Annotated in this window: 44 protein-coding genes; 17 read left to right on the plus strand and 27 right to left on the minus strand. The window is 53.7% G+C overall.

The features are described 5' to 3' along the window. Nucleotides 1–99: 99 nt before the first annotated feature. Nucleotides 100–1320: a fosmidomycin MFS transporter gene (gene fsr / locus OGY37_RS16690; RefSeq protein ID WP_003021788.1), complete on the minus strand. Its 1221-nt coding sequence runs from the start codon at nt 1318–1320 to the stop codon at nt 100–102. 174 nt (nt 1321–1494) lie between these two features. On the opposite strand from fsr, the gene ushA reads away from it, so the two are divergent. Beyond that, entirely contained in the window at nt 1495–3147 is a 1653-nt protein-coding gene (gene ushA / locus OGY37_RS16695; RefSeq protein ID WP_286621271.1) for a bifunctional UDP-sugar hydrolase/5'-nucleotidase UshA, read from the plus strand. Between the two features lie 181 nt (nt 3148–3328). Here ushA and ybaK read toward each other — a convergent pair whose 3' ends face one another. The 10 genes from ybaK to OGY37_RS16745 form a co-directional block, all read right to left on the minus strand. Further along, nucleotides 3329–3808, minus strand: coding sequence for a Cys-tRNA(Pro)/Cys-tRNA(Cys) deacylase YbaK (gene ybaK, locus OGY37_RS16700; protein WP_003831056.1), 480 nt, complete (start codon nt 3806–3808; stop codon nt 3329–3331). 200 nt (nt 3809–4008) lie between these two features. Further along, nucleotides 4009–4803, minus strand: coding sequence for a TraB/GumN family protein (locus OGY37_RS16705; protein ID WP_286621273.1), 795 nt, complete (start codon nt 4801–4803; stop codon nt 4009–4011). 153 nt (nt 4804–4956) lie between these two features. After that, nucleotides 4957–7458: a copper-exporting P-type ATPase CopA gene (gene copA / locus OGY37_RS16710; RefSeq protein ID WP_032942557.1), complete on the minus strand. Its 2502-nt coding sequence runs from the start codon at nt 7456–7458 to the stop codon at nt 4957–4959. A 147-nt stretch (nt 7459–7605) separates the two neighbouring features. Then, complete coding sequence (locus OGY37_RS16715) at nt 7606–8376, minus strand: heme ABC transporter ATP-binding protein (protein WP_279275097.1); 771 nt, start codon at nt 8374–8376, stop codon at nt 7606–7608. Continuing rightward, the gene (locus OGY37_RS16720) at nt 8373–9365 is read right to left on the minus strand and encodes a FecCD family ABC transporter permease (RefSeq protein ID WP_048235958.1); all 993 of its coding nucleotides are present in this window, start codon (nt 9363–9365) and stop codon (nt 8373–8375) included. The genes OGY37_RS16715 and OGY37_RS16720 overlap by 4 nt, the downstream gene beginning before the upstream one ends. Before the next feature lie 51 nt (nt 9366–9416). Then, nucleotides 9417–10040, minus strand: a complete 624-nt coding sequence (gene chuY / locus OGY37_RS16725; RefSeq protein ID WP_149281110.1) for an anaerobilin reductase — start codon at nt 10038–10040, stop codon at nt 9417–9419. After that, nucleotides 10040–10534, minus strand: coding sequence for a heme utilization cystosolic carrier protein HutX (gene hutX, locus OGY37_RS16730; RefSeq protein WP_079938344.1), 495 nt, complete (start codon nt 10532–10534; stop codon nt 10040–10042). The genes chuY and hutX overlap by 1 nt, the downstream gene beginning before the upstream one ends. 12 nt (nt 10535–10546) lie before the next feature. After that, nucleotides 10547–11884 (minus strand): heme anaerobic degradation radical SAM methyltransferase ChuW/HutW, encoded by a 1338-nt coding sequence (gene hutW / locus OGY37_RS16735; protein ID WP_003831065.1) that lies wholly within the window; start codon nt 11882–11884, stop codon nt 10547–10549. Nucleotides 11885–11902: 18 nt separating this feature from the next. Next, nucleotides 11903–12727, minus strand: coding sequence for a heme/hemin ABC transporter substrate-binding protein (locus OGY37_RS16740; RefSeq protein ID WP_286621276.1), 825 nt, complete (start codon nt 12725–12727; stop codon nt 11903–11905). 2 nt (nt 12728–12729) lie between these two features. Beyond that, nucleotides 12730–14874, minus strand: a complete 2145-nt coding sequence (locus OGY37_RS16745) for a TonB-dependent receptor plug domain-containing protein (protein WP_286621278.1) — start codon at nt 14872–14874, stop codon at nt 12730–12732. 290 nt (nt 14875–15164) lie between these two features. On the opposite strand from OGY37_RS16745, the gene cueR reads away from it, so the two are divergent. Beyond that, nucleotides 15165–15575: a Cu(I)-responsive transcriptional regulator gene (cueR, locus tag OGY37_RS16750; protein ID WP_008783984.1), complete on the plus strand. Its 411-nt coding sequence runs from the start codon at nt 15165–15167 to the stop codon at nt 15573–15575. Here cueR and OGY37_RS16755 read toward each other — a convergent pair. Genes OGY37_RS16755 through OGY37_RS16770 form a run of 4 tightly spaced genes read right to left on the minus strand, consistent with a single transcriptional unit; the run spans nt 15572 to nt 19794 of the window. Beyond that, the gene (locus tag OGY37_RS16755) at nt 15572–16288 is read right to left on the minus strand and encodes a DUF3142 domain-containing protein (protein WP_126318970.1); all 717 of its coding nucleotides are present in this window, start codon (nt 16286–16288) and stop codon (nt 15572–15574) included. The genes cueR and OGY37_RS16755 overlap by 4 nt on opposite strands. After that, nucleotides 16258–18402, minus strand: a complete 2145-nt coding sequence (locus tag OGY37_RS16760; protein WP_286621280.1) for a PA5441 family protein — start codon at nt 18400–18402, stop codon at nt 16258–16260. The genes OGY37_RS16755 and OGY37_RS16760 overlap by 31 nt, the downstream gene beginning before the upstream one ends. A gap of 19 nt (nt 18403–18421) precedes the next feature. Then, nucleotides 18422–18880: an NfeD family protein gene (locus OGY37_RS16765; protein ID WP_126318966.1), complete on the minus strand. Its 459-nt coding sequence runs from the start codon at nt 18878–18880 to the stop codon at nt 18422–18424. Beyond that, entirely contained in the window at nt 18877–19794 is a 918-nt protein-coding gene (locus OGY37_RS16770; protein WP_003831073.1) for an SPFH domain-containing protein, read from the minus strand. The genes OGY37_RS16765 and OGY37_RS16770 overlap by 4 nt, the downstream gene beginning before the upstream one ends. Nucleotides 19795–20127: 333 nt before the next feature. Between OGY37_RS16770 and fetA the strand changes: the two genes are divergently transcribed. Next, a complete protein-coding gene (gene fetA, locus OGY37_RS16775) occupies nt 20128–20805 on the plus strand; it encodes an iron efflux ABC transporter ATP-binding subunit FetA (protein ID WP_003831074.1) in 678 nt (225 codons plus the stop codon). After that, nucleotides 20792–21571 carry an iron efflux ABC transporter permease subunit FetB gene (fetB, locus tag OGY37_RS16780; protein WP_003831075.1) on the plus strand — a complete coding sequence of 260 codons (780 nt, stop codon included), beginning with the start codon at nt 20792–20794 and terminating at the stop codon, nt 21569–21571. The genes fetA and fetB overlap by 14 nt, the downstream gene beginning before the upstream one ends. A gap of 80 nt (nt 21572–21651) precedes the next feature. On the opposite strand, the gene OGY37_RS16785 is transcribed toward fetB, so the two are convergent. Genes OGY37_RS16785 through tesA form a run of 3 tightly spaced genes read right to left on the minus strand, consistent with a single transcriptional unit; the run spans nt 21652 to nt 23987 of the window. After that, nucleotides 21652–22506, minus strand: coding sequence for a co-chaperone YbbN (locus OGY37_RS16785; protein WP_003831076.1), 855 nt, complete (start codon nt 22504–22506; stop codon nt 21652–21654). Between the two features lie 58 nt (nt 22507–22564). Beyond that, nucleotides 22565–23335 carry an SDR family oxidoreductase gene (locus tag OGY37_RS16790; RefSeq protein ID WP_286621282.1) on the minus strand — a complete coding sequence of 257 codons (771 nt, stop codon included), beginning with the start codon at nt 23333–23335 and terminating at the stop codon, nt 22565–22567. Nucleotides 23336–23363: 28 nt separating this feature from the next. Beyond that, complete coding sequence (gene tesA / locus OGY37_RS16795) at nt 23364–23987, minus strand: multifunctional acyl-CoA thioesterase I/protease I/lysophospholipase L1 (RefSeq protein ID WP_148362690.1); 624 nt, start codon at nt 23985–23987, stop codon at nt 23364–23366. Here tesA and ybbA point away from each other — a divergent pair. The 6 genes from ybbA (at nt 23958) to OGY37_RS16825 (ending at nt 31199) form a co-directional block, all read left to right on the plus strand. Next, complete coding sequence (ybbA, locus tag OGY37_RS16800; RefSeq protein ID WP_008783992.1) at nt 23958–24644, plus strand: putative ABC transporter ATP-binding protein YbbA; 687 nt, start codon at nt 23958–23960, stop codon at nt 24642–24644. The genes tesA and ybbA overlap by 30 nt on opposite strands. Then, nucleotides 24641–27055 (plus strand): putative ABC transporter permease subunit YbbP, encoded by a 2415-nt coding sequence (ybbP, locus tag OGY37_RS16805; protein WP_148362318.1) that lies wholly within the window; start codon nt 24641–24643, stop codon nt 27053–27055. Before ybbA ends, ybbP begins: the two co-directional genes overlap by 4 nt. Before the next feature lie 187 nt (nt 27056–27242). Beyond that, a complete protein-coding gene (locus tag OGY37_RS16810) occupies nt 27243–28376 on the plus strand; it encodes a porin (RefSeq protein ID WP_148362317.1) in 1134 nt (377 codons plus the stop codon). 260 nt (nt 28377–28636) lie between these two features. Further along, nucleotides 28637–29467 carry a MetQ/NlpA family ABC transporter substrate-binding protein gene (locus OGY37_RS16815; RefSeq protein WP_003021862.1) on the plus strand — a complete coding sequence of 277 codons (831 nt, stop codon included), beginning with the start codon at nt 28637–28639 and terminating at the stop codon, nt 29465–29467. A 63-nt stretch (nt 29468–29530) separates the two neighbouring features. Continuing rightward, complete coding sequence (sfbB, locus tag OGY37_RS16820) at nt 29531–30547, plus strand: virulence-associated ABC transporter ATP-binding protein SfbB (protein WP_148362316.1); 1017 nt, start codon at nt 29531–29533, stop codon at nt 30545–30547. After that, entirely contained in the window at nt 30540–31199 is a 660-nt protein-coding gene (locus OGY37_RS16825; RefSeq protein WP_003831085.1) for a methionine ABC transporter permease, read from the plus strand. The genes sfbB and OGY37_RS16825 overlap by 8 nt, the downstream gene beginning before the upstream one ends. Here the strand turns inward: OGY37_RS16825 and mnmH are convergent, their stop codons facing one another. The 5 genes from mnmH to ppiB all read right to left on the minus strand — a co-directional run bounded on the left by mnmH (nt 31200) and on the right by ppiB (nt 35413). After that, nucleotides 31200–32285 carry a tRNA 2-selenouridine(34) synthase MnmH gene (gene mnmH / locus OGY37_RS16830; protein WP_148362315.1) on the minus strand — a complete coding sequence of 362 codons (1086 nt, stop codon included), beginning with the start codon at nt 32283–32285 and terminating at the stop codon, nt 31200–31202. It abuts the gene before it with no gap. 96 nt (nt 32286–32381) lie between these two features. Beyond that, nucleotides 32382–33449 carry a 5-(carboxyamino)imidazole ribonucleotide synthase gene (gene purK / locus OGY37_RS16835; RefSeq protein WP_003831106.1) on the minus strand — a complete coding sequence of 356 codons (1068 nt, stop codon included), beginning with the start codon at nt 33447–33449 and terminating at the stop codon, nt 32382–32384. Then, nucleotides 33446–33955: a 5-(carboxyamino)imidazole ribonucleotide mutase gene (gene purE, locus OGY37_RS16840; RefSeq protein ID WP_148362314.1), complete on the minus strand. Its 510-nt coding sequence runs from the start codon at nt 33953–33955 to the stop codon at nt 33446–33448. The genes purK and purE overlap by 4 nt, the downstream gene beginning before the upstream one ends. Before the next feature lie 238 nt (nt 33956–34193). Next, the gene (gene lpxH, locus OGY37_RS16845) at nt 34194–34916 is read right to left on the minus strand and encodes a UDP-2,3-diacylglucosamine diphosphatase (protein ID WP_148362313.1); all 723 of its coding nucleotides are present in this window, start codon (nt 34914–34916) and stop codon (nt 34194–34196) included. A gap of 2 nt (nt 34917–34918) precedes the next feature. Further along, nucleotides 34919–35413, minus strand: a complete 495-nt coding sequence (gene ppiB, locus OGY37_RS16850) for a peptidylprolyl isomerase B (protein ID WP_003021875.1) — start codon at nt 35411–35413, stop codon at nt 34919–34921. Nucleotides 35414–35586: 173 nt separating this feature from the next. Here ppiB and cysS point away from each other — a divergent pair, with 173 nt between their 5' ends. Next, nucleotides 35587–36972 carry a cysteine--tRNA ligase gene (gene cysS, locus OGY37_RS16855; protein WP_286619047.1) on the plus strand — a complete coding sequence of 462 codons (1386 nt, stop codon included), beginning with the start codon at nt 35587–35589 and terminating at the stop codon, nt 36970–36972. A gap of 77 nt (nt 36973–37049) precedes the next feature. Here the strand turns inward: cysS and OGY37_RS16860 are convergent, their stop codons facing one another. The 3 genes from OGY37_RS16860 to folD all read right to left on the minus strand — a co-directional run bounded on the left by OGY37_RS16860 (nt 37050) and on the right by folD (nt 38780). Further along, nucleotides 37050–37574, minus strand: coding sequence for a metal-dependent hydrolase (locus OGY37_RS16860; RefSeq protein WP_003831110.1), 525 nt, complete (start codon nt 37572–37574; stop codon nt 37050–37052). 125 nt (nt 37575–37699) lie between these two features. Next, entirely contained in the window at nt 37700–37912 is a 213-nt protein-coding gene (gene ybcJ, locus OGY37_RS16865; protein ID WP_003831111.1) for a ribosome-associated protein YbcJ, read from the minus strand. A 1-nt stretch (nt 37913) separates the two neighbouring features. Beyond that, nucleotides 37914–38780 carry a bifunctional methylenetetrahydrofolate dehydrogenase/methenyltetrahydrofolate cyclohydrolase FolD gene (gene folD / locus OGY37_RS16870; protein WP_003831112.1) on the minus strand — a complete coding sequence of 289 codons (867 nt, stop codon included), beginning with the start codon at nt 38778–38780 and terminating at the stop codon, nt 37914–37916. 575 nt (nt 38781–39355) lie between these two features. Between folD and fimA the strand changes: the two genes are divergently transcribed. From fimA to sfmF, 6 genes are all read left to right on the plus strand, one after another. Further along, entirely contained in the window at nt 39356–39910 is a 555-nt protein-coding gene (fimA, locus tag OGY37_RS16875) for a type 1 fimbrial major subunit FimA (protein WP_032934356.1), read from the plus strand. 77 nt (nt 39911–39987) lie between these two features. Next, nucleotides 39988–40521, plus strand: coding sequence for a type 1 fimbrial protein subunit FimI (gene fimI / locus OGY37_RS16880; protein ID WP_003831114.1), 534 nt, complete (start codon nt 39988–39990; stop codon nt 40519–40521). A 41-nt stretch (nt 40522–40562) separates the two neighbouring features. After that, nucleotides 40563–41255, plus strand: coding sequence for a type 1 fimbria chaperone FimC (gene fimC / locus OGY37_RS16885; RefSeq protein WP_003831115.1), 693 nt, complete (start codon nt 40563–40565; stop codon nt 41253–41255). Nucleotides 41256–41262: 7 nt separating this feature from the next. Further along, nucleotides 41263–43884 carry a fimbrial biogenesis usher protein gene (locus OGY37_RS16890; protein ID WP_174785033.1) on the plus strand — a complete coding sequence of 874 codons (2622 nt, stop codon included), beginning with the start codon at nt 41263–41265 and terminating at the stop codon, nt 43882–43884. Between the two features lie 4 nt (nt 43885–43888). Further along, nucleotides 43889–44896, plus strand: a complete 1008-nt coding sequence (fimH, locus tag OGY37_RS16895; protein ID WP_407599170.1) for a type 1 fimbria D-mannose specific adhesin FimH — start codon at nt 43889–43891, stop codon at nt 44894–44896. 34 nt (nt 44897–44930) lie between these two features. Continuing rightward, nucleotides 44931–45425, plus strand: coding sequence for a fimbria assembly protein (gene sfmF / locus OGY37_RS16900; RefSeq protein ID WP_286621290.1), 495 nt, complete (start codon nt 44931–44933; stop codon nt 45423–45425). Nucleotides 45426–45474: 49 nt separating this feature from the next. Here the strand turns inward: sfmF and fimZ are convergent, their stop codons facing one another. Then, nucleotides 45475–46107, minus strand: a complete 633-nt coding sequence (gene fimZ / locus OGY37_RS16905; protein ID WP_003831119.1) for a fimbria biosynthesis transcriptional regulator FimZ — start codon at nt 46105–46107, stop codon at nt 45475–45477. Between the last annotated feature and the right edge of the window lie 350 nt (nt 46108–46457).

The following is a 46457-nucleotide window of genomic DNA, read 5'->3' on the forward strand; positions in this document are numbered from 1 at the left end:
AAAAGCACGGATCGGAAAAGTACGGTGATATGTGAGAGGTAAAGGCTGATGGCTACTGCAAGTAATGACGGCCAAAATTTACTTTTGGCCGTCAGAAAATCAGGCTTTGTGTCGGTTATCAGGTAAGAATATGGTCAGTATCCCCAGAAGTGGCAGGAAAGCACATATTTTGTAGACCAAATCGATGCTGGTATGGTCGGCTATCAGCCCTAGCACCGCGGCTCCCAAGCCGCCCATGCCGAAGGCAAAACCGAAAAATAGCCCAGAAACCATGCCGATACGCCCAGGAAGCAGCTCCTGCGCGTAGACCAAAATGGCAGAAAACGCCGATGCGAGGATAAAACCAATGATCACGGTTAAAATCCCGGTCCATTCCAGCGTTGCGTAGGGTAAAACGAGGGTAAATGGCGCAACGCCGAGGATAGAGCCCCAAATAACATATTTTCTGCCAATTTTATCGCCTAATGGTCCGCCAATCACCGTCCCGGCCGCGACGGCAAACAGGAAAGCAAACAGGTGAAACTGGGCGTTTTGTACCGATAATCCGAATTTTTGCATCAGATAAAAGGTGTAATAGCTGCTGATGCTCGCCATATAGAAGTATTTGGAGAAAATCAGTACCAGCAGGATGCTTACCGCCAGCACCACTTTATTGCGCGGTAACGGATTTACGATGGCGACTTTCGGTTTTCCTTTACTCATCCGATGCTGCGCAGCGTACCAACGGCTGATTTGTGCCAGGACGACAATCGCTAATAACGCAGCCAGAACAAACCAGGCCACATTACCCTTACCATATGGCGCGATGATGACAGCTGCCAGCAAGGGTCCCAAAGAGCTGCCGAAGTTGCCGCCAACCTGGAAAATTGACTGTGCCAGGCCGTGACGACCGCCGGAGGCCATGCGTGCCACGCGGGACGATTCCGGATGAAATACCGAAGAGCCGGTGCCAACCAGCGCCGCGGCGAGCAGCACCATATGGAAGCTGCCGGCCATGGCTAGCAAAACAAGTCCGCTCAGCGTGAAGCACATCCCAATGGGCAGCGACCACGGCATCGGGTATTTGTCCGTCCAGTAACCCACCACCGGTTGCAGCAGCGAAGAAGCAAGCTGGAAGGTTAGGGTGATCATCCCGATCTGCATGAACGTTAGCGAGAACTCTGACTGCAATAGCGGATAAATCGCCAGGATCAGCGACTGAATCATATCGTTTAGCAAATGGGAGAGGCTGATCGCTCCTAAAATGCCAAATGAGGTGCGTGCTTTAGCAACCGACGCTGACGCGCCAGCCACAGGCTGGGTTGGTTCACTTATTGCCATAGAAAGTCACTTCTGTTTGGGTTGCGATTATGAGGGTAATCAATTTTGTTATTATTACCTGACTAACATACCTGCGGAAGGTGTTTGAAGGAAGTCTCATTTCTGAAAACATTTTCGACTATTATTTCATATCATTGTAATTTCAGTCGTTGATTTTGGCTCAGGGAGAGAAATATGAAGTTTTTAAAACGGGGCGTGGCGCTGGCGTTATTCGCCGCATTTACGCTGGCAGGTCAGCCAGCGCAAGCGTACGAAAAAGATAAAACCTACAAAATTACCATTCTACATACCAACGATCATCACGGTCACTTCTGGCGCAGCGAATACGGAGAATACGGACTGGCGGCACAAAAAACGCTGGTGGACGGTATTCGTAAAGAGGTGGCAGAGGAAGGGGGAAGCGTACTGCTGCTTTCCGGTGGCGATATTAATACCGGCGTACCGGAGTCCGATCTGCAGGATGCGGAACCTGATTTTCGTGGGATGAACCTGATTGGCTATGACGCGATGGCGGTCGGAAACCACGAGTTTGATAATCCCATGACCGTACTGCGCCAGCAGGAAAAATGGTCCAAATTCCCGTTTCTCTCGGCCAATATCTATCAGAAAAGCACCGGCGAGCGTTTGTTTAAGCCGTGGGCTATCTTTAAGCGCCAGGATTTAAAAATTGCCGTACTCGGTTTGACTACTGACGATACGGCGAAAATAGGCAACCCCGAGTTCTTTACCGATATTGAGTTCCGTAAACCTGCTGATGAAGCCAAACTGGTTATTCAGGAACTGAATATGGGTGAAAAGCCAGACATCATTATCGCAACCACCCATATGGGACATTATGACAACGGCAACCACGGCTCGAACGCCCCTGGCGATGTCGAAATGGCGCGTAGCCTGCCGGCGGGATCGCTGGCGATGATTGTCGGTGGTCACTCGCAGGATCCGGTGTGTATGGTTTCAGAGAACAAGAAGCAGGTTGACTACGTACCGGGTACGCCGTGTGCGCCAGACAAGCAAAATGGGATCTGGATTGTGCAGGCGCATGAGTGGGGGAAATACGTGGGTCGGGCGGACTTTGAGTTCCGTAACGGCGAAATGAAAATGGTTAACTACCAGCTCATTCCCGTCAACCTGAAGAAAAAAGTGACCTGGGACAACGGTAAAAGTGAACGCGTACTCTACACCCCGGAAATAGCTGAAAATCAGCAAATGCTTTCGCTGCTGACGCCGTTCCAGAATAAAGGTAAAGCGCAGCTCGACGTGAAAATTGGTAGCGTCAATGCGCGCCTCGAAGGCGACCGAAGCAAAGTCCGTTTCGTGCAGACCAACATGGGACATTTACTGCTGGCTGCGCAAATGGCGCGAACCAGCGCTGATTTTGGCGTGATGAGCGGCGGCGGCATCCGTGATTCCATCGAAGGTGGCGATATCACTTATAAGAGCGTGCTGAAAGTACAGCCGTTCGGAAACATCGTGGTGTATGCAGACATGAGTGGGAAAGAAGTGATTGACTATCTGACCGCTGTAGCACAAATGAAGCCGGACTCCGGGGCCTATCCGCAGTTTGCTAATGTCAGCTTTGTGGCGAAAGATGGCAAGCTTAACGATTTGAAAATCAAAGGCGAACCCGTTGACTCAGCCAAAACCTATCGCATGGCAACGCTAAGCTTCAACGCGACCGGCGGCGATGGCTATCCGCGAATTGATAATAAGCCAGGCTATGTGAATACCGGGTTTATTGATGCGGAAGTGTTGAAAGAGTACGTGCAGAAGAACTCACCGCTGGATGCCAGTATGTATGAGCCGAAGGGTGAAGTTACCTGGCAGTAACAGGGCTATTTTGTTCGCCATTTTGAACGCGGGCAGTGCTCGGAATCCTCACGTACTACATGTACGCTCCGGTTCCTGCGCGCTGGCCGCGTCCAAACTGCCTTCACCAATAACGCCCTGTTGAGTATTCGGTTTGTAGGCCTTAAAGCTGCGCGCCATCAGGCAATCATTCTAAAATCGCTTAATCACGGCGTGCGATGTCGGCGAATTTCGCATCCAGAATTTTCGCCAGATCGCCTGCTGCCAGTTCGATATCCAGCCCGCGTTTGCCGCCGGAAACATAAATGGTGTCAAACGTCTGGGCAGGGGCGTCAATGAGCGTTGGCAATCTTTTTTTCTGTCCTAATGGGCTGATCCCTCCCACCAGATAACCGGTGGTTCGTTGCGCAACCATTGGATCGGCCATATCGACCTTTTTAGCCCCCAGCGCCTTAGCGACCTTTTTGAGATCCAATTGACCGGCTACAGGCGTGACCGCAACCGCCAGATGCTTCATGTCGCCATTCACGGCAACCAGCAGCGTTTTGTAGACCTGGTCCGCATTCAAACCTAACTTGCGCACCACTTCATCACCAAAGTTCGTCTCGGACGGATCGTGATCGTAGGTGTGGATCTGGAAAGAAATTTTGTTTTTTTCGAGTAATTTAACGGCGGGTGTCATAGCAATTTTCCTGGACCAGACAAAATACGACTCAAGCATACGCCTGATGTCTGTCTAAAAAATAGTACCATCTTGCGCAATAGTATTGGCAGGATGATGACTTTGAGCGACAATCGAACTACACCGATGCTTTAAGCATTGGGATCATAATAATGATGAAATTCCTCTTTGACGGGCCAATAGAAATATTGGCCATTTTTTTACCGTAACATTTCCGGCAAATTTCCTTCTCCGTACAGATGCAACGCGCCAACGGCCACGACGTAGTGACCAGCAGGCATCGCTCTGAGCCGATCGCGCCAGGCTGTGTTGCGTTGATGCATCAATACGTCATACAACGACTGGCTAAAGGTATTGGGAAGCGTCAGTTCGCTATTGTGTGGCGGTGTTTTAAGCCACCAACCCATCATCTGTTGCAACAATCTGGCATTGGTATGCCAGTGCGTCAGAGTATCGTCCAGCAGGGCCAGTCCGTTATCAGGCAACTGACATAACAGCTCGATTTGGCTGGATGCACCTTCCAGTTCGATGACGGGTTTATGCGCTTGCTTTGCCGCTTTCAGCAATTGGTAATCAATTCCGTATTCTGCCCGTAGCCCCAACTGCTGTGCCTGTGTCGCCTGTAATACCATGGCGATTTGCCACAACGGCTGAGTAGATAACAGGGAGGGGGAAATCCCCAGTTCGTTGGTGACTTTACGCAGGTTTTCTAACTGCTCCGGGCTGATTCGTTCTTCGAGTGCGGCAAATGTAGGAAGGTTAGCAAACGGCGCGTCGTCACCGGAAACATCCGCTTCGACAATCAGCGCATCGGCATGGTTGAGTTTTTTGAGTAATTTGGCAGGCAGAGGTGCCATATCGCGACTGCCCATGTGAATACTGCCAATCAGATGAAAATGGCGGTTGCCGGGCAATAAAATGTCGATGGCAGGCCAGGTATAGTGGTTGCCGCGTAGCGCGGTGAAAAATGTTTTTACCCGGTATAACAGATCCATACGACCTCCCTAAGTAGACTTTCATGCTAGCGCGTGGTCCAGGAAGGTGCAATGCGAGAATCGCCGGATGGCGACGCGAAATCGTCTTATCCGGCCCACAATGTTACCTGCACTTTGTAGGCCGGATAAGCGTGAGCGCCATGCGGTAGAGGGTTACTCTTTCGGTTTGAAGCGCAGCAGTCGGTTAGCGTTGCTCACCACAGTAATGGAGGAGAGCGCCATCGCCGCCCCGGCAACGACCGGATTCAGCAGTGTTCCGGTGAATGGCCACAGGATCCCAGCGGCAACGGGAATACCGATGCTGTTATAAATAAACGCGCCGACCAGGTTCTGCTTCATATTACGCAACGTTGCCCGGGAGATAGACAGTGCATCCGCAACGCCCATCAAGCTATGACGCATCAGCGTAATCGCGGCGGTTTCAATCGCCACATCGCTGCCGCCACCCATGGCAATCCCTACATCGGCCTGAGCCAGCGCAGGTGCATCGTTGATACCGTCACCCACCATGGCAACCTGACGTCCCTGGCTTTGCAGACGTTTAATCGCCTCGGCTTTACCATCCGGCAGAACACCGGCTATCACCTCATCAATACCGGCTTCTTTGGCAATAGCGTTAGCCGTGGTCGGGTTGTCACCGGTAAGCATCACCAGACGATACCCGTTGCGGTGCAGACGCTGAAGTGCTGCCACGCTGTCGCTACGCAGTGGATCACGCACCGCTAACAGCGCCGCCGCTTTACCATCAATCGCCAACAGGACCGGGGTTGAACCCTGGGATGCCTGAGCAGTGATTTCAGCTTCCATTTCAGTGGTATCTACCTGCTGTTCATTAAGCAGCGCCTGGTTGCCCAGCAGCAGCGTATGACCTTCCGTTTCACCACTGACGCCTAAACCGCGCAGCGTACGGAAACCATTGACCTGTGGCAGCGTAACATCACCGGCTTTGTCCAGTATCGCTCTGGCCAGCGGGTGGCTGGACCCCTGTTCAAGGGCTGCTGCCAGACGAATTGCCAGTGCTTCATCGGTGTTGCCAAACGTTTTGATGGCGACAACCTGCGGTTTACCTTCAGTCAATGTCCCGGTTTTATCAAATACGACGGTATCAAGCGTACTGGCGCGCTGCAGCGCATCGGCATCACGTACCAGAACCCCAAACTCAGCGGCACGACCCACACCGGAAATAATCGACATTGGTGTTGCCAGGCCCAGCGCACAAGGGCAGGCAATAATCAGTACGGTAGTGGCAATCACCAGCGTATAAACAATTTGTGGTGCCGGCCCGAAGAAATACCAGATTGCTGCACTTACCAGCGCAATGACTACGACGACCGGAACGAACACTGAGGAGATACGGTCAGCCAGTTTGCCAATCTCCGGTTTACTGCTTTGCGCCTGGCGCACCATACGAATAATACGTGACAGCGTGGTGTGGCTGCCAACGGCGCTGGCGCGAAACAGCACGCTGCCGTCCTGTACGACCGTACCGGCGTGGACGCTATCACCTTCGCCTTTTTGTTGCGGAATAGGTTCACCGGTCAGCATGGCTTCATCCAGCCAGGCTTCGCCCTGAGTGATTTCGCCATCTACCGGAACGCGGTCACCGGTGGTCAGGCGCAGTAACATTCCCGCCTGAACGTCTGCCAGCGGCACGTTCTTTTCACCTTCGTCGGTAACAACACGCGCGGTCGGCGGTGTCAGATCGAGTAATTTTTCCAGTGCTTTGGACGAGCGCTGACGAGCCCGTGCTTCCAGCATGTGCCCGAGGTTAATCAGACCGATAATCATCGCACTGGCTTCATAATAGAGGTGTCGTGCTTCCATCGGGAACCATTGCGGCCAGAGGTTGACGCTCATGGAATAAAGCCATGCCACCCCGGTACCCAGCGCCACCAGCGTATCCATGGTCGCGGTGCCGTTCATCAGGCTTTTCCACGCGTTGCGGTAAAAATGACCGCCCGCGAAAACCATCACGGCAAGCGTTGCCAGACCAATCGTCAGCCACAGGCTACGGTTGTCGGCAGTGACCATCATGTTTTCGCCAATCATTCCCCATACCATGACAGGGATACCCAACAGCAGCGCGACGGCCGCCTGCCAGCGAAAACGTTTCATGGTTGCCACGGCGGTTTCTTGCTGACGCTCGCGGCGCTTAACATCATCTTCAATGGCTTCTGCGCCGTAGCCCGCTTTTTCCACCGCTTTCACTAACTGGTCGGCGGACGCACTGCCCATTACCAGCGCAGTACGTTCCGCCAGGTTTACCCGTGCCTGCGTGACACCCGGTACGCTTTGCAGAGCATCTTGTACGCGGATAACACAGCTGGCGCAGCTCATGCCGTTTAACAGCAACTGTTGGCTGTCATCATCAGCCGTAGCTGCCGGAAGCTCGGAAGGGACCGCTGCCAGTGCTTCCGACGGGATTGATGACTCCGTCAGCGGTTTAGCCTTTGGGTGGCTTAACTCCGCGCCGTAACCGGCTTGTTTGATGGTTTCAATCAGCGCTTCAGCACTGGCGCTCCCGGTAATGTGCGCTTCAGTCACAGTGACATCCGCTTGCTCAACGTCCGGGCGTTGCTCCAGACTCTCTTTAACGCGTTTTACACAGTGACCACAGGACAAGCCGTCCAGGGTTAGATCGATTGTTTGAGACATAACCAACTCCTTTATTGCAGGATTAACTGACTGTGATAAAGGTTAAACCTTCCATCTAGGGGAAGGTCAAGGGAGTTTTTTGAAAAGGTGCAAAAAGGGCGAAAAGGAAGAAAAACGGGAACGTCAGAACAGGACGCTCCCGGTCAATTATTGATTGAGAACAATAAGCGGCGTTCGATGCTCCGGTTCATTCATCACCGTGAGATCGGCGCCGTACAAGGCATTTAGCGATGATTGCTGTAGAACATCCTGCGGACGACCGTTATCAACTATCCTGCCGCGTTCCATCAATACAACGCGGTCAGCATAGCGCGCCGCAAGGTTGAGATCGTGCAGGACGCAGCAGACGCTGAACTGTCGTTCACCTACCAGACGACGCAGCAGACGAAAAAGATGCTGTTGGTGGTGAATATCCAGGGCGGAGGTGGGTTCATCGAGAAACAACCATTTTGGCCTGGGTTCGGGCTCCCAAAGTTGAACCAGCAGACGCGCCAGCTGTACCCGCTGTTGTTCTCCTCCCGACAGGTGCCGGTAATCGCACGCGGCCAGCGCCTGGCAGTCACACAACGTCATGATGTGCTCCGTTTCATCGCCCGTATTGCGCGTACGATACGGATGCCTGCCCATGCGGATGACCTCCTGCACGCTAAACGGGAAGGCCATATGACTGTTCTGGCGCATCACGGCACGGGTTTTTGCCAGCTCGGTGATTGACCACTCGTTCAGCGGCTTGCCAAACAAGCTACAACGCCCGCTGTGGGGCTGCAGATAGCCCGTAAGCTGGCGAAGCAGCGTCGATTTTCCGGCCCCATTCGGGCCAAGAATCGCGATGATTTCTCCATCAGGTAGCGTCAGGGAAACGTCATCGGTCAGTCGTCTGCCCTGAATTTGGTAGACCAGATTTTCAGCGACGATCATGACATCCTCCGGCTACGCAGTATTAACCACAGGAAATACGGTCCACCGATCAGGCTGGTTAACAGGCCAACGGGCATTTCGGCAGGCTGAACCAGGGTGCGGGCCAGCGTGTCGGCAATCAGCAGTAAACAGGCGCCGGCCAGCGTAGAGCAGGGGATCAACCAGCGATGATCGGCGCCGGTAGTCATTCTGATCAGATGCGGGATCACAAGGCCAATAAAGCCAATCACGCCGCTGACGGAAACGGCTGCGCCAACCAGGAGCGAGCTGAGCAACAGTAACTGCTGGCGCTTACGTTTGACGTTTACGCCGAGGTAATGCGCCTCTTCATCACCCAATTGCAGCAAATTAAGCGTTCCCGCCATACAGACGGTGACAGCAATGGCTGGAAGAACAAACGTGCTGGCAACCAGCAGCGTTGGCCACTGGGCCTGGCCGAGATTCCCCATCATCCACAGCGTAAGTTGGCGTAGCTGCTGTTCGTCGCCCACATAGCTCAGCACGCCAATAGCCGAACCGCACAGAGCATTGATAGCGATACCTGCTAACAGCAGTTGCATCATTCCACCGTGGTTATGACGCTGGCTTATCAGGAAAATAATCGTGCAGACCACCATGCTGCCCGCGACGGCAAAAATCATCTGCTCATACAGCACCAGCACTACGGGGAATGAAAAGGGGATAACTATCGCGATGCCAACCATCAGCGCGGAGCCGCTGCTGACGCCAAGCAGGCCGGGATCGGCCATCGGATTGCGAAAAAGTCCCTGCATAATGACCCCTGCCGTAGCCAGCGCAGCACCGACCAAAACGGCCAGCAGCACGCGGGGCAGGCGAATGTTCAACCAGATATCACGGTATTCGTCGTTGAACAGGGCGCTGAAGCTAATGTTCAACGCCCCCTGGCTGGCACCGAACAGCATCAGAGCGACCAGCAAGAGAGAAAGGCCCGTCAGAATGCTGACGGAAGAAAGCGAGTCCTTAAGCACGCAACGCTCCATAACGTCTTTGCGGCGCGAAATTTCCGCGCCGCGAGGGGTTTACGCGGGTTTCAGTCCCGGCTCAACCAAACTGTAAATCTGGTTATTGAGTGCCGGCGCCGTGGCCAGTTCGTGAATGTGCCTGGCAACATCTGCGCGCATTACAAAGCCGTGACACTCCTCGGCCTGTATGCGTTGCGCCAGGCCTGTGGCTTCACCGTTCAGCAAACCGCCGGGGCGGAGAATGGCGTAGTCCAGTTGACTGGTTTGTAGCCAGCTTTCAGCCAATGATTTTTCCCGTACGGCCTGGCCAAATGCGGCCCTGGCGCGTGGGGACAAAAAGGGCCAACTGTCACCACAGCCCAGGGAGGTGACCAGAATCATGCGTTTGATCTCAGCTTTTTCTGCTTCATCAATGACGGTTCTGTGCGCCAGATAATCCTGGGCACCGCCCATGGAGGAGATCACCGTGGCGTGTTGCCCCGCTGCGCGACAGGCACAGGCGGTGACCTGGCTGTCGCAAGCATCGCCAATAAAGACCTGCACACCTTTTTCCTGCAGCCCGGCAGCGACCTGGGGATTGCGAACGACAGCAATCACCGGACGATGCTCCGCCAACGCGAGTTCCAGCGTTTTCGCGCCGACGCCGCGACCACCTGCACCAAAAATAAGCCATGGAGCCATCAGGCATGTTCCTTTAAAGATGAAGACAGCGCGTGAAAGGCGCTGACCTGTTCGGCCAGTAGCTGTCGATGCTCATCGCGACCGAGGAAAATTTTGAACATAGCGCTACCCGCCTGGTTGAAGAAGAGAATTGACGCGGTGTCCATTCCCATAAATTTGCGTTCAATCAGAGCAATATGCGTGCAGTTTTCTGCCTTGATATGCCCGGTCATGCCTTTTTTGCCGCGCAGGTTGAAGTAACCGTGGCGGTGGAATCCGGAAGGTAATTCACCGGTGAATTCCAGAATGACATCAGCAGTATGGACCAGGGTGGTGACTTTGCCCCATTCGCAGACGGTTTCCCAGACGGTATCAAATTGACTGCCGGAAACCAGCGTTGGGGAAGGGAGGTTTTTCACCACCTCCAGCAATGTAGTGTTGTACTGGGCTGCGATAGCTTCCAGCGTACCGTCCGGCTCAGTTTTCAAAAAATCCTGTAAAGAGACATGGCTCATTATTCACTCCTTTTATGGTTGCTCTACCGCAATGCGCGGCGCGTTAAGTGCCTGAATCAGTTCATCAAGAGACTGCAAAATATTGCTCGCCCAAAAACGCCCTTCATTGGTCAGGCGTACACAGGTGCTGGCATCTCGCGTCAGTCCTGCGTGATGCCATTGGGTCAGTAGCGGGGCCAGTTTTTGAGCATGAGGCGTCAGCTCATCCAGCGGGACGCGGGCCGTCTCAATACCGGCCTGGAGAGTGTGTCGCCACTGGAAACCACGCTCGGCGGTGCGCATTATCATCATTAGCGGTTTTTTTCCGGCGGCGATAGATTCATGCCATGTATTCAGGTTGCGCTCGACCATCCAGGAATAGCCATTGACTGACCCTCCTGCGCCAGAGCCGAATGCCAGACAGTCTGCACCCTGTTTAATCAGCAGGTTGTACAGATTGCGTTCCCGTGTGGTACGCGCCCAGTGGCTGTTGCTGATGCAGCGCCAGCCCGCGCTGTCCATGAAATCGCAGCCCTGAAGATAGAGATCGCGGCGTTCGGCGGGAGAGGGAACGGTTGTGCGCCCGGTTTCAACTGCTTTGCCAAGCGGTGTATTAGGGATCAGATTCAGCGCATAAAGATCTACGCCGTCGAGGCCAATGTCGCGGGCAATCGCCAGATCCTCGCCCCACAGTTTTGCGTCTTGTCCTGGCAGACCAAATAGCAGATCGCACACCACGGCGGCACGATCCCGTTTTACCAGTCCCTGCATAAAGGCCGTTGCGGTCGGGCCGTCCGAAGTACGCGCCATTTTCTTGCGGATCCGGCTGTTAAAAGACTGAATACCGATCGAAAATCGATTGGCGCCAGCGTCAAGGCAGGCATCGATTCGCGCATCGTCAAAATTGAGTACTCGCCCCTCAATGGTGATTTCGCAGTCCGGCGCCAGCGGTAGCTTGTCACGCAGCGCGGTGATGATTCTGGCCAGGTCCTGTGCAGACAACGCAGAAGGCGTACCGCCGCCAAAATAGACGGCGTGAATGGGGGCTGACTGGTGTAATGCGCTATCAGCTTCCATCTCTATTTCGCGCAACAGCGCGTTGGTGTAGCGGGCGCAGTTGTCTTCTTCAAAGCGGTTTTGATAAAAACCGCAGAAAGTACAATGTGTTGCACAAAACGGGATATGCAAGTACACCAGCCGTTTACGTGGCGGGGTTGGCTGGCTGATGACCTCCTGCCAGGTTTGTGACAAAAGCTCTTTGGCAACCGGGATCGCCCCACGCCAGGGCATCGTGGCGCGGCGATCCTTAAATGGCTGACTTCCCTCGAGCGCAAAATGCGCGGTGAGATCCAGCGAGTGTTCAGTTTTCATTCTTCTTAATAAATCCTGTTAGTGAGGCCAGAATTGCTGGTGTAGGGCTTCAACTGCATCGGCGACGCGAGGTCCCATCCCCAGAATCAGCGCCTGGTCTACCGCCACAATGCGCTGATTTTTCCAGGCCGCAGTGTGGGTAATACCGGCAATCGCGCTCAGGCGAGCCAGACCGCCATCGACCATTTGCGACGTCACCACGATCACCTCCGGGTTGGCGGCGATCAGTGACTCCGCGCTGTAGCTTTTATACTGCGCATGGGTGGCGACATTTTGTGCGCCTGCGAGGGTCATAATGGCATCGGCAACGCTGCCTTTTCCGGCGATCTGAGGTGCGCTGCCGCCAGCAGAGAGAATGAACATCGCTTTGACCGGCGCGTTTTTCGCCGCCACGCTGCGCTTAATACGCTCCAGACGTTGCTGCAGGCGATTGACTAACGCCTCACCTTGGTCAGGAATGTGCAGTGTTGTAGCCAGTTCTCGAATGTTGGCGTACATCTGTTCTACGGTGGCCGGTACGCGCGGCAACGTCACGACGTTAACCTTTTGCGCCCGCAGCTGATCTAACACGATTTGGGGACCAGCATCCTGCCAGGTGATAAAGCTGTCCGGATGCAGCGATAAAATGCCCTCGCTGCTTAACTGCTTCCAGTAGCCGATATGCGGGAGTGCGGCAGTTTCGGGCGGGTACGAGGTCGTTTCATCAACGCCGACCACCCGGTTGCCGACGCCCATGGCGTATATCAGTTCGCTAAGTGAGCCGCCCGCCACCACCAGGCGGTCGGCGGACTGGGCACTGAAAACGCAGGCGAGGCTCAGTAAGCCAATCATGAGTTTTTTCATCGTCAGAAATTCCACGCAAAGCCAACGGCGGCATTGAAACCCGCGTCTGGAATAGATTCATGTGCGGTTCTGTAACGCTTATCGGTCAGGTTGTTGAGCGCGAGGTTGACCTGATACTGGTCCTGCGGACCGAACTCGGTGTTGAATGCGAGGTTAAGTGTGGCCCAGCCAGGGTAGTTGATTTCCGTTGAGCCGGTATTATCTTTAGCGCTGGACGCCGCGCGGATAAAGGCATCGGACGTCACGTTAGCGACATTCATCAACCAGGTATGTTTCAGGCCGACGCGCCCGGTCAGCGTGGGCTCGCCGGTATCCCAGGTTTTTAGGGTATTGCCTTCGTACTGACGGCGAATGAGATTACCGCTCAGGTAAGGTGAAACCGCCCAGCCGTTGTATTCTGCGGTGAGTTCCATGCCCCAGGTTTTGGCCCGATCGATGTTTTCGTAGTAGTAATAGCCACCCCGTGAAGAGGTGGTATTACCGCTGCAAACGGGTTGGCCTGAACAGGCCAGGCTGGCGATATAGTCTTTGGCTTCGGAGTAATAAATGGCGCCGTCAATCAGCCACATATTCCCTTTATACCGTGCGCCCAGCTCATAGTTATTCGAGTGTTCCGCCTTCAGGTTTGGGTTGCCGTAGGTCACGCTTCCGCCTGCGGACGTCTGCATAAACAACTGAGTCAGCGTGGGGAAAACATAGCCCTGGGCATACGCTGCCCGGAGTTCAAGATCTTTAAAACCGGAATAACGCAGGCTGGTTGAGGTCACTAGTTCATCATCGTGTACTGAATTTCCTCCGGTGGATTGCCAGGTACTGCCGCTGCTTTGCAGGGTTTGCGTATCGTTGCGATTGAGCTTCGAAGACAGCCAGTACTGACGTGCGCCAACGGTCCACGTCCAGTTATCGGCAAAGCGCCAGTCGTTTTGCGCGAACAATGAGGTGTTGCTTTGCTCCGCTTCGTTGTATGACAGGGTACGGGTTTGCGTATCGAAGAAGCCAGTAGCTGCGGTCTGGCGCGTACTGCCGTCCGTGTCCTGTTTGATTTTGTCATGCTGATATTGAGTGCCAATCACCAGTTCGTTGTTAGCGGGAAGGGAGAAATTGCCCTGCAGCGTTACCCCTTGGGTATACTGTTTGTCGTTGGTATTGGTTTGATTGTTTATCGTCAGCGCTTTAATCGCCGGGCTGGGGATTACCTGGGTCGTTTTGACCCGGTTTTCAAATTTGCGCTCTATTGTCTGGGTGTATGCGTCAAGATGGATTTTCTTCAGGTAATCTCCGTCGGCCGCATAGTCGTAGAAAAGACCGATTTTCTCGCGTTCCAGCTTAGGTATTTTGACGCTAAAGTCGTCGAACTGGCCCTCTGGATCGTCAAACCAGGTTTGAGTAGACAGTTTGTAACGATCGAGGGAGAGTCCGATTTTATGGCGATCGAAGTTGTAGCCCAGCCACACGCCCTGGCCGTTATTACGGAAGTTGGTGTCAGGCAATCTTCCGTCAGGCGTATCGCGGTCCCCCTGGTCGGAGTAGCTGCCATTGATGCGGTAGTCAAAGTTTCCGATGCTGCCCCAGGCTGCCGCTGATTCTTCCCATCCTGCCGTTGCGGAGTTATAAACGGCCTTAATGCTGCCGCCGAGAGGCTTATCGCCGCCTTTTTTCGTAATAAAATTCACGACGCCGCCAATCGCCTGCGAACCGTAGAGGACAGAGTAGGGGCCTTTGACCACTTCAATACGCTCCAGCGCGGATTCGTCAATCAGCAAACCGGCCCCGTAGTTTTGCCCGGCACGTTGGTAGCTGACGACCTGGCCGTCGATCAAAATCAGCACCCGCGAAGAGGCTTCGCCACGGATACGAATTTGTTTCCGGCCAGCGAGGGCGTTATCGGTGACTTCGACGCCGGGAATATCTTGCAAATCATCAGCAATAGAAACGCTGGTGGAGTTTTGCAGCGTCTGGCGATCGATAACCTGAATAGTTGCCGGGCTATCCCAGAGACTACTTTCAGAGCGGTTAGCCGTGACGATCACCGTATCATCATCGGGCGTTGAAGCGTGTGTTGTAGAGGTAGCTGCAGAAGCAGCGCCGGACATGCATAATGTCAGGGCTGAAAGAATAAATGGCCTTTGGTTAATCCGTGGCAACATAAGAGAACCTTTATTGAATGTAAATGATCATCATTATCATTCGCATTTGTATATAAAAATGTTTCCCTTTGTTCAATATGAAAGATGTATAACCAATATATCTTTTGATTTGAGTCAATTTTGTACGGTCAATAAATACTGAAATGTGATCTGTATCGGGTATAACAATGTGAATAGAAAGGATTTATTCATCTCTTTGTTGACTTAAAATGTGCAGATTTCTCGGGTAAATGATTACGGCAATCTGGGCTATAATGTGGCTCAGCACCAACAAGCACCGCGGGGGAAATGTGAATATTAGCGATGTTGCGAAAAAAACCGGTTTAACCAGCAAAGCCATTCGCTTTTATGAAGAGAAAGGACTGGTGACGCCGCCGCTGCGTAGTGACAATGGCTATCGCACTTACAACCAACAGCATCTGAATGAACTGACGTTGCTGCGTCAGGCGCGGCAGGTTGGGTTTAACCTGGAAGAGTGCGGCGAGCTGGTAAACCTGTTTAACGATCCGGCGCGTCATAGCGCGGATGTGAAAAAGCGCACCCTGGAAAAGGTGGCGGATATTGAGCGGCATATCAGTGAGCTGCAGGCCATGCGCTTGCATTTACTGGCGCTGGCGGACAGTTGCCCGGGTGATGACAGCGCTGAATGTCCGATTATGGATAATCTCTCCGGCTGCTGCCATCACAAAGCGAAGGCTTAACGGCGAGAGGGATTAAGCATAAACACCACCGTGCCGCGGTACCACGGGGATTTCTCAAGCTGCGCTTCAGCCAGTGGATCCCGGTTACCGTTTTGCACCAGTCCCAGCTTAAATGGAATGCGCAGGCGGCTCAGCGCGGGCAGATACGCCTGATAATTCGTCACCGTGTGACGCCCCTGATAGCTCTGGACCACCAGTTCATCGACCGCCAACGCGTTCAGCGTAGCGACGTCGCCCGTTTTTGCCCAATCCAGTAGTCCGGTTACGCCTAGCGCAAACTCGGCCGGGAGCTGTTGGCGCAGTTGCTGCAGAAAGCGGGCGTAGTCGGTCAGTTGATGGGTCGCTGCGTCAAAATCAACCTGCAGGCCGACGACGTGATTCCCGGCGGTCTGCCAGCGCTGCATCAACCGTATGATACGCGCCGGGATCTCTTCCGGTACGTCGAGGGTTGTAAAGCGTACGGTCAGCCAGATTGAGGGAAAAGACAGACGACTGACCGGCAGTCCGAGGCGCTGGAACACCACGTTACCGGAACGAACCAGTACCTCGCCCTGGTGCAGATAAACCGTTTGCGCGTCTTTCAGCTCGTCACTGGCCTTCACCCCAGACCACAGCCAGAAGGCCGAATGTTCACGGGCGGCGACGATATCCGCCGCCTGTGCCTGACCTATCAGCAGCGCGGTTACCAGTAATATTTGAGTTTTTGCGCCCACGGGCTTCCCGGATACTGCGTTTTCAGTTGGGTGAACCAGCCCTTACGCTGCAGTTTATCCACGTCTTCACCGCCGCATTCGTTAGCGCCTGATGGCGCATAGCACATGATGGCGCGATACAGCGCGAAGCTCTTATCTTCGACTTCCGCGGTGGGTGAGGTGATTACCTGCTGATAGTAGCTTTGCCTGTCGAACTGGCCGAAAGGTTTCTTGCGCGAGATAGCTGATTCAAGCACGTCGTTGCCAGCGCTGTTTTTCCACAGATCAACATGTGTTTGCGTGGTGCGGAAGAATTCGCCAAGGCAGTTCAGCGCGTGAGCATCATCCGCTTTTTTGCTCAATACCGTTACCGTTTCATTGAGGCTGCGGCACGTATAGCCCGCCTGCGCCGTGTCGCCATTCCAGTCAAATATGCTCAGGTTAACGTCAGCAAACGCTTCGCCAATGACCGGAGGCGTAATCGCGCTGGCCAGTTTTCTGTCATTCAGCCAATCGCCAAAACGATTCTCTGTAAGATCTCGCACCAGCAGCGTATGCAACGCAATGGTACGCTCTTCGTTATTCGGGCCATGAACGGCCTGCTGGCGCAGCAGTTCTGGTGTGGCCTGTGTTTTCAGTACCTGCGAACGAAAGCGCAGGTTGGTCACCGCGCTATTCGGTGCGAAAACCGCAGCCACGTCGCCGCTATATACCAGCGTGGCGGCAAGCTTAGCCTGCACATATTGCTGCTGTTCGTTATCCTGGCTGAGTTTTAACAACTGCTGCCAGAAATCGCGCGCCTCGGCCCATTTCTTCTGGCCCATCAACGCTTCGCCGTACAGCACCTGTTCGCTGAAGGCGAGGGTATCGTGAGCGGCAAGTTTCTGCGCTGGCGTAACTGCCTGAATAATTGCCGCGTAGTTGCCCGTTGCCAGCCACAGATTCAGTTGTAGATCGCGCCATAGCGGCAGTTTTTGGCTCTGTTCAAACACCGGTTTGCTGGCGTCGAGCTGTGCCTGCGTCAGCGTGGGTTTGTTATTGTTATCCAGGCGCAGCGCGCGTAGCAGTTCGATATAGCTGACTCGCGGCGCGTTGGGGAAGGCTTCAACGACGGACTGGTCGTAGAACGCCATGCCATAGACATTATCGTATTCGATGACATTTTCGCGCAGTTGCTGTGCGTCAACCGACTGCTGAAGCGCCTGTTCATACAACCCGGCTAACTGCGGCCACGCCTGTAAATACCAGTTGATGCGACGCAACATACCGCGTGAAGAGTCAGCGTAGAGTCCTTGAGGAAAACGCTGCAAATAGGCCTGCGCCAGCGTCTGAGCCTGAGTAGCATCCTCGCGGTTAATTTTCGCAATATCAAAATCGCCGTACTCGCCCACGCTGTTCTGACTGCTCTTGTTCAACGCCGTGCGCATCAGCATGTATTGCGCGGTCTCTGCCAGCCACGGACGATCGCTTTTGGCAAGCTGAGCGAAATCCCGTTCGGCACTGGCATAATCTCCGGCATAGAAACTGGCGGCTGCTGCCAGATAGCTTTTATAGGGCAGAGCAGGAGAATCTGCCGGGAAGGTAGCAAGAGAAGACTCAATTTGCTCGCGGGTTGCTCCGGAAAGCAGTCCTGTACGCGCCTGGGCTAAGGCCTGACGCTGTTCCGCCGTTAACGTGGAATCGGCCAACAGCGCGGCAAAAAACGCGCTGACGCTCTCGGTGTTATTCGAAACATGGCGGTTCTCAAGCTCAGCGTCGTTGATGTTTATTTCGTCGGCGCTAATGTTCAGCTCGGCCATCTGTTGGGAGAGAGGGCTGTCTGCGGCGGATGCCGGAGCAGCGGCTGGCTGCGGGGCAGCCTCATCCCACTGCGGGTGATAGGCAAAATAGAAATCACGGGAGCGGGTGATGTCTGCGGGCATTGATTGCACCGGCAGTGCAAATGATTTTTCCTGGCTCAGCAGCCGCAGCAGGTTGTCACGGCTGTCGTTTTCAGGGTTAAAGGTCGGCGTTCCCTTTAGTAGACAGCTGTCGTCGCTCCATTTGCAGTCTTCCATATCGAACGAAGCGAATGCCTGCGGGGCGGCGGTCAGCAATATGCAAAGGGCAAAGGCAAGGGGTGTCTTCCTGACCATAGTCTTATTTCCTGTCTCTTTAGTGTGATACCGCTTTTATAATCAGGGTGATTCCCTCAACGGCAATGACTTCAACCTGCGTTCCGGCGCTCAAATCGTCACGGGCGCTAACGGGCCAGGAACTGTCGCCGACGCGCATATGTCCGCGACCATTCACCAGGGTGGTTTCCAGAATAAATCGACGGCCAACCAGCTGTTGTCCGCGCTGGTTAAGATGGCTGTCGGCTGGCTTTTGCTCCTGAACGCGCCTTGCCAGCCACTTCCACCACAGCCAGGCCGCCAGCAGGGTGAGGGCGGCGAACATCGCCCCCTGCCACGCCCAGTCTAGCGGAACGAGCCAGACGACAAGACCGGTAATCACCGCAGCCACGCCGCTCCACAGCAGATAGCCGTTGCCGCCCAGCATCTCGGCGGCGAGTAGCAAACCGCCGAGGCTGAGCCAGAAGATGTGCGGGTGCACCAGAATCATCGCTATCATGATTTTTTCCGCTCGCTGGCGCTGTCCTTAACCAGTTCGGCGATCCCGGCAATGGAGCCCATCAGGCTACTGGCATCCAGCGGCATCATCACCACTTTGCTGTTATTCGACGAACCTATATGCTGCAACGCTTCGGTGTATTTCTGCGCCACGAAGTAGTTCACGGCCTGAATATCTCCGGCGGCAATGGCCTCAGACACCATCTGCGTTGCGCGGGCCTCTGCTTCTGCGGAACGTTCACGCGCTTCAGCCTGTAAAAATGCGGACTGACGTTCACCTTCCGCAATGAGGATTTTCGATTGCTTCTCACCTTCGGCCTTAACGATTTCTGCCTGACGGATCCCTTCGGCTTCAAGAATGTAGGCGCGCTTGGTACGTTCGGCTTTCATTTGCGCGTTCATGGCGTCGATAAGTTCTGCAGGAGGACGCACGTCGCGGATCTCAATACGGGTGATTTTTATTCCCCAGGGATTGGTGGCCTCATCAACGATATGCAGCAGGCGCGTGTTGATGTTGTCGCGCTGGGAGAGCATTTCATCGAGCTCCATCGAGCCGAGAACAGTACGAATGTTGGTCATGGTCAGGTTGATGATCGCCAGTTCCAGGTTGCTGACTTCATACGCGGCTTTCGGCGCGTCGATCACCTGAATAAAGCACACAGCATCAATCGAGACGTTGGCGTTATCTTTGGAGATGACTTCCTGAGAGGGGATATCAAGCACCTGTTCCATCATATTGATCTTACGACCAATGCGGTCCATGAACGGTACAACAAGGCTTAAACCCGGTTGTAGGGTTTTGGTGTAACGGCCAAAACGCTCTACCGTCCACTGATATCCCTGCGGGACGATTTTGACGCCTGCGCCGACGATCACCAGCGCGACAAAAATAAGAATAGGAATAAAAATGAGCATTGATGAAACCTCCTGTTGTGCTGTCCTTTACTGCCTCATTAGTCAAATTATACCCGATTTATCAAGGTGAGCTCCCCTATAATAAATTACAGGGATATACCCGTCATACTTCAAGTTGCATGTGCGTTAGCTGCGTTACTCGGCCCATCCCTGGGCCTCGCCCCTGCGGGGTCGCTGTAAGCAGCGCTCAAATTTGCTCCCGGCAGATTTGTCGCTCACCCCAGTCACATAGTTAACTATGCTCCCGGAGGTTCACTCACTTGCCGCCGTCATGCAACTCGAATTATTTTGGGTATACACTGTCTGCACGAAAGATGTAAAAAGGGATTGGTAATGGAAGAAAGCAGCATTCTGCTTCAGTTAAAAAATGTCGCGTGGCAGGCAGGGGCGACGCAGGTTCTTAATAACATCTGTTTTGATCTCCGCGCCGGAGAATTTAAGCTGATTACCGGCCAATCCGGCTGTGGTAAAAGTACGTTACTCAAGATTGTGGCGTCGTTAATAAGTCCGACTGGTGGTGAGATTCTCTTTGAGGGCAAAGAGATAAATACCCTCAAGCCGGAAACGTATCGCCAGCAGGTCTCTTATTGCGCGCAAACGCCCGCTTTGTTTGGCGACACCGTTTACGACAATCTCATTTTCCCCTGGCAAATCCGCAACAAAAGTCCGGATCCAGATGTGTTTCTGGCCGACCTGGCCCGCTTTGAGTTACCCGAGACGATCCTCAAAAAAAATATCAATGAGCTATCCGGCGGCGAAAAGCAGCGCGTCTCGTTAATTCGTAATTTGCAGTTTCTGCCGAAAATTCTGCTGCTTGATGAAATCACCAGCGCGCTGGATGAAGCCAACAAGCGTAATGTAAACGAATTAATTCACCACTATGTTCGCGATAAGAATATTGCTGTGCTGTGGGTGACGCATGACAAAGATGAAATTGAACATGCGGATAACGTCATAACCCTTCAACCGCACGCCGGTGAAATGCAGGAAGTAAGCAATGAACGAGCATAATATTACCAATGAATCCCTGGCGTTAGCGATGATGCTGGTGGTGGTCGCGATACTGATCAGCAACAAAGAAAAGCTGGCGCTGGAAAAAGATATTCTCTGGAGCGTTTGCCGGGCAGTGGTTCAGCTTATTATCGTGGGCTACGTGCTGAAATATATTTTCGGCGTCAACCATAGCATTCTGACCTTATTGATGGTGCTGTTTATCTGCTTTAACGCGGCCTATAACGCGCAAAAACGCAGTAAATATATTGATAAAGCTTTTCTCTCGTCGTTTATTGCTATTACGGTGGGAGCGGGGCTAACGCTTTCGGTGCTGGTTCTTTCAGGCTCTATCGAGTTCACGCCGATGCAGGTCATCCCGATCTCCGGCATGATTGCAGGTAATGCGATGGTGGCCGTGGGGCTGTGTTACAACAATTTGGGGCAGCGGTTTAACAGCGAGCAGCAGCAAATTCAGGAAAAACTCAGCCTCGGCGCAACGCCGAAGGTGGCTTCTGCACCGCTTATTCGCGACAGCATTCGCGCCTCGCTTATCCCGACGATTGATTCAGCGAAGACCGTGGGGCTGGTGAGTTTACCGGGAATGATGTCAGGATTGATCTTTGCAGGTATTGACCCGGTAAAAGCGATTAAATATCAGATTATGGTGACGTTTATGCTGCTATCAACCGCCAGCCTGTCAACCATTATCGCCTGCTACTTAACCTATCGAAAATTCTATAATTCGCGCCACCAATTAGTGGTAACGCATTTGAAGAAGACGTGATGTGATGCCGGAGGGATCGGTATTTGTCGAATTTACAGGCCCGATAAGCGCGCAGGCGCTATCGGGCAAAATCAAATGGATTAGTACAGCAGCGCGTACAGCTGGCGGCGGTACTTCGAGGCCAGCGCATCGCCCGTACCCAGTGCGGCAAGGATCTCCTGGAAGGTCTTACGTGCCTGACCATCGGCAGCCGTAAGATCTTTCTTCAGGTGGCTGAACAGTAATTCCAGTGATTCTTCGTTACGTCCGACCTGGTGTAACTGAATAGCCAACTGCGTTGCCAGTGCCGCATCCTGCGGATTGTTGGCGACCTGCTGCTGCAACTGTTGGATTTCCGGCGTATCAGCTGCCTGTTTCAGCAGTTCAATCTGCGCGATCAGCCCCTGATAGCGGGTGTCCTGATCCTGCAACGGAATGGTTTTCAGTACCGCTTCGGCTTCATCAGAACGGTTCAGGGCGATTTGTGTTTCCGCCAGCAGCAGACCAATTTCGCTGCTCTGGTTGGAGATCTGCCAGGCTTCTTTCAGCAACGGCAGTGCATCCGCGTGATTACCGGCTTCGATGAATTCGATAGCCTGGCGTGCTTTCAGCTCTTCTTCGCTCGGCAGCACTTTCTCCAGCAGCGCGCGAATAACCTCTTCCGGCTGCGGGCCCTGGAATCCATCTACCGGCTGGCCGTTCTGGAACAGATAAACCGTAGGGATCGCGCGCAGACCAAACTGGGAGGCGATCATCTGCTCGGCATCGCAGTCCAGCTTAGCGAGAATAAACTGACCGTTATACTGGGCGGCAAGGCTCTCCAGTACCGGCGTTAATTGCAGACAATGCTGGCTGCGCTCAGACCAAAAATAGAACAGGACCGGCGTGGTCATCGACTGTTCGAGGGTCTGCTGTAGGTTCGATTCGTTAATGTTAACAATATTCTGTGTGGACATGGAGTTACTCTCTTTTGTCGATTTCTTGTTACATGGGGGCTGACGCGCGAGCTTCAACTCAACCCTGTAAAATTTTGTCCATTATGCGGCCTGGTAACAGGCGTTTAAGCAGCATCACTGCCCAGGTCACCAGCGTAACCGGATAACGTAGCTTTGGTTTATCGCTCTCAAACGCATGACGCACTTTGGCGACAACCGCTTCTGGTCCCAGCGTAAAACGCGCGGCAATGCCGGGATTTTCAACGGGAGCATCTCTCTGGGTCTGGTTGACGTTTTCGGTAAAGCGGGTACGGATGGGGCCGGGTTCAATCAGACTGACCTTAATCCCGCTATGGCGCAGTTCCATACGCAGTGCGTCGGACCAGGCTTCCAGTGCATATTTGCTGGCGGCATAGGCGCCGCGTCCCGGCGTTGAGATCAATCCCATCACCGATGAGGTCATCACAATGCGCCCTTCGCCGTGGGGTAACATGGCAGGTAACAGGCGCATGGTAAGCTGATGTGCGCCAAAAAAGTTGGCGGAAAACTGCTGTTCCATCTGTTCACGGCTGATGGTGGGCAGGGGACCATAGACACCGTATCCGGCGTTGTTAAAGATCCCATATAAACGATTATCGGTCAGGGCGATCACCTCTTCGGCGGCGCGATCCACGCTCTGGGGTGAATCCAGATCCAGCAATACGCCGGTGAATCCCATACTGTTCATACGCGCGACATCGTCAGGTTTGCGGCAGCCTGCCAGAATTTGAAAACCCTGGCGCTTTAGCTCAAGCGCGCTTTCCAGACCGATTCCGCTGGAACATCCTGTTATTAAGACCGATTTTTGCATAACTTTACCTGTCAGGATCTCCGTTAAATTACGAGTCGTGATTTACTAGTGGTGTGAGATGTTGCGCCATCCAGTCGGCGATAAACGGCTGGGCATCACGGTTAGGATGAATACCATCATCCTGCATCCACTGGGGTTTCAGATAAACCTCTTCCATGAAAAATGGCAGCAGAGGAACATCAAACTCTTTGGCGAGCTTTGGATAAATCGCGCTAAAGGTTTCATTATAACGGCGACCGTAGTTTGCCGGCAGACGAATTTGCATCAGCAGTGGTTCGGCATTTGCCGCTTTCACGTCCTGCAAAATTGTTCGCAGGGTTTGTTCGGTTTGCGCAGGCGCAAAGCCGCGCAGGCCGTCGTTGCCGCCAAGTTCGACCAGCACCCAGCGCGGCTGGTGCTGCTTGAGCAATGCAGGCAGACGGGCCAGACCTTGCTGCGAAGTGTCGCCGCTAATGCTGGCATTCACCACCGGCGTTTTGGTTTGCCATTTATCATTAAGTAGCGCAGGCCACGCGGCGCTGGCGGACATACGGTATCCGGCGCTCAGGCTGTCACCCAGAATTAATAACGTGTCCGCAGCGGCGGCGCGGAAAGTTAACAGGACCAGGAACAGGAAAGGCCAATGCCAGCGGAAAACATTGTTGAAGTTCATCATCTTAAGAAATCCGTCGGTCAGGGTGATCATGAGCTATCCATCCTTACCGGAGTTGAACTGGTTGTCAAACGCGCCGAGACCATTGCGTTGATTGGCGAGTCGGGATCGGGGAAATCCACGCTGCTGGCGATCCTTGCCGGGCTGGACGATGGCACCAGCGGTGAAGTCAGCCTGGTGGGGCAGGCGCTGCACACCATGGACGAAGAAGCCCGGGCGCAGCTGCGGGCGCGGCACGTGGGTTTTGTCTTCCAGTCATTCATGTTAATTCCGACCCTCAACGCGCTGGAAAACGTCGAACTACCCGCGCTGCTACGCGGCGAAAACAGCGGAAAAAGTCGTGACGGGGCAAAAACGCTGCTGGAGCAACTGGGGTTGGGAAAACGTCTTGATCATCTTCCGGCCCAGCTTTCCGGCGGGGAGCAGCAGCGCGTGGCGTTGGCGCGGGCCTTTAACGGTCGCCCTGACGTGCTGTTTGCCGATGAACCAACGGGCAATCTGGACCGCCAGACCGGAGACAAAATCGCCGACCTGCTGTTTTCTCTGAATCGGGAACACGGTACCACCCTGATTCTGGTGACCCATGACCCGCAGTTGGCGGCGCGTTGCGATCGGCGTTTACGCCTGGTGAACGGACAGTTGCAGGAGGAGGCATGATTGCACGCTGGTTCTGGCGCGAATGGCGCTCGCCTTCATTACTGATTGTCTGGCTGGCGCTGAGCCTGGCGGTAGCTTGTGTGCTGGCGCTGGGCAATATCAGCGATCGTATGGAAAAAGGGCTGAGCCAGCAAAGCCGGGAGTTTATGGCGGGCGATCGGTCGCTACAAAGTTCGCGTACTGTGCCGAAAGCGTGGATTGACGAGGCGCGACAGCGTGGCCTGAAGGTGGGTGAACAACTCACCTTTGCCACCATGACTTTTGCCCGGGATACGCCGCAACTGGCGAACGTCAAAGCGGTGGATGATGTGTATCCGATGTACGGCACGTTGCAGACCAATCCGCCGGGGCTGAAACCACAGCCGGGCTCGGTGCTGCTGGCCCCGCGACTGATGGCGCTGCTCAACTTAAAAGTCGGTGATTCCATCGACGTTGGCGATGCCACGCTGCGTATTGCCGGGGAGGTGGTGCAGGAGCCGGACTCTGGTTTTAATCCGTTCCAGATAGCACCGCGTCTGATGATGAACATGGCGGATGTCGAAAAAACGGCGGCGGTCCAGCCGGGAAGTCGCGTGACCTGGCGCTATAAATTTGGCGGGACGCCGTCGCAACTGGAAGCCTATGAAAAGTGGCTGCTGCCACAGTTAAAGCCTGAACAGCGCTGGTATGGGCTGGAGCAGGATGAAGGGGCGCTGGGGAAATCACTTGAGCGTTCGCAACAGTTCTTGCTGCTGTCGGCGCTGTTAACGCTGTTACTGGCGGTCGCCGCGGTTGCCGTGGCGATGAGCCATTATTGCCGCAGCCGTTACGATCTGGTGGCTATTCTGAAAACGCTCGGTGCGGGCAGAGCGCAACTGCGTAGGCTGATTGTTGGTCAATGGCTGATGGTGCTGGCGCTGTCTGGCGTGACCGGCGGGTTGTTCGGGCTGTTATTTGAGCGCGTGCTGGTGCTGCTGCTCAAACCGGTTCTGCCCGGAGAACTACCGCCTGCCAGCCCCTGGCCGTGGCTATGGGCACTAGGCACCATGACGGTGATTTCGCTCTTGGTGGGGTTACGCCCTTACCGCCTACTGCTGGCGACGCAGCCGCTGCGGGTGCTACGCCGTGACGTGGTGGCAAACGTCTGGCCGCTGAAGTTTTATTTGCCGGTGGTCGTGATAGTCGTGATTGCACTGCTTGCTGGACTGATGGGCGGAAGTCCGCTGCTGTGGGCGGTACTGGCTGGTGCGGTGGTACTGGCGCTGTTGTGCGGGGTGCTCGGCTGGATGCTGCTCAACGTTCTGCGTGGTCTGACGCTCTCCTCACTGCCGCTGCGTTTGGCGGTCAGTCGACTGTTACGCCAGCCGTGGTCAACGCTCAGCCAGCTATCGGCATTTTCGCTTTCCTTTATGCTGCTGGCGTTGTTACTGGTGCTGCGCGGCGATCTGCTCGACCGCTGGCAGCAGCAAATGCCGCCGGAAAGTCCGAACTATTTTCTGATCAACATTGCCACCGAGCAGGTGGTTCCGCTGAAGGCTTTCCTGTCCGAGCATCAGGTGATCCCGGAATCGTTCTATCCGATTGTGCGGGCGCGTCTGACGGCGATCAATGAGAAGCCGACCGAAGGCAATCAGGATGAGGCGCTGAACCGCGAGCTTAATCTTACCTGGCAGGATACCCGACCGGATCATAACCCGATAACCGCCGGAAGCTGGCCGCCAAAAGCGGGCGAAGTGTCGATGGAAGAGGGGTTAGCGAAACGGCTGAACGTCAAACTCGGCGATCGAGTGACCTTTATGGGCGACACCCAGGATTTCAGCGCCACGGTCAGCAGTCTGCGCAAAGTGGACTGGGAAAGCCTGCGGCCCAACTTCTTCTTTATCTTCCCCTCCGGCGCGCTGGATGCTCAGCCGCAAAGCTGGTTAACCAGCTTTCGCTGGGAGAACAGCAACGGCATGCTAACGCAGCTTAACCGCGAATTCCCGACCATCAGCCTGCTGGATATTGGCGCCATCCTCAAACAGGTGAGCCAGGTGCTGGATCAGGTGAGCCGCGCACTGGAGGTGATGGTGGTACTGGTCACCGCCTGTGGCATGCTGCTGCTATTGGCGCAGGTCCAGGTCGGGATGCGTCAGCGTCATCAGGAACTGGTGGTCTGGCGCACGCTGGGCGCGGGTAAGAAGCTGCTGCGTACCACGCTGTGGTGCGAGTTTGCCATGCTCGGAATGGTTGCCGGACTGGTGGCGGCCATCGGCGCGGAAACCGCATTGGCGGTGCTGCAAACCAAAGTGTTTGATTTCCCGTGGGAGCCAGACTGGCGACTGTGGGCCGTGTTGCCGCTTTGTGGGGCATTGTTGCTCTCTTTATGCGGCGGATGGCTCGGTTCACGTTTGCTAAAAGGCAAAGCGCTGTTCCGTCAGTTCAGTAGCTAATTCATATCCGTGATGATTACGCACCGGTTTTTTAAATCGGTGCGTTTTTTTATCTATGCAGCACAAATTGATAACTCGTTGATATTTAACAGCACAGAACAATAAAAACCCGACAACACGAGTGTATTAATAAACGTTAATATTTGTACGCTGAATAATTGGCAGGCTATCTATCAAGGTACAAATAATGACTATAAAAAAAACGGCGCTGGCGGTATCGATCGGCGCAGCAGTGGCATTAACGACTTTCGCCTCCCAGGCGGAAATCACGGTCCTGAAACAAGATCCGCAGGCGGGCAACCCGCTGAGTCGTCTTAACTTCACCGTCGGCGGGAGTATTCGTCCGCAGTTCCAGAATATGACCGGTGACGATGGTAAGAATGGCTACAAACGTAATGGCTTCGATGGCGGTACACGTTTCCGCTTCGCCGCTGATTATTATCTGTTTGATGACATCAGTTGGGTGAGCTACTACGAGCTGGGCGTTAACTTCCCGGCGATGTTCAACTGGGATAACCACTACGCTGACGGTGCCAACGATACCACGCGTCGTATGTTGTACACCGGTCTGAAGAGCGCAACCTGGGGTACGCTGACCTTCGGTCAACAGAACAGCATTTACTATGATGTAGTCGGTGCGAAAACCGATATCTGGGACTACGACATGATCGGTCAGGCACCAGGTAACGGTATCAATGGCGACTATGACGGTTCCTACCGTACGCGTAAATCGTTGAAGTATAAGAAAACGGTTGGCGATGTTGATCTCTACGCGTCTTACCTGTTTAGCGATGATTACAACCCGAACAACGGCCTGCGCTACAAGCGTAAAGGCGGTGGCTCGCTGGGTGCGGATTATCACATCACCGATGACCTGACCTGGGGTACGGCGTGGAACTACACCCGCGCGGAAATGCGTGGTAACACCAGCAAAACCTACGATCAAAACATCGTCGGTACTGCGCTGAGCTGGAAACCGGACAACTGGACCTTCTCGCTGGGCGGCGGTTGGTATCAAAACTTCATGACCACCAAAAAAGTCTCTGTTAACGACTACTTTGCCGGTGATGCCTGGGGTCTGGAATACTTCGCGGGATACACCTTCCCGGTTGGCCAGTATGCGCTGAAATCCGTTCAGCCTTACTTTATGGGCGACCGTATTGAGTACGTGAATGGCCGTAACTACCTGCGTACCGACAACGGCGTGGGGATCAGCTTCCAGCTGGATTACGGTTTCCGTGTTGACTACGAACACGTCTTTACCTCCAGCACCGACAATCTGGGCGATATGAACCTGGTGCGTCTGCGTTACGATTTCTAATCGACGCCTGCCGCCCGATGCGCTTGCGCTTATCGGGCCTAAGAAAGCTGTTGTAGGCCGGATAAGGCACTTGTGCCGACATCCGGCTTTTTCATACCTTCTTTCATTTAAAAACATACTCTGCAACATCATGAAATAATTTCAAGGACAGCAGGTTGTGATCTGTGTCATGTTAACAATCAGCCTGTTAACAGGCCAACAAGAACAACGCCGCAAGAACGGCGTGAGACATGACACCACAACGTTAAAATGGAGAGAATATGGGATTGCGTCAGAGTTTACGCGTCGCGACCGGGGCGCTGTTACTGGCCTGTGGATTACAGTTTGCTCATGCGAACAGTGACCCGCACACAATCGTGTTTGGCGTCGCGCCTGGGCCATACGGTGATATGGTGAAACAGGCCATTGCCCCCACGCTGAAAGAGAAAGGCTATAAGGTAGTGGTGCGCGAATTCAGCGATTACGTGCAGCCAAACATGGCGCTCTCCAACGGCAGCATTGATGCTAACCTGTTCCAGCATTCGCTCTATTTTGACAAATTCACCGCAGATAAAGGCCTGAAGCTGAGCAAGCTGATTGTGGTCCCGACGGCAGGGATGGGGTTTTACTCACATAAAATCAAAAGCCTGGATGAGTTGAAAAAAGGAGATGTGATCACGCTCTCCAACGATCCCACCAACCTGGCTCGCGGTCTGCGTTTCCTGCAGTCTATTGGCCTTATCACCATCAAAGACAATATTGATCCAACTAAAGCCTCCGAGCGCGATATCGCCAGCAACCCGAAAGGGCTGGTGTTTAAACCGCTGGAGGCGGCACAGCTGCCACGTACGCTGGACGGTGTGACCGGTGCGCTGGTCAACGGCAACTTTGCCGTAGCGGCAAAACTGGATCTCGCCAGCGCCATCAAGCAGGAACATCTGGACGAAAATCTGAAAAATATCATCGCGGTACGCAGTGAAGATGCGGATAAACCGTTCGCCAAAGATATTGTCGAGGCGGTGAAATCTCCGGCGTATCGTGCGGTGATCGACGATCCGCAAAATATCTACAGCGCCTTCCAGAAACCGGAATGGATGTCGGCAGCCCAATAATCGCTGCGCACAAGGGTTAACAGGGGCAGCGACGACTGCCCTTTTCGCATTTCTGAGGTGGCTATGATTGAGATAGAGAAAGTTTGCGTGGATTTTAGCGCAGGCCGTGGACCATCAACCCGGGCGGTTGATGACGTCAGCTTGCGCATCGGCGCAGGTGAGATATTTGGCATTGTCGGGACCAGCGGCGCGGGGAAAAGTACGCTGCTGCGTACCCTGAACGCCTTAACGCGTCCGAGCCAGGGAAGCGTGAAGGTGAACGGCGTAGAAATCTCTGCGCTGGAAGGCGCGCATCTCCGTAAAGCCCGTCAGCGTATCGGGATGATTTTTCAACATTTTAACCTGATGCATACCCGTACCGTGGCGCAAAATGTCGCCTTTAGCCTGAAGGCTGCCGGATGGGAGCGCAGTAAAATTGGCCCGCGCGTGAGCGAAATCCTGGCGCTGGTGGGGCTGTCAGACAAGGCGAACCGCTTTCCGGTTCAGCTCAGCGGCGGACAAAAGCAGCGTGTGGGTATTGCCCGCGCGATTGCCAATCACCCGGATGTGCTGTTGTGTGATGAACCTACCTCGGCGCTGGACCTCGAAACCTCAGCCACGATTCTGGCGTTGCTTAAGCAGATCAACCAACAGTTGGGGATCACGATCGTGCTGATCACTCACGAGATGAACGTGATCAAATCGATTTGCGATCGCGTGGCGGTGATGTCCGGCGGCAAGGTGGTGGAATCCGGTGAGGTGTTTGACGTTTTTGCTCACCCGCAGCATGCGTTCACACAGCAGCTGGTGTCACATACCCTCAATTTGACGCTGCCCGAGCGTCTGCGCCAGCATCTGCCTGGCCAGTTGCTAAAAATTCTGTTCATCGGCGATTCGGCGGAACAGCCGGTGTTGTCAGAAGTGGCGGTTAAATTTGGCGTGGCGGTGAACATTCTGCACGGCAAAATTGAGTATATCGGTGAACGTGCGCTGGGGATTCTGGTGGTGCAACTGACCGCGCCGCATAACCCTTCTGCGGTGGATGTCGCCGTGGAACATATTCGTCAACGTACTGCACAGGTGGAGGTGATTCGTGGATGATTTATTGCCGGATTTGACGCTGGCGTTTAATGAAACTTTCCAGATGCTGAGCATCTCTACGGTGCTGGCAATTATTGGCGGACTGCCGCTCGGTTTTCTTATTTTCGTCACCGATCGGCATTTATTCTGGCAAAACCGTTTTGTGTATCTGCTCAGCTCCGTGCTGGTGAATATCATTCGTTCGGTACCGTTTGTGATCCTGCTGGTTCTGCTGTTGCCGCTAACCCAGTTTTTGCTCGGGAATACCATTGGCCCGATTGCGGCGTCGGTCCCGCTCTCAGTAGCGGCAATCGCCTTCTATGCCCGTCTGGTTGATAGCGCGCTACGTGAAGTCGATAAAGGGATTATTGAAGCGGCGGAAGCGTTTGGTGCCAGCCCGATGCGCATCATCTGCACCGTTCTGTTACCTGAAGCGAGCGCGGGTCTGCTGCGTGGGTTGACGATAACGCTGGTGAGTCTGATCGGTTACTCCGCGATGGCCGGGATCGTTGGCGGCGGTGGAGTCGGCGACCTGGCGATTCGCTTTGGTTATTACCGCTACGAAACCCAGGTCATGATCGTCACCGTGGTGGCGCTGATTATTCTGGTGCAGGTCGTTCAGGTGCTGGGTGACTGGCTGGCAAAACGCGCAGATAAGCGCGACAGACACTGATCACTGTGCGTTAAGCCACTCGGCAACGTCCTGCCATGTGCCGCGAAAAACGATTTTCGCGGCTTTCTTTTCCAGCTGATAACGATACATCGGGTCGTAATACTCGTTGAGCAACGGCACCAGCCAGCCCATATGGGCGTCGGTGCTGCCCGTCGCCTGCTGTTCGCGCAGAGCGACGTCGAGCAGGGTGGTCAGCTCGGCAAAACGTTGTAAACCCAGACGGCGGCGGATAGCAAACAGGCCGTGGTGCAGGTACTCGCTGTACTCCTGCCAGCCCTGGCTCTCGCCATAAGCGTGGGTAAAATCGTGGTGCATCTTCACGAAATACTCTTCGCGCAGTCGCTCCAGACGACGCTCAAAAGGATCGTTCACCACCGCAATTGATGCCTGGGTCATGCGCTCGCGCAGGCATTCGGGCAGATGATTAGCCCCGATCATGCGGCCTTCATCTTCCAGTACCCACAGACGTAAATCCTGACGGCTATCGGTTTTGAGCATTTCAACCGCCAGCAGGTTTTCAAAACTCGCCTGACTCAATTGAGGTTCAACGGTGCGACCAAACGAGGAGCCGCGATGGTGCGCCAGACCTTCGAGATCCACACCGTTTGGCTGCTGTTGCACCAGTTGGGTTTTGCCGTTCCCGGTACAGCCGCCAATTAAGACGATCGGCTTTTGCACTAATTCTTCAGTCAGCTGTATCACTGCCTGGCGCAGGGCTTTGTAACCGCCTTTAATCAGCGGATAGTCAATGCCGGACTCGTGCAGCCACTGCTGCACAATATGCGAACGCTGACCGCCACGCGCGCAGCATAAATAGCCCGCAGGATTTTGACGACAGGCATCCAGCCAGGCATGCATGCGCTGTTGGCGGGTTTCACCCGAGACCAGTTGATGGCCGAGCGCGAGGGCGGCTTCGGGTCCCTGACGTTTATAACAGGTCCCAACGGCGGCACGTTCGTCATCGTTCATCAAGGGAAGGTTGATTGCGCCCGGCATTGCGCCCTGCTGAAATTCCACGGGGGCGCGTACATCGATTAAAGGCGTACCGGCGAGCAAAATTGCGCGGTAGTCCGTTCCATCGTTCATGTTTGATCCTGAAAATACAAAACAGCAATGGAGGGGATTTTACGCGCCAGAGGAGGGGCCGGGGAAGGATAAAATCAACTCCCCGGCATTATTGGCTTATTTCAGTTTTGACTGCGCCCAGATAATACCGCTGGCATATTCCGGAGGCAGCAGGGGGATAAGCGCTTCCAGCGTCGCGCTAAGGCGTGCGGTATCGCTGTCGCTCAGGTTCAGGTGACCCACTTTACGCCCTTCACGCACCTCTTTGTCATACCAGTGCAGATGCACCAGCGGCAGCTTCAGCCAGTCGTAGTTCAGGTCGCTACCAATCAGGTTTACCATCACCGAAGGGTGGTTCACCACCGGCGTCGGTAACGGCAGGTCGGTAATGGCACGTAGATGCAGCTCAAACTGGCTGATGCTGGCGCCGTTTTGTGTCCAGTGCCCGCTGTTGTGCACGCGCGGAGCCAGTTCGTTAATCAGCAGACCTTCCGGGGTGATGAAACACTCCATCGCCATCACGCCGACATAGCCCAGCTCCTGCATGATGGCAGAGAGCATTGCTTCAGCCTGTTCCTGCTGTCTGGCGTTAGCCTGCGGGAATACCACGCTGGTGCGCAGAATGCCGTCCTGATGCAGGTTATGGGTCAGTGGATAGAAAACGGTGCTGCCGTCGTGCGCGCGAGCGCCAACCAGTGAGACTTCACCGGAGAAGTTGATTCCCCGCTCGACGATGCACTCGCCGTAGCAGTCGTCCGGCAGTTGCTCGGTTTCATTTGCGCGCAAGCGCCACTGTCCACGTCCGTCGTAGCCGCCGACGCGACGTTTCACGATCGCCAGCTCGCCAAGTTTGTCGAATACAGCAGACCATTCGCTTTTATCTGCCAGCAGCTGCCACGGCGCGGTCGCCAGACCGAGCTTGTCAAAAAGCTGCTTTTGCGTCAGACGGTCGGCAATAATCGGGAAGACGTCGCGGTTAACAAACGCCGGGTGGCGTGCCAGTTCGCGGGTGAGTGCCGTTTCCGGCCAACGCTCAATCTCAGCGGTGATCACGCTTTGCTGAAAAGGGACCGCAGCCGGTTCAGCGTCCAGCCCGACGGGCCAGACCGCAATGCCCAGCGGCTCACCGGCCTGACGCAGCATGCGCCCTAGCTGTCCGTTGCCGAGTACGCAGACCTGCTTCATGCGCCACCTCGCGGGTCCGGGTTTTCCAGCACCTCATCGGTTTGCGCTTTGCGCCAGTCATGCAGACGCTGATGCAGTTCTTTATCGTGTGTAGCCAGAATTTGTGCTGCCAGCAGGGCCGCATTTGCCGCGCCCGCTTTGCCGATAGCCAGCGTGCCGACCGGAATACCGCGCGGCATTTGAACGATGGAGTAGAGGCTATCTACGCCGCTCAGCGCTGCGCTTTGCACCGGAACACCGAGAACAGGCACCAGCGTTTTCGCCGCAATCATGCCAGGCAAATGCGCTGCGCCACCGGCCCCGGCAATAATCACCTGATAACCGTTCTCTTCAGCGCTTTCGGCGAAGCTAAACAGTTTGTCTGGGGTGCGGTGGGCGGAGACGACTTCAACATGATGCGGAACGTCCAGGATTTCGAAGATTTCGGCGGCGAACTGCATGGTAGCCCAGTCGCTTTTGGACCCCATCACGATGGCGACACGCGCCGGATTATTGCGGGAAGACATGCGTCTGAAAACTCCTGTGGTGCACTACACTCGACTTTTGAGGCCACAGAGAATAGCATAATTCACCGCCAAGGAAAACGATTGCGCGCTTTGCACTTCACTCTTCAAGCGGCCTCTTTGTTGGCTACATCTGCTCACCCCAGTCACTTACTTTTGTAAGCTTCAGGGGACTCACAGATTTGCCGCCTCGATGCAACTCGAATAGTTTTGTGTAAAGAGGAACTGGGTATCTGCAGAATTAAAACGGAAATGCGATCAGTTCAACGTCGTCTGGTGTGACTTTGATCATCGAACCTTCGGTGTGCCATGCGCCTAGTACCACGCGAAAAGCGGGTTGCTCATTGGCCGTAAGCTCGTGGACGGCCGGGCGGTGGGTATGGCCGTGAATTAACCACTGCACCTGATGTTTTTCCATCTCGGCGATAACGGCCTGCTGATTCACATCCATGATTTCCAGCGATTTGGTGGTGTTGGCCGCTTTGCTGTTGGCACGCATTTTTGCCGCGATTCGCTGGCGAACGAACAGCGGCAGAGCGAGGAACAGCTTCTGTAACCAGGGTTGATGCACTTTGGCGCGAAACGCCTGATAGCCTGCGTCGTCGGTGCATAAGGTGTCGCCATGCATGATCAGCACCTTGCGGCCATACAGGTCGAGCACTTTTTCTTCGGGAAGCAAGGTCATGCCGCTCGCACGGGCAAAACGTTTACCGAGCAGAAAATCACGGTTGCCGTGAATAAAAAAGCAGGGAACGCCGGAATCAGCCAGTGATTTTATTGCCGCGGCCATTTCACGATGCAGCGGATTAGGATCGTCGTCGCCAATCCAGGCTTCAAACAGGTCGCCGAGAATGTATAGCGCATCGGCCTTTCGCGCATCACCAGCTAAAAAACGCAGAAAACCGGCGGTGATCGCCGGTTCTTCTGTGCAGAGGTGAAGATCTGCAATAAACAGTGTCGCCACGATTACTCGCTGACGGTCACGTTTTCAATGATGACGTCTTCTTTTGGCACATCCTGATGCATACCGCTGCGACCAGTGGAAACGCCTTTGATTTTATCAACCACGTCCATGCCTTCAACAACTTCAGCGAACACGCAGTAACCCCAACCCTGCATGCTTTCGCCGGAGAAGTTCAGGAAGTCGTTGTCTGCAACGTTGATGAAGAACTGTGCGGTTGCGGAGTGCGGAGCCTGAGTACGCGCCATCGCCAGCGTACCACGGGTGTTTTTCAGACCGTTGTTCGCTTCGTTTTTGATCGCTTCTTTCGTGGCTTTTTGCTTCATGCCTGGCTCGAAACCGCCGCCCTGGATCATGAAACCGTTAATAACACGGTGGAAAATGGTGTTGTTGTAAAAACCTTCGCGGCAGTAGTCCAGGAAGTTTTTAACTGTTTCAGGCGCTTTATCATCAAACGTTTTGATTACGATATCGCCGTGATTAGTGTGGAAAGTAACCATTTTTGCATCCTGTTCCGATAGATTGGTGCTTCGACCCCGTCAAGGGTCAGAGTTAGGGGTGTGTTATAGCATAACCGCAAGCTGCGATCACCTCGCAAAGTGTGCTGCTTCCGGTCTAAATTATGGGTATTATACAGACTTTACTATCCACACACGTCTACACGGAATCTTCGATGTTAAAAATCTTTAATACACTGACGCGCCAAAAAGAGGAATTCAAACCTATTCATGCCGGGGAAGTCGGCATGTACGTGTGTGGTATTACCGTTTACGATCTCTGTCATATTGGCCACGGACGTACCTTCGTTTCTTTCGACGTCGTTGCGCGTTATCTGCGCTTCCTCGGCTATAAGCTGAAGTATGTGCGCAACATTACCGATATCGATGACAAAATCATCAAGCGCGCGAATGAAAACGGCGAAAGCTTTGTGGCGTTGGTCGACAGAATGATCGCGGAAATGCACAGCGATTTCGATGCGCTGAATATTCTGCGCCCGGATCTGGAGCCGCGTGCTACGCACCATATTGCTGAAATTATCGAAATCACTGAACAGCTGATTGCCAAAGGTCACGCTTACGTTGCTGATAACGGCGACGTGATGTTCGACGTGCCGACTGACCCGAACTACGGCCAGCTGTCGCGCCAGGATCTGGATCAGCTGCAGGCAGGCGCACGCGTTGACGTGGTTGATGTGAAGCGCAACCCGATGGACTTCGTGCTGTGGAAAATGTCCAAAGAAGGCGAGCCGAGCTGGCCGTCTCCGTGGGGAGAGGGCCGTCCGGGCTGGCACATCGAATGTTCGGCGATGAACTGCAAACAGTTGGGCAACCATTTCGATATTCACGGCGGCGGTTCGGACCTGATGTTCCCGCACCATGAAAACGAAATTGCTCAGTCCACCTGTGCACATGACGGTGAGTACGTTAATTACTGGATGCACTCAGGGATGGTGATGGTTGACCGCGAGAAAATGTCCAAATCGCTGGGCAACTTCTTTACCGTTCGCGATGTGCTGAAATACTACGATGCCGAAACCATCCGTTACTTCCTGATGTCCGGTCATTACCGTAGTCAGTTAAACTACAGCGAAGAGAACCTCAAGCAGGCGCGTTCTGCGCTGGAGCGTCTGTATACCGCGCTGCGTGGCACCGACAAATCCGTTGCGCCAGCCGGTGGCGAAGCCTTTGAAGCGCGCTTTATTGAAGCGATGGACGATGACTTCAACACCCCGGAAGCCTACTCCGTGCTGTTTGATATGGCGCGTGAGGTTAACCGTCTGAAGGGTGAAGATATGGCGGCGGCTAACGGCATGGCTGCGCATCTGCGTAAGCTTTCCAGCGTACTGGGCCTGCTGGAACAGGATCCAGAGGCATTCCTGCAAAGCGGTGCGCAGGCGGATGATGGTGAAGTTGCTGAAATTGAAGCGTTAATCCAACAGCGTCTGGATGCACGTAAGGCGAAAGACTGGGCGGCAGCTGACGCCGCGCGTGACCGTCTCAACGAGATGGGCATCGTGCTGGAAGACGGCCCGCAGGGTACCACCTGGCGTCGTAAGTAACTCTGTAATGCCCGGTGGCGCTTACGCTTACCGGGCCGTGTAGGCCGGATAAGACGCATCGCGTCGCATCCGGCAGATTAATGTTTCCGATACCACCACAGCACACCCATCATTACGATTCCCGGCAGCCATACCCACATTAACTCCGACATGATCACCTGGTGCCCGTACGGCGTGGCGTAGCGTGATAACGCAAACGGGGCGACTTTAATCACCTGCCATGGCGCGAAGAAGCGCTCATCCGACCACGGCCACAGCCAGCCGACGCCTTTACCGCCGGTGGTGACAGAATCCAGCAGACTGTGCGACAGCAGTGAAACCGTCAGGAATAGCCAGCAGCGAATCAATCCCGCCTTAAACCATCGTCGGCCAATCAAGACGCAGAGCAGCGGTACCACGAAGGCGAACAGCAGTGAGTGGGTAAATCCCCGGTGGCCAAACACATTGCCGTAGGCGACGCCGAACTTAAATGACAACACGTCGGCATCTGGCAGCATGGCCAGAACGACGCCAGCAAACAGTAATCGTGGGGGGATGACTTTAAGTCCGAGACCTAACCCTAAACAGAGCGGAACGGCCGCGTGGGTAACGATAGTGGGCATGATGATCGCTTCGTGTTGAAAAACAACATGCTATCAGTTCACTGTGAAGTGGGGATGAAGTCATTATCTGAAAACGAGAGGGGGAAGTGGCCGGATACGGTGTTAACCTCATCCGGCACTTAGGGTCACGCCACGACGTTAATGCTGTGGCCTTCAAAGCTGACTGTCTGTCCGGCAACGATTTTGCAGCGTTTACGCGTTTCAACAACGCCATCGACCTTCACTAACCCTTCGCCAATAGCAATTTTTGCCTGGGCGCCGCTTTCGCTCCAGCCTTCCAGCTTCAGCAAATCGCAGAGTTCAACGTGTGGGTGTTTACCCAGTGAAAATGTGGCCATCTTAAACGTCCTTTACATCATGATATTCAACACACGCCTGCAGCGTGTTTTCGATAAGTGTGGCGACCGTCATTGGGCCTACGCCGCCGGGGACCGGCGTGATATATGACGCTCGTGCGGCCGCATCGTCAAAGACCACATCGCCAACAACCTTACCATTCTCCAGACGGTTGATGCCGACATCAATCACAATCGCACCTTCTTTGATCCACTCACCAGGAATAAAGCCCGGTTTACCGACGGCAACAATCAGCAGGTCAGCATTTTCTACGTGGCGGCGCAGATCTTTGGTGAATCGGTGGGTGACGGTGGTGGTGCAGCCAGCCAGCAGTAGCTCCATACTCATTGGGCGACCGACAATATTCGAGGCGCCAATGACCACGGCATTCAGACCGTAGGTATCGATGTTGTAACGCTCAAGCAGGGTAACAATACCGCGCGGAGTACATGGGCGCAGGCGCGGCGCGCGCTGGCACAGACGACCGACGTTATACGGGTGGAAACCGTCAACGTCTTTATCTGGTGCAATACGTTCCAGCACTTTCACGTTGTCGATACCCGCCGGCAACGGCAGCTGTACCAGGATACCGTCGATGGTGGTATCTGCATTGAGCGTATCGATCAGCTCAAGAAGCTCCGCCTCGCTGGTGGTTTCAGGCAGGTCATAGGAGCGGGAGACAAACCCCACTTCGTCACAGGCTTTGCGTTTACTCGCAACATAAATCTGCGAAGCCGGGTTGCTACCTACCAGCACAACAGCCAGGCCTGGGGCGCGTAATCCAGCCGCTAAACGCGCCTGAACTTTTTGAGCAACCTCAGAGCGCACCTGCTGCGCAATCGTTTTACCGTCAATAATCTTTGCTGCCATCAGAGAGAGAATTCCGTCTGTTACGTTAAACCGAAGGGGATGCCACTATTTTGTCAGAAGCGGGGCGTGCTGTCAGTTTTCGTTTGCGTTTTTACGTGCGATAGGGATCACCGCGGTCCGCGAACGGGGCCAGTTCAGAGGCTGAAGTCCACCGAATAATTAATGAGCATGCGAATTAAAATTAACGTGAATGAAACAATTCATCACCCTGGTGTTTTCAGGGGTAATGCGCCATAAACCAGTCTGTTACGTACCTTTATGGAAGGATTTAAGTAATATTCACCCAGATTTTTCTTAGGTCCCAATAAGAATTGGCCAGGGTCAATAAAAGGATTTGCAGGTATTTTTCATTAATTGAAATGTTTAATTTAACCCTGTGACGAATAGTCATATTCGCGAAGATTAATTAGTGAATCAAATACTCAGGAGAGTTGGGGTAAAAGGTTAGCTAATTCTCTTGCGATATATATCTTTACAGGATGCAGAGATAATTAGCCTGACATTTAATGTCGATAATGATTCAAACGGATCCCGCAGGACGCCGGAGCCGGATGTGTGTAATTCAAGGGAAATCCATGAAACGTAAATTAATGACCTCTTCTGTTATTGCCAGCCTGATGTTAGTTGCAGGTGCAGCGGTTGCAGCCGATCCGGTAAGCGTTAGCGGCGGTACTGTGCATTTTGAAGGTGAACTGGTCAATGCAGCCTGTGCAGTCAGTACTCAGTCATCCGATCAGGTTGTCACCTTAGGCCAGTATCGTACCGCCAGTTTTACCGCAGTTGGCGATACAACGGCGCAAATTCCGTTCTCAATCGTGCTGAACGACTGTGATCCGAAAGTTGCCGCAACCGCAGCCGTGGCTTTCTCTGGTCAATCCGACATCACCAACAACAACCTGCTGGCCGTCACTTCTGCAGACAACGGTACCACTGCCAGCGGTGTTGGGATTGAAATTCTGGACAATACGTCCACCGCGCTGAAGCCGGATGGAGCCACCTTCTCTACCGCTCAGGCGCTGGTAGAAGGGACCAACACCCTGCGTTTCTCTGCGCGTTACAAAGCCACAGCCACCAGCGCTACGCCGGGTCAGGCAAATGCTGACGCGACGTTCATCATGAAGTACGAATAAGCCGTTCTGATTTGCGCAAGGATGACGTTCGCCTCACTGGATGAGGCAATTTCCGGGGATGATGAAGGATGCGGCAGATGATAGGGAAAGGCGTGGCGCTGGCGGGAATGCTGTGCGTACTGCCTGTGTTTGCACATACGGTAATACTGGAAAGTGGCCGCCTTCACTTACGAGGGCAGCTCGTCAATGGTGCCTGTACGGTCGCTACCGACAGCCAAAATTTGCGGGTGCAAATGGGGCAGTATCGCACCAATGCTTTCTCCGGGACGGGAAGCTTTGCCTCTACCAGCGTGCCGTTTTCACTGCGCTTAACGTCATGCAGCTCCGATGTTTATGACCATGTTGGGATTGCGTTTGCAGGTGTGACGCCAGCGGAAGATCCGCAGGTTTTTCTTGCCAGTGGCGATGCGTCTGCGGCTTCAGGGATCGGTCTGGCGTTATTTGATGAGCGCCAACGGCAAATTATTCCGAATGCGCTGCCGCTTCATTATGCGCCGATTATAACGCAAGAGATGACGTTTCATTTCACTGCTCGTTATCGGGCTGTCTCGGAAAATATAACGCCGGGAGCGCTTCGTTCAGACGTGTGGTTTACGTTGGTTTATCCCTGATTTATTTTCCAACGATAATCGCATCAAAGGTATTTGTAGCTATGTTTAATTATCTAAAATCAGGTTTTATCCTTTTACTGGCCTTATTTTCTGCTGCCAGTGTTCAGGCTGCAGGCGGTATTGCATTAGGCGCTACTCGCGTTATTTATCCAGCCGATGCCAAACAAACGTCCCTGTCTATTAGCAATAGTGATACCAAAGAACGTTACCTGGTAAATTCATGGATCGAGAATAGCGCAGGTGTTAAAGAAAAATCGTTTGTGGTTACGCCTCCGTTGTTTGTCAGCGAGCCCAAAAGCGAAAACACGCTGCGTATCATCTATGCAGGTGTTCCGCTGCCTAAAGATCGTGAGTCGCTGTTCTGGATGAACGTGAAAGCCATTCCGTCAGTCAATAAAAACAGCCTCGAGGGTAAAAACGTTCTGCAACTGGCGATTTTGTCCCGCATCAAGCTTTTTGTCCGTCCGAATAATCTGCAGCAAATTCCGGAAGATGCGCCCGGGATGCTGAAATTCTCCCGTACCGGCAACCACCTGAAAATCAACAATCCGTCAGCGTATTACGTCACCTTGGTCAATCTCAACGTGGGGAAAACGAAGGTTGATAACGTGATGGTCGCGCCGAAAAGTGATGCGCAGGTCCTGCTACCAACGGGCGTTCAGGGCAACGTCACGTTCCAGACGGTCAATGATTATGGCGCTGTGACTCCGGCCCAAACGGTTAGCGTGCGTTGAGATAACGATGAATAAGACAACGTATTTTCTTGGCCTGTTACCGGGGGTTACGCCACCGCTGGCGGGGGTGGCGTTGTCCACGCTGGCGGCGCTCTTTCCCTCTTTAAGCCATGGGGAAAGCTATTTTAATCCGGCCTTTTTATCCGCGGATACGGCAACCGTGGCGGATTTATCACGTTTTGAAAAAGGCAATCACCAGCCTGAAGGCGTTTATCGTGTGGATATCTGGCGCAACGATGAGTTTGTTGCCACTCAGGATATACGTTTTACGACCAGCGCGGGAAAAGCCGGGGAGAAGTCTGGTGGGCTGATGCCATGTTTTGGACTCGACTGGGTGAAGCGCCTTGGTGTCAATATCACCGCATTTCCGGCACTCAGTAAGGATGCGAACGATACCTGTATCAATCTACCTGAGGCGATTCCAGGCAGCGAGATTGCATTTGATTTTTCTACCCTGCGCTTAAACGTCAGCCTGCCTCAGGCGTCAATGTTAAACAGCGCGCGTGGCTATATTCCGCCGGAAGAGTGGGATGAAGGGATCCCGGCTGCGCTGGTCAACTACAGCTTTACCGGCAGCCGCGGCAGTGACACTGACAGCTACTTCTTAAGTATGCTCAGTGGCCTGAACTATGGCCCCTGGCGCTTGAGAAATAACGGCGCATGGAGCTATTCCAAAGGTGACGGATACCACTCACAAAGCTGGAAAAATATCGGTACATGGCTTCAGCGCGCGATTATCCCGCTGAAGGGTGAACTGGTGATGGGCGACAGCAACACCGGCAACGACGTTTTTGACAGCGTCGGGTTTCGCGGGGCGCGGTTCTATTCCTCAGACAGTATGTATCCCGACAGCTTACAGGGCTACGCGCCTACCGTTCGCGGTATTGCGCGCACCGCAGCGAAACTCACCATCCGTCAGAATGGCTATGTGATTTATCAAAGCTATGTTTCACCGGGCGCTTTCTCGATAACCGATCTCAACCCGACGTCATCCAGCGGTGACCTTGAGGTGACGGTGGACGAAAAGGACGGCAGCCAACAGCGCTATACGGTGCCGTACTCCACGGTTCCCCTGTTACAACGAGAAGGGCGTTTCAAATACGACGTGGTTGCCGGGGATTTTCGCAGCGGCAATAGCCAGCAATCTTCACCGTTCTTTTTCCAGGGAACATTAATTGCCGGGTTACCTGAGGGCTACACCGCATACGGTGGTACACAGTTGGCCTCACGTTACACGGCGGTAGTTTTAGGTACAGGCCGAAACCTGGGGGACTGGGGGGCGGTTTCTGTGGATTTAACCCATGCGCGCAGCCAGCTGGCGGATGACAGTACGCACCAGGGGCAGTCTCTGCGTTTTCTGTATGCAAAATCGCTGAACAACTTTGGCACAAACTTCCAGCTGTTGGGATACCGCTACTCAACGCGTGGCTTCTATACCCTCGACGATGTCGCGTATCGCAGCATGGAAGGCTATGAGTATGAATACGACAGCGAAGGTAATCGCCACGACGTGCCCGATGTGAAGAGCTATCACAATCTGAGTTACAGCAAAAAGGGCCGCTTTCAGATTAACATTTCGCAGAACCTGGGAGACTACGGCTCGCTGTATGTTTCGGGGAGTCAGCAAACGTACTGGAATACCTCAGACACCAATACCTGGTATCAGGTGGGCTATGCCAGCGGCTGGCAGGGGATTAGCTATTCACTCTCCTGGTCGTGGAATGAATCGGTAGGCATCTCCGACACCGACCGTATTCTGGCATTCAATATGTCAGTGCCGTTCAGCCTGCTAAGCGGACGGCGCTACTCGCGTGATAACGCGCTCGATCGCACCTACGCCACCTTTAATGCCAACCGCAACAGCAACGGACAAAACAGCTGGCAGAGCGGGATCGGCGGGACGTTACTGGATGGGCGCAACCTGAGCTACAGCGTGAATCAGGGGCACAGCAGCACCAACGGCTACAGCGGAAACGCCAGCGCCAACTGGCAGGCGGCCTATGGCACGCTGGGCGTGGGATACAACTACGATCGCGATCAGCATGACTACAACTGGCAGCTTTCCGGCGGCGTGGTGGGGCATGCGGACGGTATTACGCTCAGTCAGCCGCTGGGGGACACCAACGTGCTGGTTAAAGCGCCTGGCGCGCAGGGCGTACGAGTAGAAAACCAGACCGGCGTGCAAACCGACTGGCGTGGATACGCGGTGATGCCGTATGCCACCGTTTATCGCTATAACCGCGTCGCATTAGATACCAATTCAATGAACAACAATACCGATGTGGAAAATAACGTTAGCAGCGTCGTGCCAACGCAAGGGGCATTAGTGCGAGCGGCGTTTGATACACGTATCGGTGTGCGGGCGCTGATAACCGCGAAATATGCAGGTAAACCTGTGCCATTTGGCTCCGTTGTGCGTGAAAACGCCAGCGGCGTGACCAGTATGGTGGGCGAAGACGGGCAAATCTACCTGAGCGGCTTGCCGCTAAAAGGTGAATTACTGATCCAATGGGGGGAAAGCGCTAACGCTCGCTGCGTGGCGCACTATGCCTTGCCTGAGGAGAGTCTGAAACAGGCGGTGACGCTCACGAACGTTACGTGCGAATCTCCAACGGCACGACAGGAATAATACGATGAAACGACAAACGGGTTTGTTACTGGGATGCGCTTTACTGCTGATGGCCCATTCGTCATGGGCGACAGTCTGCCAAAACTCGAATGGCACACCAACGGATGTTTTTTACGATCTGTCGAACGTCTTTAACAGCAGCAATAACCGGCCGGGACAGGTGGTGACGTTACCGGAAAAATCGGGCTGGATTGGCGTTAATGCTACCTGTCCGGCCGGGACGACGGTGAATTACACCTATCGAAGCTACGTTACGGAACTCCCTGTGCAAAGTACAGAAAATGGTTTTCAGTACCTGAAACTCAATGACTACCTGCTGGGGGCTATGAGCATCACCGATAGCTCTGCTGGGTTGTTTTATCCCCCGCGTAATTATATCCGTATGGGAACTCACCCCAACGTACCTAAGCAGCAGCCTTTTGGCGTAATGGATTCAAAGCTGGTGTTTAAACTCAAAGTGATTCGCTCGTTTATTAACATGGTGCCGATCCCGCGCCAGACCATGTTCAGAGTCTATGTCACGACCAGTACTGGAGATGCGCTAAGCACGCCGGTTTATACCATCAGCTACAGCGGTAAGGTGGAGGTTCCACAAAACTGTGAGGTGAACGCAGGGCAGATTGTCGAGTTTGATTTTGGCGATATTGGCGCATCGTTGTTCAGCAAGGCGGGGGCAGGAAACCGTCCCGAAGGCATTAATCCGCAGACCAAAACGGTGGCGATAAAATGCACCAACGTCGCTGCACAAGCCTACTTAACCATGCGGGTAGAGGCCGAGAAAGCCTCCGGGCAAATGATGGTATCGGACAATCCTGACTTAGGGTTCATTGTCGCCGACAAAACCGGTAGACCGCTGACGCCCAATAATCTGTCCAGCACGATCCCATTTCAACTGGATGATAACGCCGCGGCAAACGTGAGTATTCGGACATGGCCGGTCAGCGTGACAGGGAATAAACCTACCGAAGGGCCTTTTACTGCCCGTGGCTATCTGCGAGTAGATTATGACTAACAAGCAAACGCCAACTTCATGGGCGCTTTTGGTGATGCTGCCCATACTGACATTCAGCTCGTTGTGCCATGCGGCCTCATCGCTGGGCGAAATCAATATTGAACTGCGCGGAAACGTGGTGGACTTTACCTGTGCGGTGATTGCCAGTGACAGCAATAAGTCGGTTGAATTGGGCACCTGGCCAACAAAGCAGTTACAGACCAGCGGGGATACTACCCAACCAGTCGCGTTTACGCTGAAGCTGGAAGGCTGCCCGCCAGGATCCGCCTCGATAACGTTTTCGGGTACTCCGGCCCCAGGCACGACGTTGCTCGCACTTGACGATGCGGTGATGGCGCAAAAGGTGGCGATTGAACTTCATGACAGTGACCGTACGCGATTACCGCTCGAACAGGCCAGCCAAACCGTAGGGATTGATGAAAACGGTAATGCCACGTTGACCTTTTTCGCCAACTATATTGCGTTAGCAGGCGGGGTTCAGCCAGGCCTCGCCAGGGCCGATGCCACATTTATGATTAACTATAACTAATCAATGCCTGGATAAAACGCTCCCGAACGACATCTCGCCGGGAGTGCTATTACATTAATTCATGCATTTTTGCGTAATCGATCAGCTCAACGATAGTATGTAAGCCGAGTTTGGCGTAGATGTTAGCTTTGTGAGCACTAATCGTTTTATTGCTGAGTAACAGCTGCTCAGCAATTTCCTTATTAGAGAGGCCATTTGCCAGATAACGCAAAACCGTAACTTCGCGATTAGAGAGCGGCATGTCATTCAATACACCTTTTTTCATATTTATATTGTTAATGAAGTTTAGGGTGTCTGAAGGGAAAAAAGAATATCCCGATAAAATCATTTTTACCGCATTGTAGATATCATTCAAATCCTTTCGTTTACTGACAAAACCATTTGCACCGGCCCGGATAGCACGCCCGGCATAAAAGGACTCCGATTTGGAGGAGAGAAACAGCACCCGAGTATTCTCCTGCAGAGACTTTATTCTCTTGAGTAATGTAAATCCATCTGAACCAGGTAGTTCAATATCCAGAATGACAAGATCGACAGGGTAAGTGCGCAGGTGCTCTATTGCCGTACGGCTGTCATCGGTCTTCAACACAACCTGGATATTACTGTTTTTTTCAAGTAGTACTTCTATCGACATTCTGACAATAGGGTGTTCGTCCATAATGATAACGGATGCTGGTTTCATTGTTGTATGCCTCAAACTGTATGCGTATCTTGATAATTTTATAAAACATCAGGCGTTATAATATTGTCAAATAGCCAAGGGTTGTTCTGAGGGAGAGTCGAATAAATATTATTTCATCCTTGTTTATTCGGTTGCTCTTCTACAGAACAATGAATTTGTGGAAAATCCATTTCACACTGGGAAAACTAACAATTAATCAGAAAACTATGGGGATTATACCTGCTCTGTTCTTTCGGAAAAGGCTTACAACATTCAGGTTGTTAATGTCAGTTAGGGAAGGTGCGAATAAGCAGGTCATTTCTTCCCAAGCTGACTCGCTGATTAAAATTTCGCGGATCTGGGCCGATTTT

This window comes from Citrobacter sp. Cpo030 (genome assembly GCF_030333005.1).
Lineage (GTDB): Bacteria > Pseudomonadota > Gammaproteobacteria > Enterobacterales > Enterobacteriaceae > Citrobacter > Citrobacter portucalensis.

Bases quoted from the DNA above. Each gene is read 5' to 3' on its own strand.
- fimZ (WP_003831119.1), bottom strand. From the start codon at position 46,107: ATGAAACCAGCATCCGTTATCATTATGGACGAACACCCTATTGTCAGA.
- OGY37_RS16890 (WP_174785033.1), top strand. From the start codon at position 41,263: ATGAATAAGACAACGTATTTTCTTGGCCTGTTACCGGGGGTTACGCCA.
- OGY37_RS16770 (WP_003831073.1), bottom strand. From the start codon at position 19,794: ATGCTCATTTTTATTCCTATTCTTATTTTTGTCGCGCTGGTGATCGTC.
- OGY37_RS16765 (WP_126318966.1), bottom strand. From the start codon at position 18,880: ATGATAGCGATGATTCTGGTGCACCCGCACATCTTCTGGCTCAGCCTC.
- fetA (WP_003831074.1), top strand. From the start codon at position 20,128: ATGGAAGAAAGCAGCATTCTGCTTCAGTTAAAAAATGTCGCGTGGCAG.
- OGY37_RS16705 (WP_286621273.1), bottom strand. From the start codon at position 4,803: ATGGATCTGTTATACCGGGTAAAAACATTTTTCACCGCGCTACGCGGC.
- OGY37_RS16815 (WP_003021862.1), top strand. From the start codon at position 28,637: ATGGGATTGCGTCAGAGTTTACGCGTCGCGACCGGGGCGCTGTTACTG.
- chuY (WP_149281110.1), bottom strand. From the start codon at position 10,040: ATGGCTCCATGGCTTATTTTTGGTGCAGGTGGTCGCGGCGTCGGCGCG.
- fimC (WP_003831115.1), top strand. From the start codon at position 40,563: ATGTTTAATTATCTAAAATCAGGTTTTATCCTTTTACTGGCCTTATTT.
- sfbB (WP_148362316.1), top strand. From the start codon at position 29,531: ATGATTGAGATAGAGAAAGTTTGCGTGGATTTTAGCGCAGGCCGTGGA.
- purE (WP_148362314.1), bottom strand. From the start codon at position 33,955: ATGTCTTCCCGCAATAATCCGGCGCGTGTCGCCATCGTGATGGGGTCC.
- fimH (WP_407599170.1), top strand. From the start codon at position 43,889: ATGAAACGACAAACGGGTTTGTTACTGGGATGCGCTTTACTGCTGATG.
- fimA (WP_032934356.1), top strand. From the start codon at position 39,356: ATGAAACGTAAATTAATGACCTCTTCTGTTATTGCCAGCCTGATGTTA.
- purK (WP_003831106.1), bottom strand. From the start codon at position 33,449: ATGAAGCAGGTCTGCGTACTCGGCAACGGACAGCTAGGGCGCATGCTG.
- fimI (WP_003831114.1), top strand. From the start codon at position 39,988: ATGATAGGGAAAGGCGTGGCGCTGGCGGGAATGCTGTGCGTACTGCCT.
- ybaK (WP_003831056.1), bottom strand. From the start codon at position 3,808: ATGACACCCGCCGTTAAATTACTCGAAAAAAACAAAATTTCTTTCCAG.
- copA (WP_032942557.1), bottom strand. From the start codon at position 7,458: ATGTCTCAAACAATCGATCTAACCCTGGACGGCTTGTCCTGTGGTCAC.
- fsr (WP_003021788.1), bottom strand. From the start codon at position 1,320: ATGGCAATAAGTGAACCAACCCAGCCTGTGGCTGGCGCGTCAGCGTCG.
- hutW (WP_003831065.1), bottom strand. From the start codon at position 11,884: ATGAAAACTGAACACTCGCTGGATCTCACCGCGCATTTTGCGCTCGAG.
- folD (WP_003831112.1), bottom strand. From the start codon at position 38,780: ATGGCAGCAAAGATTATTGACGGTAAAACGATTGCGCAGCAGGTGCGC.
- OGY37_RS16715 (WP_279275097.1), bottom strand. From the start codon at position 8,376: ATGATCGTCGCTGAAAATCTGGTCTACCAAATTCAGGGCAGACGACTG.
- OGY37_RS16745 (WP_286621278.1), bottom strand. From the start codon at position 14,874: ATGTTGCCACGGATTAACCAAAGGCCATTTATTCTTTCAGCCCTGACA.
- ybbA (WP_008783992.1), top strand. From the start codon at position 23,958: ATGCCAGCGGAAAACATTGTTGAAGTTCATCATCTTAAGAAATCCGTC.
- sfmF (WP_286621290.1), top strand. From the start codon at position 44,931: ATGCTGCCCATACTGACATTCAGCTCGTTGTGCCATGCGGCCTCATCG.
- OGY37_RS16790 (WP_286621282.1), bottom strand. From the start codon at position 23,335: ATGCAAAAATCGGTCTTAATAACAGGATGTTCCAGCGGAATCGGTCTG.
- ushA (WP_286621271.1), top strand. From the start codon at position 1,495: ATGAAGTTTTTAAAACGGGGCGTGGCGCTGGCGTTATTCGCCGCATTT.
- cysS (WP_286619047.1), top strand. From the start codon at position 35,587: ATGTTAAAAATCTTTAATACACTGACGCGCCAAAAAGAGGAATTCAAA.
- ppiB (WP_003021875.1), bottom strand. From the start codon at position 35,413: ATGGTTACTTTCCACACTAATCACGGCGATATCGTAATCAAAACGTTT.
- tesA (WP_148362690.1), bottom strand. From the start codon at position 23,987: ATGAACTTCAACAATGTTTTCCGCTGGCATTGGCCTTTCCTGTTCCTG.
- mnmH (WP_148362315.1), bottom strand. From the start codon at position 32,285: ATGAACGATGGAACGGACTACCGCGCAATTTTGCTCGCCGGTACGCCT.
- OGY37_RS16810 (WP_148362317.1), top strand. From the start codon at position 27,243: ATGACTATAAAAAAAACGGCGCTGGCGGTATCGATCGGCGCAGCAGTG.
- ybbP (WP_148362318.1), top strand. From the start codon at position 24,641: ATGATTGCACGCTGGTTCTGGCGCGAATGGCGCTCGCCTTCATTACTG.
- OGY37_RS16860 (WP_003831110.1), bottom strand. From the start codon at position 37,574: ATGCCCACTATCGTTACCCACGCGGCCGTTCCGCTCTGTTTAGGGTTA.
- OGY37_RS16740 (WP_286621276.1), bottom strand. From the start codon at position 12,727: ATGAAAAAACTCATGATTGGCTTACTGAGCCTCGCCTGCGTTTTCAGT.
- ybcJ (WP_003831111.1), bottom strand. From the start codon at position 37,912: ATGGCCACATTTTCACTGGGTAAACACCCACACGTTGAACTCTGCGAT.
- OGY37_RS16785 (WP_003831076.1), bottom strand. From the start codon at position 22,506: ATGTCCACACAGAATATTGTTAACATTAACGAATCGAACCTACAGCAG.
- hutX (WP_079938344.1), bottom strand. From the start codon at position 10,534: ATGAGCCATGTCTCTTTACAGGATTTTTTGAAAACTGAGCCGGACGGT.
- fetB (WP_003831075.1), top strand. From the start codon at position 20,792: ATGAACGAGCATAATATTACCAATGAATCCCTGGCGTTAGCGATGATG.
- OGY37_RS16760 (WP_286621280.1), bottom strand. From the start codon at position 18,402: ATGGTCAGGAAGACACCCCTTGCCTTTGCCCTTTGCATATTGCTGACC.